The organism is Streptomyces sp. NPDC051286, from assembly GCF_044455345.1.
Classification (GTDB): Bacteria; Actinomycetota; Actinomycetes; order Streptomycetales; family Streptomycetaceae; genus Streptomyces.
Genome location: NZ_JBITER010000005.1, coordinates 56197 through 112491, shown reverse-complemented (window position 1 = coordinate 112491; position 56295 = coordinate 56197). Strand labels below are relative to the sequence as shown.

The 56295-nt window shown below is 70.6% G+C and carries 48 protein-coding genes and 4 pseudogenes (2 of these 52 cut by a window edge); 23 read left to right on the top strand and 29 right to left on the bottom strand.

Features of this window, described 5'->3' with window-relative positions; translation table 11 throughout:
- The 4 genes from ACIBB8_RS07705 to ACIBB8_RS07690 form a co-directional block, all read left to right on the top strand.
- Nucleotides 1–592, top strand: the 3' portion of a protein-coding gene (locus ACIBB8_RS07705) for an aliphatic sulfonate ABC transporter substrate-binding protein (protein WP_398949517.1). Its footprint begins 524 nt before the window's first position; the window shows 592 of its 1116 coding nt (coding positions 525–1116); the start codon falls outside the window, past its left edge; the stop codon is at nt 590–592.
- A gap of 201 nt (nt 593–793) precedes the next feature.
- Complete coding sequence (locus tag ACIBB8_RS07700; protein ID WP_398949516.1) at nt 794–1585, top strand: ABC transporter ATP-binding protein; 792 nt, start codon at nt 794–796, stop codon at nt 1583–1585.
- Entirely contained in the window at nt 1572–2492 is a 921-nt protein-coding gene (locus tag ACIBB8_RS07695) for an ABC transporter permease (protein ID WP_366694323.1), read from the top strand. Before ACIBB8_RS07700 ends, ACIBB8_RS07695 begins: the two co-directional genes overlap by 14 nt.
- 45 nt (nt 2493–2537) lie before the next feature.
- Nucleotides 2538–3302: a sirohydrochlorin chelatase gene (locus tag ACIBB8_RS07690; RefSeq protein ID WP_398949515.1), complete on the top strand. Its 765-nt coding sequence runs from the start codon at nt 2538–2540 to the stop codon at nt 3300–3302.
- Between the two features lie 319 nt (nt 3303–3621).
- Here ACIBB8_RS07690 and ACIBB8_RS07685 read toward each other — a convergent pair whose 3' ends face one another.
- A complete protein-coding gene (locus tag ACIBB8_RS07685; RefSeq protein ID WP_398949514.1) occupies nt 3622–4254 on the bottom strand; it encodes a DsbA family protein in 633 nt (210 codons plus the stop codon).
- A 68-nt stretch (nt 4255–4322) separates the two neighbouring features.
- Complete coding sequence (locus ACIBB8_RS07680; protein WP_398949513.1) at nt 4323–4907, bottom strand: TIGR03086 family metal-binding protein; 585 nt, start codon at nt 4905–4907, stop codon at nt 4323–4325.
- A gap of 545 nt (nt 4908–5452) precedes the next feature.
- Between ACIBB8_RS07680 and ACIBB8_RS07675 the strand changes: the two genes are divergently transcribed.
- A complete protein-coding gene (locus ACIBB8_RS07675; RefSeq protein WP_398949703.1) occupies nt 5453–7669 on the top strand; it encodes a M4 family metallopeptidase in 2217 nt (738 codons plus the stop codon).
- A gap of 338 nt (nt 7670–8007) precedes the next feature.
- The gene (locus ACIBB8_RS07670; protein WP_398949512.1) at nt 8008–10365 is read left to right on the top strand and encodes an MMPL family transporter; all 2358 of its coding nucleotides are present in this window, start codon (nt 8008–8010) and stop codon (nt 10363–10365) included.
- A 7-nt stretch (nt 10366–10372) separates the two neighbouring features.
- Here the strand turns inward: ACIBB8_RS07670 and mgt are convergent, their stop codons facing one another.
- Genes mgt through ACIBB8_RS07650 form a run of 4 tightly spaced genes read right to left on the bottom strand, consistent with a single transcriptional unit; the run spans nt 10373 to nt 14717 of the window.
- A complete protein-coding gene (mgt, locus tag ACIBB8_RS07665; protein WP_398949511.1) occupies nt 10373–11563 on the bottom strand; it encodes a macrolide-inactivating glycosyltransferase in 1191 nt (396 codons plus the stop codon).
- Nucleotides 11564–11617: 54 nt separating this feature from the next.
- Nucleotides 11618–12922, bottom strand: coding sequence for an ABC transporter substrate-binding protein (locus ACIBB8_RS07660; RefSeq protein ID WP_398949510.1), 1305 nt, complete (start codon nt 12920–12922; stop codon nt 11618–11620).
- On the bottom strand, nt 12922–13761 hold the full coding sequence (locus ACIBB8_RS07655) for a carbohydrate ABC transporter permease (RefSeq protein ID WP_398949509.1): 840 nt from the start codon (nt 13759–13761) through the stop codon (nt 12922–12924). The genes ACIBB8_RS07660 and ACIBB8_RS07655 overlap by 1 nt, the downstream gene beginning before the upstream one ends.
- Nucleotides 13758–14717 carry a carbohydrate ABC transporter permease gene (locus ACIBB8_RS07650; protein WP_398949508.1) on the bottom strand — a complete coding sequence of 320 codons (960 nt, stop codon included), beginning with the start codon at nt 14715–14717 and terminating at the stop codon, nt 13758–13760. The genes ACIBB8_RS07655 and ACIBB8_RS07650 overlap by 4 nt, the downstream gene beginning before the upstream one ends.
- 126 nt (nt 14718–14843) lie before the next feature.
- Between ACIBB8_RS07650 and ACIBB8_RS07645 the strand changes: the two genes are divergently transcribed.
- From ACIBB8_RS07645 to ACIBB8_RS07635, 3 genes are read left to right on the top strand one after another with little or no spacing between them, the layout of a single operon-like run.
- The gene (locus ACIBB8_RS07645) at nt 14844–15710 is read left to right on the top strand and encodes a phosphotransferase enzyme family protein (protein WP_398949507.1); all 867 of its coding nucleotides are present in this window, start codon (nt 14844–14846) and stop codon (nt 15708–15710) included.
- A gap of 60 nt (nt 15711–15770) precedes the next feature.
- Nucleotides 15771–15905, top strand: coding sequence for a hypothetical protein (locus ACIBB8_RS07640; RefSeq protein WP_398949506.1), 135 nt, complete (start codon nt 15771–15773; stop codon nt 15903–15905).
- Between the two features lie 49 nt (nt 15906–15954).
- Nucleotides 15955–16863, top strand: coding sequence for a sulfurtransferase (locus ACIBB8_RS07635; protein ID WP_398949504.1), 909 nt, complete (start codon nt 15955–15957; stop codon nt 16861–16863).
- Between the two features lie 68 nt (nt 16864–16931).
- Here the strand turns inward: ACIBB8_RS07635 and ACIBB8_RS07630 are convergent, their stop codons facing one another.
- Together ACIBB8_RS07630 and ACIBB8_RS07625 are read right to left on the bottom strand one after the other, a co-directional pair.
- Nucleotides 16932–17672: a 3'-5' exonuclease gene (locus ACIBB8_RS07630; protein WP_398949503.1), complete on the bottom strand. Its 741-nt coding sequence runs from the start codon at nt 17670–17672 to the stop codon at nt 16932–16934.
- Between the two features lie 105 nt (nt 17673–17777).
- Nucleotides 17778–19010 (bottom strand): SAV2148 family HEPN domain-containing protein, encoded by a 1233-nt coding sequence (locus ACIBB8_RS07625; protein ID WP_398949502.1) that lies wholly within the window; start codon nt 19008–19010, stop codon nt 17778–17780.
- 526 nt (nt 19011–19536) lie between these two features.
- On the opposite strand from ACIBB8_RS07625, the gene glgX reads away from it, so the two are divergent.
- The gene (glgX, locus tag ACIBB8_RS07620; protein ID WP_398949501.1) at nt 19537–21690 is read left to right on the top strand and encodes a glycogen debranching protein GlgX; all 2154 of its coding nucleotides are present in this window, start codon (nt 19537–19539) and stop codon (nt 21688–21690) included.
- Nucleotides 21691–21787: 97 nt separating this feature from the next.
- Nucleotides 21788–24163, top strand: coding sequence for a malto-oligosyltrehalose synthase (gene treY, locus ACIBB8_RS07615; RefSeq protein WP_398949500.1), 2376 nt, complete (start codon nt 21788–21790; stop codon nt 24161–24163).
- A 38-nt stretch (nt 24164–24201) separates the two neighbouring features.
- On the opposite strand, the gene ACIBB8_RS07610 is transcribed toward treY, so the two are convergent.
- Nucleotides 24202–25218, bottom strand: coding sequence for a cytochrome P450 (locus tag ACIBB8_RS07610; protein WP_398949499.1), 1017 nt, complete (start codon nt 25216–25218; stop codon nt 24202–24204).
- Nucleotides 25219–25361: 143 nt separating this feature from the next.
- On the opposite strand from ACIBB8_RS07610, the pseudogene ACIBB8_RS07605 reads away from it, so the two are divergent.
- Nucleotides 25362–25517 (top strand): annotated as a pseudogene (locus ACIBB8_RS07605) (dihydrolipoyl dehydrogenase); the annotation flags it as partial.
- 13 nt (nt 25518–25530) lie between these two features.
- On the opposite strand, the gene ACIBB8_RS07600 reads toward ACIBB8_RS07605, so the two are convergent.
- On the bottom strand, nt 25531–26124 hold the full coding sequence (locus ACIBB8_RS07600) for a DUF1707 and FHA domain-containing protein (RefSeq protein ID WP_398949498.1): 594 nt from the start codon (nt 26122–26124) through the stop codon (nt 25531–25533).
- Nucleotides 26125–26420: 296 nt separating this feature from the next.
- Between ACIBB8_RS07600 and ACIBB8_RS07595 the strand changes: the two genes are divergently transcribed.
- Nucleotides 26421–27332, top strand: coding sequence for a GNAT family N-acetyltransferase (locus tag ACIBB8_RS07595; RefSeq protein ID WP_398949701.1), 912 nt, complete (start codon nt 26421–26423; stop codon nt 27330–27332).
- On the opposite strand, the gene ACIBB8_RS07590 is transcribed toward ACIBB8_RS07595, so the two are convergent.
- Nucleotides 27304–28434, bottom strand: a complete 1131-nt coding sequence (locus ACIBB8_RS07590; protein WP_398949497.1) for an alpha-L-fucosidase — start codon at nt 28432–28434, stop codon at nt 27304–27306. The two genes, ACIBB8_RS07595 and ACIBB8_RS07590, sit on opposite strands and share 29 nt — an antisense overlap.
- Before the next feature lie 108 nt (nt 28435–28542).
- Here ACIBB8_RS07590 and ACIBB8_RS07585 point away from each other — a divergent pair, with 108 nt between their 5' ends.
- Nucleotides 28543–28731, top strand: coding sequence for a hypothetical protein (locus ACIBB8_RS07585; RefSeq protein ID WP_398949496.1), 189 nt, complete (start codon nt 28543–28545; stop codon nt 28729–28731).
- Nucleotides 28732–28861: 130 nt separating this feature from the next.
- Nucleotides 28862–30622 carry a malto-oligosyltrehalose trehalohydrolase gene (gene treZ / locus ACIBB8_RS07580; protein WP_398949495.1) on the top strand — a complete coding sequence of 587 codons (1761 nt, stop codon included), beginning with the start codon at nt 28862–28864 and terminating at the stop codon, nt 30620–30622.
- A gap of 89 nt (nt 30623–30711) precedes the next feature.
- Here the strand turns inward: treZ and ACIBB8_RS07575 are convergent, their stop codons facing one another.
- Both ACIBB8_RS07575 and ACIBB8_RS07570 read right to left on the bottom strand, forming a co-directional pair.
- Nucleotides 30712–31839: a M24 family metallopeptidase gene (locus ACIBB8_RS07575; protein ID WP_398949494.1), complete on the bottom strand. Its 1128-nt coding sequence runs from the start codon at nt 31837–31839 to the stop codon at nt 30712–30714.
- A 72-nt stretch (nt 31840–31911) separates the two neighbouring features.
- The gene (locus tag ACIBB8_RS07570) at nt 31912–32547 is read right to left on the bottom strand and encodes a nucleoside/nucleotide kinase family protein (RefSeq protein ID WP_398949493.1); all 636 of its coding nucleotides are present in this window, start codon (nt 32545–32547) and stop codon (nt 31912–31914) included.
- 90 nt (nt 32548–32637) lie between these two features.
- Between ACIBB8_RS07570 and ACIBB8_RS07565 the strand changes: the two genes are divergently transcribed.
- Nucleotides 32638–33027, top strand: coding sequence for a VOC family protein (locus ACIBB8_RS07565; RefSeq protein WP_398949492.1), 390 nt, complete (start codon nt 32638–32640; stop codon nt 33025–33027).
- A 70-nt stretch (nt 33028–33097) separates the two neighbouring features.
- Here ACIBB8_RS07565 and ACIBB8_RS07560 read toward each other — a convergent pair whose 3' ends face one another.
- The 5 genes from ACIBB8_RS07560 to ACIBB8_RS07540 form a co-directional block, all read right to left on the bottom strand.
- A complete protein-coding gene (locus tag ACIBB8_RS07560) occupies nt 33098–33673 on the bottom strand; it encodes a hypothetical protein (protein ID WP_398949491.1) in 576 nt (191 codons plus the stop codon).
- Nucleotides 33670–34923: a hypothetical protein gene (locus ACIBB8_RS07555; RefSeq protein WP_398949490.1), complete on the bottom strand. Its 1254-nt coding sequence runs from the start codon at nt 34921–34923 to the stop codon at nt 33670–33672. The genes ACIBB8_RS07560 and ACIBB8_RS07555 overlap by 4 nt, the downstream gene beginning before the upstream one ends.
- On the bottom strand, nt 34920–35666 hold the full coding sequence (locus tag ACIBB8_RS07550; RefSeq protein WP_398949489.1) for an ABC transporter ATP-binding protein: 747 nt from the start codon (nt 35664–35666) through the stop codon (nt 34920–34922). Before ACIBB8_RS07550 ends, ACIBB8_RS07555 begins: the two co-directional genes overlap by 4 nt.
- 164 nt (nt 35667–35830) lie before the next feature.
- Nucleotides 35831–36490 carry a LuxR C-terminal-related transcriptional regulator gene (locus ACIBB8_RS07545; protein WP_398949488.1) on the bottom strand — a complete coding sequence of 220 codons (660 nt, stop codon included), beginning with the start codon at nt 36488–36490 and terminating at the stop codon, nt 35831–35833.
- On the bottom strand, nt 36478–37707 hold the full coding sequence (locus ACIBB8_RS07540; protein ID WP_398949487.1) for a sensor histidine kinase: 1230 nt from the start codon (nt 37705–37707) through the stop codon (nt 36478–36480). Before ACIBB8_RS07540 ends, ACIBB8_RS07545 begins: the two co-directional genes overlap by 13 nt.
- A gap of 174 nt (nt 37708–37881) precedes the next feature.
- Between ACIBB8_RS07540 and ACIBB8_RS07535 the strand changes: the two genes are divergently transcribed.
- Nucleotides 37882–38592, top strand: coding sequence for an ABC transporter ATP-binding protein (locus tag ACIBB8_RS07535; RefSeq protein WP_398949486.1), 711 nt, complete (start codon nt 37882–37884; stop codon nt 38590–38592).
- Nucleotides 38589–41177, top strand: a complete 2589-nt coding sequence (locus tag ACIBB8_RS07530; protein ID WP_398949485.1) for an FtsX-like permease family protein — start codon at nt 38589–38591, stop codon at nt 41175–41177. Before ACIBB8_RS07535 ends, ACIBB8_RS07530 begins: the two co-directional genes overlap by 4 nt.
- 33 nt (nt 41178–41210) lie before the next feature.
- Here ACIBB8_RS07530 and ACIBB8_RS07525 read toward each other — a convergent pair whose 3' ends face one another.
- The 5 genes and pseudogenes from ACIBB8_RS07525 to ACIBB8_RS07505 all read right to left on the bottom strand — a co-directional run.
- On the bottom strand, nt 41211–42146 hold the full coding sequence (locus tag ACIBB8_RS07525; RefSeq protein ID WP_398949484.1) for a LysR family transcriptional regulator: 936 nt from the start codon (nt 42144–42146) through the stop codon (nt 41211–41213).
- A 61-nt stretch (nt 42147–42207) separates the two neighbouring features.
- Entirely contained in the window at nt 42208–43401 is a 1194-nt protein-coding gene (locus ACIBB8_RS07520; protein WP_398949483.1) for a glycine C-acetyltransferase, read from the bottom strand.
- Between the two features lie 41 nt (nt 43402–43442).
- Nucleotides 43443–44471, bottom strand: coding sequence for an L-threonine 3-dehydrogenase (gene tdh, locus ACIBB8_RS07515; RefSeq protein ID WP_398949482.1), 1029 nt, complete (start codon nt 44469–44471; stop codon nt 43443–43445).
- A gap of 399 nt (nt 44472–44870) precedes the next feature.
- A pseudogene (locus tag ACIBB8_RS07510) lies at nt 44871–45029 on the bottom strand (IS5/IS1182 family transposase); the annotation flags it as partial.
- Between the two features lie 35 nt (nt 45030–45064).
- Nucleotides 45065–45664 (bottom strand): annotated as a pseudogene (locus ACIBB8_RS07505) (hypothetical protein); the annotation flags it as partial.
- A 212-nt stretch (nt 45665–45876) separates the two neighbouring features.
- On the opposite strand from ACIBB8_RS07505, the gene ACIBB8_RS07500 reads away from it, so the two are divergent.
- Nucleotides 45877–46119, top strand: coding sequence for a hypothetical protein (locus tag ACIBB8_RS07500; RefSeq protein ID WP_398949481.1), 243 nt, complete (start codon nt 45877–45879; stop codon nt 46117–46119).
- Here the strand turns inward: ACIBB8_RS07500 and ACIBB8_RS07495 are convergent.
- From ACIBB8_RS07495 to ACIBB8_RS07485, 3 genes are all read right to left on the bottom strand, one after another.
- Nucleotides 46094–46963, bottom strand: a complete 870-nt coding sequence (locus ACIBB8_RS07495) for an alpha/beta fold hydrolase (RefSeq protein WP_398949480.1) — start codon at nt 46961–46963, stop codon at nt 46094–46096. The two genes, ACIBB8_RS07500 and ACIBB8_RS07495, sit on opposite strands and share 26 nt — an antisense overlap.
- 67 nt (nt 46964–47030) lie before the next feature.
- Nucleotides 47031–47588, bottom strand: a complete 558-nt coding sequence (locus ACIBB8_RS07490) for a Uma2 family endonuclease (protein WP_398949479.1) — start codon at nt 47586–47588, stop codon at nt 47031–47033.
- 202 nt (nt 47589–47790) lie between these two features.
- Nucleotides 47791–48255, bottom strand: a complete 465-nt coding sequence (locus ACIBB8_RS07485) for an ATP-binding protein (RefSeq protein WP_398949478.1) — start codon at nt 48253–48255, stop codon at nt 47791–47793.
- A gap of 155 nt (nt 48256–48410) precedes the next feature.
- Between ACIBB8_RS07485 and ACIBB8_RS07480 the strand changes: the two genes are divergently transcribed.
- From ACIBB8_RS07480 to ACIBB8_RS07465, 4 genes and pseudogenes are all read left to right on the top strand, one after another.
- The gene (locus ACIBB8_RS07480) at nt 48411–49265 is read left to right on the top strand and encodes a Scr1 family TA system antitoxin-like transcriptional regulator (RefSeq protein ID WP_398949477.1); all 855 of its coding nucleotides are present in this window, start codon (nt 48411–48413) and stop codon (nt 49263–49265) included.
- A complete protein-coding gene (locus ACIBB8_RS07475) occupies nt 49262–49447 on the top strand; it encodes a DUF397 domain-containing protein (protein ID WP_398949476.1) in 186 nt (61 codons plus the stop codon). The genes ACIBB8_RS07480 and ACIBB8_RS07475 overlap by 4 nt, the downstream gene beginning before the upstream one ends.
- A 265-nt stretch (nt 49448–49712) precedes the next feature.
- On the top strand, nt 49713–52142 hold the full coding sequence (locus ACIBB8_RS07470; protein ID WP_398949700.1) for a GTPase-associated protein 1-related protein: 2430 nt from the start codon (nt 49713–49715) through the stop codon (nt 52140–52142).
- Between the two features lie 249 nt (nt 52143–52391).
- A pseudogene (locus ACIBB8_RS07465) lies at nt 52392–52612 on the top strand (MerR family transcriptional regulator); the annotation flags it as partial.
- Nucleotides 52613–52697: 85 nt separating this feature from the next.
- Here the strand turns inward: ACIBB8_RS07465 and ACIBB8_RS07460 are convergent.
- The 3 genes from ACIBB8_RS07460 to ACIBB8_RS07450 form a co-directional block, all read right to left on the bottom strand.
- Entirely contained in the window at nt 52698–53636 is a 939-nt protein-coding gene (locus ACIBB8_RS07460) for a hypothetical protein (protein ID WP_398949475.1), read from the bottom strand.
- 325 nt (nt 53637–53961) lie between these two features.
- Nucleotides 53962–55230 carry a cytochrome P450 gene (locus tag ACIBB8_RS07455; protein ID WP_398949474.1) on the bottom strand — a complete coding sequence of 423 codons (1269 nt, stop codon included), beginning with the start codon at nt 55228–55230 and terminating at the stop codon, nt 53962–53964.
- Nucleotides 55231–55259: 29 nt separating this feature from the next.
- A protein-coding gene (locus ACIBB8_RS07450; protein ID WP_398949473.1) for a glutamine synthetase family protein crosses the window boundary here: on the bottom strand, nt 55260–56295 show its 3' portion. 323 nt of this gene lie beyond the right edge of the window; only the last 1036 of its 1359 coding nucleotides appear in the window; its start codon lies off the right edge, out of view; it ends in the stop codon at nt 55260–55262.

Genomic DNA, 56295 nt, shown 5'->3' with positions numbered 1-56295 from the left:
CTGGATCTCCGAGAAGGGGTGGAAGGTCGACGCCCAGAGCGGCAAGGGCGACGTCTCCGTGGTCCGCACGGACAACAAGGTGACCCCGGACGCCTACAAGGCCGGTTCCGTCGACGGCGCCTGGGTCCCCGAGCCGACCGCCTCCAAGCTGGTCGCGCAGGGCGCGAAGGTGCTCCTCGACGAGTCGACGCTCTGGCCGGACAACAAGTTCGTGATCACGAACATCGTCGTGTCGCAGAAATTCCTCACGGAACACCCGGACGTCGTCGAGGCGGTGCTGCGCGGTTCGGTCAACACCAACGTGTGGATCAACGCCCACCCGGACAAGGCGAAGGCGTCCGCCAACACCGCGCTCAAGGAGCTGTCCGGCAAGGAGCTGCCGGCCGAGGTCCTCGACCCGGCGTGGAAGTCGATCCGGTTCACCGATGACCCGCTGGCCGCCACGCTCGACACGGAGGCCAAGCACGCGGTGAAGGCGGGTCTGCTGGAGCAGACGGATCTGACGGGCATCTACGACCTGAAGCCGCTGAACAAGATCCTCAAGGCCGCGGGCAAGCCCGAGGTCGCCGACGCCGGACTCGGCGTCAAGTAAGGCCGACCGGCACATGGGGGGCGGGAGAAGGAGCGGGGCTGGGTGCGTGCAGCTGCAAGGCGGAGGATTGAGACATGGCGGAGCCATGGTGATTGACGACAACGCGGCAGATGTGCGTGCCCAGCCCCGCGACGCCGCCCCCCATGTGCCGGTCGGCCTAAGCCACCCGACCGTTCCAGGATCTCCCAGGAGGTGACGACCATGGCGACGACCACGCTCACCAAGGCCGAGGACCGTACGGCGGTCGGGCACGCCGCCCGGATCGACCACGTCTCGAAGTCCTTCGGCGGGCCGGAGGGGCCGCAGCTCGTTCTGGACGACATCACGCTCGATGTCGCTCCCGGCGAGTTCGTCACCCTCCTGGGAGCTTCCGGGTGCGGCAAATCGACGCTGCTCAACCTGGTGGCCGGACTCGACCGCCCGACCGCGGGGTCCATCGAGACCCCCGGCGGGCGGCCGGCCCTGATGTTCCAGGAGCACGCCCTCTTCCCGTGGCTGACCGCGGGCAAGAACATCGAGCTCGCGCTGCGACTGCGCGGCGTACCCAAGTCCGACCGCCGCACGGAGGCGGAGCGGCTGCTCGAACTCGTACGGCTCGGCGGGGCGTACGGGAAGCGGGTGCACGAACTCTCGGGCGGCATGCGCCAGCGGGTGGCGATGGCCCGCGCGCTCGCTCAGGACAGTCAACTGCTGCTGATGGATGAGCCGTTCGCCGCTCTCGACGCCATCACCCGGGATGTTCTGCACCACGAGCTGACCCGGATCTGGCGCGAGACGAACGTCTCGGTCCTCTTCGTCACGCACAACGTGCGGGAGGCGGTCCGGCTCGCCGAGCGGGTCGTCCTGCTGTCGTCGCGGCCGGGCCGGATCGCCCGCGAGTGGACCGTCGACATCGACCAGCCGCGCCGCATCGAGGACACCGCGGTGGCGGAGCTGTCCGTCGAGATCACCGAACAACTGCGTGGGGAGATCCGCCGACATGGCCAGCACTGACACCACCACCGAGGACAGCACCGCCGCGTCCGGCACCGTCAAGGACGCCGCCCAGGACCTGGCCGGGCTGGAGGCGGGGCTCGACGCGCTCGACGCGGTGCGGGTGAGCCGGACTCCGGTACGCCAGGTGCTGGTGCAGAAGGTCCTGCCGCCGGTCGTGGCCGTCGCACTGGTGCTCATCGTCTGGCAGATCCTCATCTGGGCAAAGGTCACCGACGACTACAAGCTGCCGTCGCCGTCCCAGGTCTGGGACGAGGTGACCAACGCCTGGGCGCAGGGCACCCTGCTCGGCTACATCTGGACGAGTGTCTCGCGGGGCCTGCTCGGCTTCCTGCTGGCGCTCGTCATCGGTACCCCGCTCGGGCTGCTGGTGGCGCGCGTGAAGGTGGTGCGCGCGGCAATCGGCCCGGTGCTCTCCGGTCTCCAGTCGCTGCCGTCGGTGGCGTGGGTGCCGCCCGCGGTGATCTGGCTGGGGCTCGACGACACGATGATGTACGCGGTGATCCTGCTGGGCGCCGTCCCGTCGATCGCCAACGGTCTCGTCGCCGGTGTCGACCGGATCCCGCCGCTGCACCTGCGGGCCGGGCAGACGCTGGGCGCCACCGGGCTGCGCGGCACCTGGCACATCGTGCTGCCCGCCTCGCTGCCCGGCTATCTGGCGGGGCTGAAGCAGGGCTGGGCGTTCTCCTGGCGCTCGCTGATGGCCGCCGAGATCATCGCCTCGTCGCCCGATCTGGGCGTGGGCCTCGGGCAGTTGCTGGAGCAGGGCCGCGAGACCAGCAGCATGTCGATGGTGTTCCTCGCCATCTTCCTGATCCTGATCGTCGGCATCGCCATCGACCTGCTGATCTTCAGCCCGCTCGAGCGGTGGGTGCTGCGCAGCCGCGGCCTCCTCGTCAGTCGCTGACCCACGAAACCGACCCAGGAACCGATCCAGGAACCGAGTACCGTCATGGCTTCCCCCGTTCTTCTCGTCATCGCCCACGGCAGCCGCGATCCGCGGCACGCGGCGACCGTGCACGCGCTCACCGCGCGGGTCCGGGCGCTGCGCCCCGGACTGCGCGTGGAGACCGGCTTCCTGGAGTTCAACGCCCCGTCCGTGCCGCGGGTGCTGGAGCGGCTGGCCGCGCAAGGCGCCGGCGAGGTGGTGGCCCTGCCGCTGCTGTTGACCCGGGCCTTCCACGCCAAGACCGACATCCCCGCCGTGCTGCACGAGGCACAGACCCGGCTGCCACGGCTGCGGATCCGGCAGGCGAAAGTGCTCGGCCCTTCGCCGCTGCTGAACTCCGCCCTGGAACGGCGGCTGCACGAAGCCGGGGTCTCCCCCGGCGACCGAGGCTCGACCGGGCTCGTCCTGGCCTCGGCGGGCTCCACAGACCCGGAGGCGATCGCAGTGATCGCTGAAATCGCGCGGGAGCTGCGGCACACCGGTTGGTGCGCCGTGCGGCCTGCGTTCGCCTCCGCTGCATCTCCTGGGGGCCATCCCCCTGCCGAGGACGCGGTACGGTCCCTGCGGGCATCCGGTATCCGTCGTGTCGCCGTGGCCCCGTACGTCATCGCGCCCGGCCGCCTCCCCGACCGTATCGCCGCGGGCGCCCGGGAGGCGGGGGCGGATGTACTGGCCGAGGTGCTCGGTCCTTCGCGGGAGTTGGCGCGGCTGCTGCTGCGCCGCTACGACGAGGCGTGTGTGCCGCGCGTGGCGGCGCTCACCGCCTGACACCGGCGCGGGCCACACATCCGGCCGGCTCCGGCCGGGCGTGGCGCGGAATGCGCGGCGCCCGGCCCTTTCGGTCCACCCGGCCTTGGCCGTCGCCCTGACCGTGCCCCCGGTCCGGCGCCCGCCGCGGTGACAGCGGAGACCGTGACCGTGTACGCGGCCGAGGGGCGGGACGGGGCACCGGAACCCTGCGCGTCGGCCGCGGTGACGGTGACGCGGTGAAAGGGCCGCCGTCCTCGGGGAGCCCGCCGATGCAGATGCGGGCTCCGCGTCCGGAGCGCCATGAGGAGCACCCGCGGCCCCAGGAGGGGCGCGGCGCTCAGCCGACGTCGAGGCTGCCGGTGCGGGTGCGCTTGAGTTCGAAGAAGTCCGGGTAACCGGCCAGCACCCGGAAGCTGTCGAAGAGCCTGCCCGACTCCTCGCCGTGCGGGGCGGCGCGCAGCACCGGGCCGAACCACACCGTGCCGTCGACATGGATCGTCGGCGTGCCGACATACCCGTCTGCCTCCGGGTCCTTGCCCGCGTCATGGCTGCGCCGCAGCGCTTCGTCGTAGGTGTCCGCGTGCGCGGCACCGGCAAGCGCGGCGGGCAGGCCGAGCTCGGCGAGGGATTCGGCGATCACCTCGTCGAAGTCCTCGTTCTTCTGCTGGTGGATGCGGGTGCCGAAGGCGGTGTAGAGGTCCCGGAGCACGCCGTCGCCGCACTCGGCCGCCGCGGCGACCGCGACCCGTACCGGGCCGATCGACTTGTCGACCAGTTCCCGGTACCAGTCGGGCAGTTCATTGCCGGTGTTGTGCAGATGGAGGCTCATGACGTGGAAGCGGAGCTCGATGTCACGCTGCTGCTCCACCTCCAGCATCCAGCGGGAGGTGATCCATGCGAACGGGCAGGCGGGGTCGAAGTAGAAGTCGACGACGGCCCGGTCAGTACCGTGATTCCGATGAGTGGTCATGGCCCGAGCGTAGCCAGCCATTGGCATACAGCTACGGGCCAATCAGCACCCCTCCCAGTGGGCCACTTTCAGGCGGCGGTCCACTGCGGATCGCGTCCGCTGCGGGCCAGTGCGCGCGCGAGGACGGGCGCCGATCCGGGCACGTCGACCTCGTCGGCGAAGCCGCCGTACTGCCGGTAGAGCTCGGCGGACCCCTCGATGGCGCCGAGGACGTACGCGGCCGCCCCGTCGGAGAGCCTGAGCTCCTGACCGGTCGCGCGGGCCACGTCCCAACTGTGCAGAGCCGTCTCCTCGATGAGCATCGCGGCGACCTCGGCCGCGGGGGACGACGCATGGCCCAGGTCGATCTCGCCTTCCCAGACGGCCGGGTCCGACCAGGCGGCGACGGCCCGGTCGAGCTGCGCCGCGTACTGCTCGGCCCAGTCGGCGTCGGCCGTGAAGTCACGGGCGGTGAGCTCGTCGGGGAGGGGCGTGCGCCGGGCGCGGTGCTCCAGGCCGTGCGAGGTGTAGAGAACCCAGTGGTTGATCAGTTCCCGCAGATCCCAGTCACCGCAGGGAGTGGTGGGCGCGGTCAGCTGTTCGGCGCTGATGCCACGGGCGATACGGGCCGCCTCGGCGGCGCATTCGGTCATATGAGCGTGCTCGGTCTTCATGCACCGGACGGTACGGCCGGCCGCCGGCACCGGTATTGAAGAAACGCGACACCGGCCCGTGCCGGACGTCCGGCTCGCCCAGGACACGGCGTCGACCAATGCGGGGAGTTCGGCCACAAACATCGATCCTGGCTCCCGCCACTCACACGCGAACGTGTTCACGGTGCGCTGGGGCTGGGACTGACGCGCGACCACCAAAAGGCTCAAGTGACGCCTACTGACGGGCAGTTCAACGAACTCCACAGATTGATCAATGACGGATTTCGGTCAAGTTGGCGACGCGTACATGACGGGCCCCGTCAACGCTGGCATGCTTCATTCCCGTCGCCGCAGTGCACTCCTGCAAAAGCACGCGCACCACACGATGCGGCGATCACGTCGGACATCGTCCGACCCACTCGCACCTCCAGCTCTACCGGGCGGCAACACCCCTGCCTGCCCGGCTGACTCCGGCCGTGCACACCCGGCCGCTGCAGAAGGAGTTCCGTGTGACTCGATCCCCCCGTAAGTCCGTCGCCGCGAGCGCGTTGATAGCCGGCGCCGCGATGATCGCGGCCGCGCTGCCGTCCGGTGTCGCCAACGCCGACACCAAGAGCGAGGCCCCGGCCAAGGCCCAGGCCCGCGCCGGCGCACTGCCGGTGCAGTTGTCGCCGTCGCAGCGTGGCGAGTTGCTGGCCGCGGCGAACACGTCCCGGGCGGTGACCGCCAGGTCGCTGCACCTGAAGTCGCAAGAGGCTCTGATCGTCAAGTCCGTCCTGAAGGACGCGGACGGCACCCTGCACACCCGCTACGAGCGGACCTTCGCCGGACTGCCGGTCCTGGGCGGCGACCTGGTCGTCCACACCGCCGCGAACGGCTCCGCCAAGGGCGTCACCAAGGCCACCAACGCGACCATCACCGTCGCCTCCACCACCGCCGCCAAGAGCGCCGACTCCGCGAAGACCTTCGCGCTGGGCCGTGCCAAGGCCAAGGGCGTCGCGAAGGCGAAGGCCGGCACCGCCCGCAAGGTCGTCTGGGCTGCGTCCGGCACCCCGACCCTGGCCTGGGAGACGGTGGTCGGCGGCACCCAGGCCGACGGCACCCCCTCCGAGCTGCACGTCATCACCGACGCCAAGACCGGCAAGAAGCTGTTCGAGTTCCAGGGCATCGAGACCGGCGTCGGCAACAGCAAGTACTCCGGCCAGGTCACCATCGGCACCACACCGGCCGACGGCAGCTACTCGATGACCGACGCCATCCGCGGCGGCCACAAGACCTATGACCTCAACGGTGGCAGCTCCGGCACCGGCACGCTGTTCACCGACCCGGACGACACCTGGGGCGACGGCACCACCAACGACCGGCAGACCGCCGCCGTGGACGCCGCCTACGGCGCCCAGCTCACCTGGGACTACTACAAGGACGTCCACGGCCGCAACGGCATCAGGAACGACGGCGTCGGCGCCTACTCACGCGTCCACTACGGCAACGCCTACGTCAACGCGTTCTGGTCCGACGCCTGCTTCTGCATGACCTACGGCGACGGCTCGGCCAACGCCAAGCCCCTGACCGAGATCGACGTGGCCGCGCACGAGATGACCCATGGCGTCACCTCCAACAGCGCGGGCCTGATCTACCGCGGCGAGTCCGGCGGCCTCAACGAGGCCACCTCCGACATCATGGCCGCCGCCGTGGAGTTCTGGGCCGACAACGCTTCCGACACCGGCGACTACCTCGTCGGCGAGAAGATCGACATCCGCGGCAACGGCACCCCGCTGCGCTACATGGACAAGCCCTCCAAGGACGGAAGGTCCGCCGACGCCTGGTACTCCGGTATCGACGGCATCGACGTCCACTACTCCTCGGGCCCGGCCAACCACTGGTTCTACCTGGCCTCCGAGGGCAGCGGCGCCAAGACCGTCAACGGCGTGGACTACGACTCGCCGACCTCCGACGGCCTGCCGGTGACCGCGATCGGCCGGGACGCCGCCGCCAAGATCTGGTACAAGGCCCTCACCACCTACATGACCTCCTCCACCGACTACGCCGGTGCCCGCACCGCCACCCTCCAGGCCGCCGCCGACCTGTACGGGCTGGGCAGCGACACCTACATCAACACCGCCAACGCCTGGGCCGCCATCAACGTCGGCCCGCGCATCGTCGACGGCATCATGCTGACCAACCCCGGCCCCCAGACCAGCGCGGTCGACACCGCCGCCGGCCTCCAGATCCAGGCCACCGGCTTCAACCCCGGTGTCCTCACCTACTTCGCCACCGGCCTGCCCGCCGGCCTGACCATCAACCACGTCACCGGCGTCATCACCGGCACCCCCACCACGGTGGGCACCAGCGACGTCACCGTCACCGTCAGAGGCTCCAAGCACGGCATCACCACGGCGACCTTCACCTGGTACGTCGCCAGGGGCATCTTCGAGAACACCACCGATGTGTCGATCCCGGACGGGGGCGCGGGCGTCCCGGGCGCCTGGGTCTTCTCGGACGTCGACGTCACCGGGCTCTCGGGCCAGGCGCCGAGCGACCTCAGGGTGGATGTGGACATCAAGCACACCTACCGCGGTGACCTGGTCATCGACCTGGTCGCCCCCGACGGCACGCTGTACCCGCTGAGGAAGTGGAACTGGCGCGACTCGGGCGCCAACCTGCGCGCCACCTACACGGTGGACGCCTCCAGCCAGGTCGCGAACGGCACCTGGAGGCTCCAGGTCCGGGACATGGAACGCCGCGACACGGGCTACATCGACAACTGGAAGATCATCTTCTAGGCTTGCCCGTCAACCCCACCAAGATTGTTTCTTGGTGGGGTTCGTCGTTTGCCCGACAGCTGGGCGGCCTTTGGGTGATCGTGTCTCGCCCCGCACCCCGCCACCCGGCCGGCAGATCAAGCTCAGAGCGCGACGCTGAAGCGCCGGGTGACGCCCGACAGCCCTTTACTTGTAAGGGTCATGGACCGCCCCTCTCAGGGATCCATTGCCCCGCAAGGTGGAGAACGGGCCCCGCAGGTTCACCAGGGAGCATGAGGAGACAACTCGATTCCGCCCGTAACTTCGGACCAGCGACGATGGCAGGGAGCCGGCGTCGGCCACGAGGGGGCAGGTCCGTCATGAGAACAGTGGATTCGGCGCGCACGGGGGCGCCACGCGTGCGCGGCATCGCCGCCCGGGCCGGCGGCTGGAGCGCACGGCACCGATGGGCGGCGGTGACCGTCTGGGTGCTGTTCGTCGTTCTCGCGATGGGACTCGGCTCGGCGGCCGGCCGGGTCGACGTGAAGGAGAGCGACCAACTGTCCGGCGAAGTGAGCCGGGCCGTGCAGATCACCGAGGACGCCGGGCTGAAGGCTCCGGCGGGCGAGACCGTGCTCGTCCAGGCCGACAGCTCCTCGGTGAAGGCCACTTCACCGGAGTTCCGCTCGGCCGTCGATGCCGTGATGCAGGCGGTCCAGTCCACCGGTGAAGTGACCGCCGTGACCTCTCCGTACTCGACGAAGAGCATCTCGGCGGACGGTCGCAGCGCGCTCGTGCAGTTCGAGATGCGGGGGGATCCCGAAACGGCGAGCGCGCGCGTCGAACCGGTGCTGAAGGCCGTCGACAAGGTCCAGGGCGAGCACGACGGTCTCGTGATCGAGGAGATCGGCAGCGCCAGCATGGGCAAGACCTTCGAAGACGCCTTCGGCGACGACTTCCAGCGGGCCGAACTCTCCGCCGTACCGGTCGCCCTGGGCATTCTGCTGATCGCGTTCGGGGCCCTCGTCGCCGCACTGCTACCGGTGGCTCTGGCCATCACGGCGATCATCGCGACCATGGGGCTGATGGGCGTGGTCAGCCATCTCCAGCCGATGAGCCAGACGGCGAACTCGGTGATGCTGCTGGTCGGTCTGGCCGTCGGTGTCGACTACTGCCTCTTCTATCTGCGGCGCGAGCGCGAGGAAAGGGCCAAGGGGCGCGACGCCCAGACCGCCCTGATGATCGCCGCGGCAACCAGCGGACGCGCGATCATCGTCTCCGGTGTGACGGTCTGTGTCGCGATGGCAGGCATGCTCTTCACCGGTCTCGCCGAGTTCGAGGCGATGGGGCTCGCCTCACTCATGGTCGTCGCGGTCGCGATGGTCGGCTCGGTGACGGTCCTTCCCGCCCTGCTCTCGCTGCTCGGCGAGCGGGTCGAGAAGGGGCGGGTGCCGTTCCTCAACCGCCTCAAGCGGTCCGCCGACAGCCAGCGGAAGTCGGCCGTGCAACCGGGCGCTGCGAGCGGCGAGAGCCGGGTGTGGCGGGCGGTACTCAACTCGGTGCTGCGCCGCCCCTGGACGGCGCTGGTGATCGCGGCGGGCGCACTCACCGCGATTGCGCTGCCCGCCGTCGGCATGCACACCCAGAACCTCACCCTGGACCAGGAGTTCGGCAGCTCGCTCCCGATCGTGCAGACCTACGAGCGGCTCAACGCGGCATTCCCCGGCGGCGCCGACCCGGCCCGGGTCGTGGTGAAGGCCGACGACATCAACGCCGCTCCGGTACGTCAGGCGCTCGCCGACTTCCGTGAGCAGGCCGTCGCGTCGGGCGCCTCCAAGGGCCCGGTCGACATGGTGACGCACGACGCGGAGAACATCGCGGTCATCGACGTACCGCTGGTCGGTGGATCCGATCAGAGCAGGGCCGTCAAGAGCCTGGATCTGCTCCGTGACCAGGTGCGCCCGGACACGCTCGGCAAGATCGACGGCGTCGAGGCGCCGATCACCGGTCAGGTCGCGGGGTCGAAGGACTTCAACGACCAGATCGTCGGCGCGGTGGTGCCGGTGTTCGCCTTCGTCGTGGTCTTCGCCTTCCTGTTGATGCTGCTCTGCTTCCGTTCACTGACGATCGCGGTGACGTCCATCGTGCTCAACCTGCTGTCGGTGGGCGCCGCGTACGGCATCCTGACCGCCGTCTTCCAGCACGGCTGGGGCGCCTCTCTGGTCGGTGCGGAAGGGGTGGGGGCAATCGTCTCCTGGCTGCCGCTCTTCCTGTTCGTGATCCTCTTCGGGCTCTCGATGGACTACCACGTGTTCGTGGTGTCCCGGATCCGGGAAGCCCGACTGCAGGGCCGTTCGACCAGGGACGCGATCGCCCACGGCGTGGTGACAACGGCAGGCGTGGTGACCAGCGCGGCGGTCATCATGGTCGCGGTGTTCGCGATCTTCGGCACGCTGTCGATGCAGTCCATGAAGCAGATGGGCGTAGGCCTGGCCGCTGCGGTGCTGATCGACGCGACGATCATTCGCGGGGTGTTGCTGCCGGCCGTCATGGCGCTGCTCGACGAACGCAACTGGTACCTGCCGAAGTGGCTGAGGTGGCTGCCGGACCTGACACACGACGAGTCGGGCGTCGCGGACGGGGTGGGCGACGACCGGGCCCCCGGTGCGATTCCCTCCCCTGCCGTTGGGGCCACGGGGGAGACCCCGGACAGCACGCTCACCGGACAGTCCCGATAAACCCTGCTCAGGCGGGCAGTTCGGCTTCGATGAGGCCGACTGCCCGCTTTGTGCCTCCCTCCCCCGCCATCTGCTCCCGCACCGCCGCCGCCTTCGCCGCCACCACCGGGTCGCCGGCCAGAGCAAGCACTGCGGTGCGCAGCGCCTCCGGGGTCACCTCGTCCATCGGCAGATGCCGGGCGACGCCCAGCGCCTGCAGCATGTCGGCGTTGCCGAACTGGTCGACCGCCTGCGGGACGGCGACCATCGGGGTGCCGGTGGCGAGCCCCTCCTGGCTGCCGCCCGCACCCGCGTGGGTGATGAACGCGTCCGCCTGCTCGAGCACGGAGAGCTGCGGCACCCAGGAGCGCACCTCCACATTCGCGGGTACGTGCCCGAGTTCGGCGACGTCGACGAACGCACCGATCTGGAGCACGACATGCCAGCCGGGCAGGTCACCGAACGCCTCGATGCAGTCGCGGTAGAAGCCGGGCTGCTGGGTGAAGGCCGAGCCGAGCGACACCAGCAGCACCTTTTCGGCATCCGCGGGCCGCTGCCACTCCCCCTGGTCGGCACGGTCGCCCAGGCAGGCACCGACGAAGGTGTGGACCTCGCGGTCCACCCGGTCCGCGTTCGGCTGGAGCACCTCGGGGATCAGGACGATCGAGCGGCGCGGTCGGCCGACGAACGGGTCGGGATGCTGGTCGATGCCGTTCTCCGCGAGCCAGTCCGCGAACCGCTTGCGGTATGCCCGCCCGCGTTCACTGCGCATCAGCTCGGCGGTCATCGGCTCGCCGACCTCCTCCTCGTACCCGTCCCAGGCGACCAGGTTGGGCGAGAGGGAGACCGTGGGCACGCCCCAGCGGTGGGCGAGGACGCGGGCCGGGTAGGAGGTGATGTCGTGCAGGACGAGGTCCGGCTCGTCCCCGTCGAAGGCCTTGATGAGCTGGGGCAGCGCCTGGACGGCGTCGTCGAGGAACGGCTCCAGGTGGTCGATCGGCTCGGTGCCCCAGTCCTCCGGCGCGGTGGGCAGGACCGAGGTGTAGAGCACCGGTTCGGCTCCGGTGGCGGCGACCTTCTCGGCGAAGGACGGCGGGATGGCATAACTGACGCGGTGCCCACGGCCGACGAGTTCCCGGATGACTTCGAGGCTCGGGTTCACGTGTCCGTGGGCGGCGATGGAGAACATGGCGATGTGGGCACGCGGGATATCCGTCATGCCCACACCATAGACGAGACGATACGTCTCGTCTATCCAGAATTCCTGGTCTGGTCAGCGCTGATAGCGCGCCAGGACCCGATTCCCGTCGTCGACCAGGCGTTTCTTCAGCTCGTCCGGTCCGATCGCCCCGCTGTAGTACTCCTGGAGTGCGGGCGTGGCGACCTTGTCCTTCCACTCGGGGTAGCCGCGCACCAACTGGGCGGGCGCCGGGCGCAGCCCCTTCGCGAGGGCGACGCCGGTCGCCCAGCCGTTCTCGGCCGTGTGCAGAGCTGGGTCCGCGAGCGCCGCCGTGCCGGTCGGGAGCATCCAGTCCCCCCGCGCCAGGCGCACCATGTTCTCCGGGCGCAGCAGGAAGTCGATGAACTCCACGGCCGCCTTCTTGTGCGGGCTGGCCTCGGCGACGGAAAGGGTCTGCGGGCTCACACCCTGGGCGAGCCCGTCACTGCCCGCAGGAGCGGGCAGTACGGTCCACTCGAAACCCTTCGGGGCCTGCTCGACGACCTGCTGACGGTACGAGAAGCCCAGCGGAACCATCGCGTACCTGCCGCCGAACAGCCCCGGAAGGGTGTCGGAGCCGCCCATGCCGAGCGTGGCGCGGGCGGCGCTGTGATCGGTGTTGACCTGGTCGCGGATGATGCCGGGCATGACCTCGTCGCCCTCGTCGAGCCGGATGGTCACCTTGCCGTCGGCGCCGCGGTGGAAGAGCCGGCCGCCGCTGGAGACTCCGAGGTTGAGGGTGACGGAGACCGGTTCCCGGAGCGGCCAGGCGACTCCGTACGCCGCCTTCCCCTCCCCCTTGCCGGTCAGTTCCTTGGTGACCTGCCGGAATTCGTCCCAGCTCCAGGGCTTCGCGGGGCTCGGGATCCGGACCCCGGAGGCCTTGAGGATCTTGGTGTTGGCGATCAGGACCCGGGGTTCCTGAAGGAACGGCACCCCGTAGACACCGTCGCCGAACGTCGCGGTCCGCCAGCTCTGCTGCGGGATGTCGGCGGCCAGCCGCCCGGGGAGCAGTGTGCGCAGGTCGGCGAGATAGCCGCCGTACGCGAAGTCGGCGAGGTCGTCGGAGGCGTCATGGATGACGTCCGGTGCCTCGTCGCCCTCGAAGGAGGTGAGCAGCTGGTCGTGCACGCTGTCCCAGCTGCCCTGGACGTACTCGACCTGAATGTCGGGATGGCCCCTGTTCCACTCCTCGACCAGTTGCTTGTTGGCGTCGACGGACTCCTTCTGCCAGGCCAGCGACTGGAAGCGAAGCTCGATCTTCCCGCTGTTGTCCGTTCCGCCGCCACCGCTGCAGCCGGTGAGGAGCAGAGCCAGTGCGGCGGCCGCGGCGGCTGCGGTACGCACGAGTGCCCGCATCAGCTCTTCACCGCCCCGGCGAGCATGCCCCCGGTGATCCGGCGCTGGATGATCGCGAAGAGGACCAGGGAGGGCAGGGTGGCGAGGAACGCGGCGGCGGCGAGCGGCCCGAGCTCGGCCGCGCCCTCCGCGCCGAGGAAGTGGGTGAGTACGACCGGCAAGGTCTGCTTCTCCGGTGTCTTGAGCAGGACGAGCGCGAAGAAGAACTCGTTCCATGCGGTGATGAACGCGAAGAGTGCGGTGGCGACGATGCCGGGGGCCAGCAGCGGGACGGTGACCGAGACGAGTGTCCGCAGTCTTCCGGCGCCGTCGACCGAGGCGGCTTCCTCGAGTTCGGGCGGTACGGCGCGGACGTACCCGACCAGCATCCACAGCGCGAACGGCAGCGCCCAGACGGCGTACACCGTGATCAGCCCCCAGAGGCTGTTGATCAGATGCAGATTCTTGAGGAGCAGGAAGAGCGGAATGATCAGCAGGACGAAGGGGAACGCCTGGCTGACGACGACCCAGCCGGTGGCGGCCGCCGTGAGCCCGGTGCGCTGCCGGGCCATCACATAGGCCATGGGCGTGGCGATGACGACGGCGATCAGAGCGGCGGAGGCCGCGGCGACCAGCGAGTTGGCGGCGGCCTGCAGCAGGGGCTGCTCGTCGAAGGCCTGCCGGAAGTTGTCCAGGGTCGGATGCTCCGGGATCCAGGTGGGGTGCAGGGAACCCAGTTCGCGCGCCGGCTTGAAGGCGGTGGAGATCAGCCAGAGAAACGGGAACGCCAGGAAGACGAGATAGCCCAGGAGCGCGACGTACTGTCCCGCGCGGGCGGATCTGCTGGTCCGGAGACTCACTGGTCCTCGCCTCCCCTGAGCCAGCCGACGAGGTGGACGGCGAGGACCACGGAGATCACCGCGACCATCACACAGCCCATCGCCGCGGCGTAGCCGAACTGGCCGTAGCGGAAGGCTTCCTCGTACGCGAAGAGCATCGGCAGCCGGGTCCGGCCACCGGGACCGCCGTTGGTCAGGACGTAGACCAGGGCGAAGGAATTGAAGTTCCAGATGAAACTGAGCGCGGTGATGGAGAGGGCGACCGGTCTGAGGGCCGGCCAGGTGACGGTACGGAACCGGCGCCAGGCACCCGCGCCGTCCAGGGCGGCCGCCTCGTGGAGTTCGTGCGGGGTGTTCTGGAGCCCGGCCAGAAGCGCGACGGTGGTCTGCGGCATCCCCGCCCAGACGCCGACGACGATCACGGCGGGCAGCGCGGTGGCGAGTCCGGTCAGCCAGTCCCGGCCGTCGCCGAGTCCGAGATCGCGGATGGTCTCGTTGAGGACGCCCGCGTCCGGGTTGTAGACCAGCCGCCACATGATGCCGACGACCACTTCGGGCATGGCCCACGGGATGATCGCGAGGGCCCGCGCCAGCCAGCGCATCCGCAGGTTCTGGTTGAGCAGGAGGGCGAGGCCGAGGGCCAGGACGAACTGCGGGACGGTGACGCCGGCCGCCCAGACGAGGCCGATCCGGAACGAGTCCCAGAAGAGTGCGTCGTGGAGCAGGTCCTGGAAGTTGAGCCCGCCGACCCACTGGGTGGAACGGGTGCGGCCGGACTGGGCGTCGGTGAACGCCAGCGCGACGCCGTAGAGCAGCGGGCCGACGCTGAGGATCAGGATCGGGATCAGGGCAGGCAGTACAAGGAACCACGCACCGGCGCTCCGGTTGACCCGCGGGGCTGCTCCACCGTGCGTGGACTTCGGGCTCCCGGGCGGGCCATGCCGCCCGGTCTGCACCGTTGCATTCGCTAACGTCATGAATTCGACCCCCTTGCGTCATTGGATCGGTTTCACCCGGATCTGGCCGCTCAGGTTGCCTCCGCCATGGTGCTGACGGGTCGTCGGTTCGTCAAGGTCGCCTGCACAGATGCGAAAATCGGATCCATGAACGAGATGCGTGCGCGCGAGGTACTCACCGCTGCCGGACTGTCCGACGGCGCGGAGCTGCTCGCGCTGGGTGAGAACGCGGTGTTCGCCGTCGGCGGCCTGGTGGTCAAGGTCGGCCGGAACGCCGCGCAGAACCCGGAACTGCTGGCCCGGGCCGAGCGCGAGGTGGCCGTCGCGGAGTGGCTCGCCGGATCGTCGGTCCCCGCGGTGCGGGCGGCTGAGCCGAAGGCCCGGCTGGTCGAGGGGCATCCGGTGACGGTCTGGCACCGGCTCCCCGACGCGGTACGTGCTGCCCAGCCGCGGGATCTGGCGCAGCTGCTCACCCTGGTCCACGCACTGCCCGCGCCGGAGGGCTTCACGCTGCCCCGGCGTGAGCTGCTCGGCGGGGTGGAGCGGTGGCTGCGGCTCGCGGGCGACGCGATCGATCCGGCCGACGCACAGTATCTGCGGGAACGGCGGGACGGATTCGCAGCGGCGGCCGCGGCGCTGGTACCGCATCTGGCGCCGGGGCCGATCCACGGAGACGCGCTGCCGCGCAATGTCCATGTCGGTCCGGACGGGCCGGTGCTGGTGGACCTGGAGACGTTCTCGACGGATCTGCGCGAGCACGATCTGGTGGTGCTGGCGCTGTCCCGGGACCGGTACGGGTTGGCGGCGGAGGCCTACGACGCGTTCACCGCCGCGTACGGCTGGGACGTAAGGGAGTGGGACGGCTGCGCGGTGCTGCGGGGCGCCCGGGAGACGGCCAGCTGCGCCTGGGTCGCACAGCACGCGCCGGGCAATCCAAAGGCGCTCGCGGAGTTCCGGCGCAGGGTGGCGTCCTTGCGCGAGGGTGACGCGGCGGTGCGGTGGTATCCGTTCTGAGAGGTGTCGCCGGGCTCGTCCGGCGGCCGATGTGTCCTCGATCGCCGGACGGGCTCGAGGATGCGGACCGACTCCGACCGGCCCCGGCACCGGGGCGGCCGCTTCGTCCTCACCCGCCTGACGACCGCGTGGCGTTCTGCGCGATTGCGGGCCGAAACGGTGACGGCCACCGACATGGAGACGGTGGCCGCCTGATTCGATGAGCAGGGTGTACGGCGTTCGATCGAGATCCAGGAGGGCACCTGTGAGCAGTACGGATCCGAAAAAGCCGCTCGTCGGCCCCACCCTGCCCGGCCCGCTGGTCGACAACGACTGGCTCGCACAGCGGCTCGGCGCGCCCGGACTTGTGGTCCTTGACGCCTCCGTGGGCGCGCACCGGGGCGCCGGACAGCGGATACCGGGGGCGCGGCCCTTCGACATCGACGGGGCGCTGTCCGACCACTCGGCCGCCGTGCCCCACACGATGCCCGACGCCGGCCGGTTCGCCGAGGAGCTGAGTTCTCTCGGCGTCGACGACGCCGGCACGGTCGTCGTCTACGACGGCGCGGGCATCTACTCCAGCGCCCGCGCCTGGTGGATGCTGCGGGCGATGGGGTTCGACCGGGCCGCGGTGCTCGACGGCGGCCTGCCCGCCTGGGCCACGGCCGGACTGCCGGTCGAGAACGAGAAGTCCGCGTACGGCGGCCCGCACGGCAGCTTCACCGCCCGGCCCCGCCCCGGGCTGATCGTCGACAGCGGCCAGGTGACGGCAGCGCTGGCCGATCCTGCCTCGGCCGTCTTCGACGCCCGCACCCGGGAGCGCTTCACGGGCGAGATTGCGGAGCCCCGCCCCGGGCTACGCGGTGGCCATATGCCCGGGGCGGTGAATCTGCCCTTCGGTGAACTCCAGCACGAGGGCCGGATGCGCCCGGCACAGGAGCTGCGCAAGGTGTTCTCGGCCCTCGCCGGAGACCGGGAGAAGCTGGTATTCAGCTGCGGTTCGGGAGTCACGGCCTGCGTTCTGGCCCTGGGGGCCGAACTGGCCGGCTACTCCGAGCCGGCCGTGTACGACGGTTCCTGGAGCGAGTGGGGTCTTCCCTCGCACCTGCCGGTCGTGAGGGGCCCGGGCACCGAGGACCGCCGGGCCGGCGGTCCGGACGACGTCGTCCCGTGAATGACGGACATTCACGGGCTGGACGGCCATGCCAGGGCCGACCGGGTGAGGCCTGCAGCGTCCCGGTATCAGTCCATGGTCGGAGTCGCGGCAGCGGCCGGTTCCCGGAGCGGCCAGTGGGGGTCGATCACCGCGTCCGCGGTGCCCTTGCGGCGCAGGAAGGACTGGAAGTCGGCTGCCCAGTCCGCGTACCACGTGATCTGACGCTCGTGGAGTTCGCTCGCCGTCAGCGCGGCGACCGAGCTGTGGCGTGCGGCTATCGCGTACGCCACCCGTACCGCCGCCAGCGCGTCCGCGCACGCGTCATGCGCGCCCCCGTGCACCACTCCGTACTCGACGCAGACCGCCTCCAGCGTCCGCTTGCCCTTGCGGTAGCGGTCGACCGCCCGGTCGATCGTGTACGGGTCGACGACCGGACCGATCCCGCGACCGCCGAGCCGGTCGCTCAGGGAGGGCAGCCTGTGCCGGCGCAACTCCGCCGTCAGCAGCGTCAGATCGAAGGCGGCGTTGTACGCGACGACCGGCACCCCCTGGCGCCAGTAGCCCGTGAGCGTCTCGGCGATCTCGTCCGCCACCTCGCGCACCGGCCGGCCCTCCGCCGCTGCCCGCTCGCTGCTGATGCCATGGATCGCCGAGGCCTGTGCGGGAATCCGGATCCCCGGATCCGCCAGCCAGGTGCGCTGCCGCACCGGCTCCCCGTCCCTGCCTGCGACGCAGACGACCGCGGCCGTCACGATCCGGGCCTCCAGCGGCTCCGTGCCCGTCGTCTCCAGGTCGAAGCCGACCAGCGCCTCCCGGTGCCAGCTCATCCCGTACCTCCTTTGTGGTGCTCTCCCCCAGGTGATGACCACCCTGCCATGCACCACTGACAACGCGTGCGACAGGTGACGCGTACGCCGGGCGGGGCGAAGGGCTCAGGAGACCGGCCGGGAGTCCGTCCACACGGACTCGAACTCCTCGCGGTACGTCTCGAAGAGCCCGTTCTCGTTGTCCTGCCCCGCCCGGACCACCGCCCGGCCGCCGCCTCGCAGCACCAGCACCGGCGCCTCCATGCCGCGTGCGCGCCGCAGATAGGGCTGGACGACACCCACCGCGTCCGCTCCGTCGCCGTCCACCAGATAGGCCGTAAAGCGCGGCGTCTCGTCGAAGACGTGGATCTCGAACGCGCCCGGATCACGGAGTTTGGAGCGGACCCGGCGCATGTGGAGGATGTTCATCTCCACCGACCGGCTCAGCTCGCCCTTCTTGAGCCCGAGTTCCCGCTCACGGCGCTTGACCGCGCTGCTTGCCGGGTTGATGAACAGCAGCCGGATCCGGCAGCCCGATTCGGCGAGCCGGACCAGCCGGCGGCCGGAGAAGTTCTGCACCAGCAGATTGAGGCCTATGCCGATCGCGTCGAGTCGGCGCGAACCGCCGAAAAGGTCCTCGGCGGGCAGCTGACGCTGCAGCCGGACCCGGTCGGAGTGGACGGAGACCACATCCGCGTACCGGTCGCCGACCAGCTCCTCGACGGCGTCGACCGGCAGCCGGTCCGCGGACGGCACCGCGGCGCCACTGCCCAGGATCTCCAGGAGGCGCGCCGAGGCGCGCTCGGCCTGGGCGAGGACCGCCTCGTTCAGCGCACGGTTGCGGGAGACGACATTGCGGGCGACCTCCAGTTCGTCGAGTGCCAGCTCGACATCGCGCCGGTCGTCGAAGTACGGCTCGAAGCAGGGCCAGTGCTGGACCATCAGCTCCCGCAGCTGCGGGAGTGTGAGGAAGCTGAGCACGTTGTCGTCGGCTGGGTCGAGCAGATAGCCCTTGCGGCGGGAGACCTCGCGCACGGCGACGGCGCGTTGCACCCATTCCTGCCCGGCGGGCCCCGCGGCGGCCACCACCCAGTCCTCGCCGTGCACCGGCTCGTAGATCGGCCGCAGCACCGCGGCGACCACGGAGCGCAGCCGCTGTTCCACGAGATTCAGCCAAATGTAGGCACGCCCGGCCCGCTGGGCCCGGGTCCGGACCTCGCTCCAGGCTTCCGCGCCCCAGCCCAGTTCGGCACCGATCTCCATGGGCTGCGCAAGCGATACCGCCCCGGGCGGGGCGTCGACGGATTCCCCCTCGTGACCTGGGTCACCTGGGGGCAGCTCGAACCCTCCCGAGCTCAACCGCGCACCGCCTTCCGCTCCCCCACCAACGATCAAGGAAGGGTACTCCGGGAGCGGGAGCCGGTGCAGCCGGATGGACAGGCTCCTTTCTCAACTCTCCCAGTCGCCAGGCGCGTTCCCTGGGGCAAGTTCTGCCGTAGTGAGGTGATTCATAGTGATTGAGCACCCCATCAAGGGCCGCATTCCGGACGTGCGCCCCGGTCAGGTTCTCGGACTCCGGTTCCGGGCGACACGGAGAGGCCCGATGTTGACCGGTCCGGCGGACGTGGCCGACCGGACCGCGCCACGTCCCAGTGCGCCTCCCGGCACGCCCTGCCCCGTCGCACCGCCCGGCACGCCCGCTCGCCGCGTCGACCACAAGCCCTGGTGGCTCGTTCCCCAAGCTCTCAGCTCCGTTCGAGCAGGGGAGACCCCACCCCCATCGCCGGTGACGGCACTCGGTCCGGGGCACTCTTTCGGGGAAGATCTGGCCGGGTCGGTCCCCAGTGCCCCCAGCTCCCGGAGCAGAAGTGGAAGAGTCATATCTATGCAGGTCTGGCCGGGACAGGCGTATCCCCTCGGTGCCACGTACGACGGCGTCGGCACCAACTTCGCGGTCTTCTCCGAGGCCGCCGACCGAATCGAGTTGTGCCTGCTGCACGACGACGGTTCCGAGACAGCGGTGGAGCTGAGGGAGACCGATGCCTTCGTCCGCCATGCCTATCTTCCCGGGGTGATGCCCGGTCAGCGGTACGGATTCCGGGTGCACGGGCCGTACGAGCCGCAGCGCGGAGCCCGCTGCAACTCGGCGAAACTGCTCCTCGACCCGTACGCGCGGGCGGTTTCCGGGCAGATCCGGTGGGGCGAGGCGGTGTATGGCTATCCGTTCGGACAGCCCGACGCGCGCAACGATCTGGACTCGGCGCCGCACACCATGAGCTCGGTGGTGGTCAACCCGTACTTCGACTGGGGCGACGACCGGCGACCCCGTACGGACTACCACCGCACGGTGATCTACGAGGCCCATGTGAAGGGTCTGACGATGCTCCATCCGGGGCTGCCGAAGGAACTGCGCGGTACGTACGCGGCGCTGGCGCATCCGGAGGTCATCGCGCATCTGACGGAGCTCGGGGTCACGGCGATCGAGCTGATGCCGGTGCACCAGTTCGTCCAGGACCACCGGCTGGTGGACGCGGGGCTCGCCAACTACTGGGGCTACAACACCATCGGTTTCTTCGCCCCGCACAACGCATATGCCTCCCGCGGCGACCGCGGAGAGCAGGTGAGCGAGTTCAAACAGGCCGTACGGGCACTGCACCAGGCGGGCGTCGAGGTCATCCTCGACGTGGTCTACAACCACACCGCGGAAGGCAACCACCTGGGACCGACGCTGTCCTTCCGGGGGCTCGACAACGCCTCGTACTACCGCCTCGCGGACGATCAGCAGTACTACATGGACACCACGGGGACCGGGAACTCGCTGCTGATGAGGTCCCCGCACGTGCTGCAGCTGATCATGGACTCGCTGCGGTACTGGGTGACCGAGATGCATGTGGACGGCTTCCGCTTCGATCTCGCGGCCACGCTGGCCCGGCAGTTCCACGAGGTGGACCGGCTGTCGTCGTTCTTCGACCTGGTGCAGCAGGACCCGGTGGTCAGCCAGGTGAAACTGATCGCCGAGCCATGGGACGTGGGCGAGGGCGGCTACCAGGTGGGCAACTTCCCGCCGCTGTGGACCGAGTGGAACGGCAAGTACCGGGACACGGTCCGGGACCTGTGGCGGGGTGAGCCGCGGACCCTCGCCGAGTTCGCGGGGCGCCTGACGGGGTCCTCGGACCTGTACCAGGACGACGGCCGGCGCCCGCTCGCCTCGATCAACTTCGCCACCTGCCACGACGGCTTCACGCTGCATGACCTGGTCTCGTACAACGACAAGCACAACGACGCGAACGGCGAGAACAACCAGGACGGCGAGAGCCACAACCGGTCGTGGAACTGCGGCGTGGAGGGCCAGACGGACCAGCCGGAAGTGCTGGAGCTGCGCGAGCGGCAGATGCGGAACTTCGTCGCCACGCTGATGCTGTCCCAGGGGGTGCCGATGCTGAGTCACGGCGACGAGTTCGCACGGACGCAGCACGGCAACAACAACGCGTACTGCCAGGACAGCGAGCTGTCGTGGGTGCACTGGCCGGAGCCCCGCAAAGCCGGTACGGAGGACGAGGAGGGGGACGGTCAGGAGTCCCGCAGCAGCCTGCTGGAGTTCACCCGGGCGATGGTCTGGCTGCGCCGCGACCACCCGGTCTTCCGGCGCCGCCGGTTCTTCCACGGGCGGCCGGTGGAGGGCACGCACGACGAGCTGACGGACATCGCCTGGTTCACGCCCGAGGGCAGTGAGATGACACAGCGGGACTGGCAGGCGGCGCATGCCAAGGCGCTGACGGTCTTTCTGAACGGGCACGCCATCTCTGAGCCGGGCCCGCGGGGCGAGCGGATCTCCGACGATTCGTTCCTGCTGATGTTCAATGCGAGCGCCGATACGCTGGAATTCGCCGTTCCGGTGAACCACGGCCGGCAGTGGTCGGTGGTGGTCGACACGGCCCGCCCTGAGGGGGTTCAGCCGGGAGGGGGCCCGAAGGTGTCTGCGGGCGACCGGGTGTCGCTGGTGGGGCAGAGCATGGCGGTGCTGCAGCGGCCGGCGTAGCGGTCGGAGCGGCACGCCCACCGAACCGACCCCTCGTCCGGATGGATCGGCCGGATGCCGTGTCACAGTCGGCCCCAGGCTGGGTACGTACGTTCGCATGACACCCACCGCCACGTACCGGCTCCAGCTCCAGCCGGACTTCCCGTTCTCGGCCGCCGGGCGCGCGGTGCCGTATCTCGCCGCCCTCGGTGTCTCCCATCTGCACCTGTCGCCGGTCCTCGAAGCCGTGCCCGGCTCCCGGCACGGCTACGACGTGGTCGACCACAGCCGGGTCCGGGCCGAGCTCGGAGGTGAGGCGGGGCTGCGGCAACTGGCGGCTACGGCGCGGGAGCACGGACTCGGGCTGGTGCTGGACATCGTGCCGAACCACATGGCCGCCGCTCCGCGCCACAACCGGGCCCTGTGGGAGGTCCTCCGCGAGGGCCCGGACTCGCCGTACGCCCGCTGGTTCGACATCGACTGGGCGGCGGGCGACGGGCGGGTGCTGCTGCCGGTGCTCGCCCGGCGGATCGGCGACGAGATGGAACGGTTCCAGGTGGACGGGGAGGTGCTGCGCCACGGCGAGCACGAGTTCCCGCTCCGGTCCGGTACCGCCGGTCTTCCGCTGCCGAAGCTGCTGGACGCCCAGCACTACCGGCTCGGCTGGTGGCGGCTGGCCCGTACCGAGCAGAACTACCGGCGGTTCTTCACCATCTCGGACCTCATCGGGGTCCGGGTGGAGGACCCCGAGGTGTTCGCGGCCACCCACGGCAAGATCCTCGAACTGGTCCGGGACGGTGTCGTCGACGGACTGCGCATCGACCATCCCGACGGGCTCGCCGACCCCGCCGGCTATCTGGAGCGGCTCGACGAGGCGACCGGCGGGCGGTGGACGGTCGTGGAGAAGATCCTCACCGGTACCGAGCCGCTGCCCGCGGGCTGGGCCGTCGCGGGGACGACGGGGTACGACGCGCTGCACCGGATCGACGGGCTGTTCACCGATCCGATGGGCGCCACCGAGCTGCTCGGCCGGTACCGGGAGTTCGCCGGCCCGGCCGGGGACCGAGGCGGCTACTGGTCGGCGACGGTCCGCCGGGCGGCGTACCAGGTGGTGACGCATGAACTGGCCGCGGAAACCGCCCTGCTGACCCGCCTCGCCGTACGCATCTGCGCCAAGGACCCCGCGCTGCGCGACCACGCCCCGTGGGCGCTGCGCACCGCCATCGACGAACTGCTCGTCCGCGTCCCGGTCTACCGCCCGTACGTCACGGCGGGCGGGCCCTGCACCGAGGCGGCGGAGGCGGCGCTGCCCGACACGGCCGTACGGGACGCCAGGGCGTTGTTCTCCGTGGCCGAGGAGGCGACGGCCGTCGATGTGGTGCGGGACCTGGCGCTGGGGCGGCTCGGTGACGGGCCGGACCGCGCGGCGTTCTGCGCCCGGTTCGCGCAGACCGCGTCGGCGCTGCGGGCCAAGTCCGTCGAGGACACGGCCTTCTACCGGTACGTGCCGCTGATCTCGGCGACCGAGGTGGGCGGTGATCCCGGGTGCCCCGCGGTGGCTCCGGAGGAGTTCCATGCCTTCTGCACCCGGCTGGCGCGCGACTGGCCCGCCACCGGCACCGCGCTGACCACGCACGACACCAAGCGCAGCGCGGATGTGCGGGCCCGGATCGCGATCCTGTCGGAGTGTCCGCAGCAGTGGTCGGAGCTGCTGACGGAGCTGGCGCGGGCAGCCCCGAACACGGTCGCGCCCGATCCGCAGCTGGCCTGGCAGGCCTGGCAGACGGCGTTCGGCTGCGCGAGGCTGCCCGCCGATGAGCTGGCGGGCCGTCTCGAACCCGCGCTGTTGAAAGCCGTACGGGAAGCGGGCCTGTTCACCAGCTGGACGGAGCCCGATCAGGTCTACGAGCGGGCGGTGTCGGACTTCGTCATGGCCGGTCCCGCCGCCGGCACCGGGCCGGCCCGGGATGCGTTGCAGCGGTTTGCGGCCTCCCTCGAACCCTTCACCCGGGCCAACGCGCTCGGCGCGGCCCTGGTGCAGCTGACGATGCCAGGGGTGCCGGACCTGTACCAGGGGACGGAGCAGGAGTACGTGGCACTGGTCGACCCGGACAACCGGCAGCCGTTCCGCCACCCGCCCGAGGACGGTCCCGTCAGCGAGAAGGCAGCGCTCACGATGGCGGCACTGCGACTGCGGCGGAATCAGCCGGAGCTCTTCGGCGAGTCGGGGACGTACACCCCGCTGACCGCGCAGGGCCCGGCGGCCGCGCACTGTCTGGCCTTCTGCCGCTCCGGGAAGGTCGTCACGGCGGTGACCAGGCTGTCGCTGCGGCTGGCCGGGGCGGGCGGCTGGCGCGGGACGACGCTGGCGCTGCCGGGCGGCGGGCCGTGGACCGATCTGCTCACGCCGGGACGGGAGTTCCCGGGCGGTCCGGTCGCGGTGGACGCGTTGTTCGCCGAACGACCGGTGGCGCTGCTCCGTGCCTGTTGTTGAACCGCGGGCGGACCGGTCCCGGGGTTGAGGACCGGAACTCAGCCGGGTCGTATGAGGAGGGTCCGGGGGCCGCGGGTGAGCAGTCCGGTACTGGACGGACGGAATCCGTCCGCCCAGCGGAGCCGGGGCATGGCGTCGAGCAGGGCGCGTACACCCTGTTCGGCCTCCAGCCGCCCGAGCGGGACGGCCGGACAGGACTCCGGTCCTGCGGTGGACCGGTTCTGGTCGGTCCGGAAGGGGTCGAAGAGATCGGGGGCGGCGTACCGCTCGGGGTCGCGGCCCGCCGCGCCGATCAGACAGGCGACGGGCACCCCGGCGGGGAGCGTGCCACCGCTGACCCGTACCTCGGCGACGGTGCGGCGCAGCACGACCTGCACGGGCGGGTCGCGGCGCAGCGACTCGGTCCAGGCGCGGTGGGCGAGGGCGGGTTCGATACGCAGGGCGGCCAGGAGGTCGGGGGCGTCCAGCAGATTGGCGAGGAGGGAGGCGAGCGCCGTCTCGCGGAGGCCGGTCCGGCTGATGCAGGGGGTGATGAGGTGACCGGGCGGCTGCGCCGGGTCCTGGGAGGTGCCGGGGGCGGCTGCCCCCACGGGCAGCCAGCGGCAGAACTCCGTGACAAGATCGGCCTGTTGACGCCCTGCGATGCGGTGTGCGAGGACGTAGGCGGTCCGTTCGACGCGTTCGGAGAGGTGGCGGGGCACGGTCGCGGCCGGCCGCGCGATGTCCTGCGGCCGGGGCAGGCAGAGCCTGCTGCCGTGACAGACCCCGCGCGGCGCGGGGCCGCCGCGGGGCTCGCCGTCGTGCGGGAAGCCGGTGAACCGCGGGTCGGTGAGGGCGGTCGACACATCGGCGTGCCGGCTGAGCAGCCAGGCGCCGAGCGGGGCGTCGTAGCTGAGCGGGTACTCCTCGCGCAGCACGCGGTAGAGCCGGTACGGATCGTGCGCGGCGCCGGGCGCGAGCAGGCTGGGGCCGGTGCCGGGCCGGGCGGTCCGGTCGGCACGGCGACCGAGGTCCTGGGCGGGCGGGGGTATGCCGTCGGGCGCGTCGGCCTGCATCCTGGCCCCCCGGGGTCGGTGCGCCGCTGTGCGGCGCGGATGAACCAAGGGGACCACGGCGGAGCGCTCGGCGCAGTGGAGGTACGGCCGTTCGGGTGAGGGTGGCCGTCGCGCGCAGCAGCTCCGCGACCGCCGCAGCGGCCCATGTCAGCTGCACCCGCGAAAGTCAGCTGATCGTCGGGTGGAGCGCGCAACCGTCCGATGTGGCCCACCGTGTCCACGCCCACCCGACGCTCTTCGAAGCGGTCGGCGAGGACTCTCTCGCCCTCGCCGGACGCGGCCTCCACCCACAGGCGTGATCCACGCCCCGGCTCAGGCCGGACGCCCGGGAAGCCCCGGCGCCCCGGGCGGCTTGAGTGCGGGCGCGGACAGCCGGAAGGTGATCCGGCCGAAGCTCACCTGGTCCCCGTCGCGCACCGACACCGCACCGGTCACCCGCTGCCCGTTCACACACGTGCCGTTGGTCGAGCCGAGGTCGCGCAGGATCCAGCGGCCGCCCTGCACGGTGAGTTCGGCGTGCTTGCGCGAGACGGTCTCATGGGTGAGCCGCAGTCCGTTCGCCGGATCGCGGCCGATGAACACGGGGTACGGGCTCGGGGCGGGCAGCAGCAGTTTCGGCAGCCGCTCGGCCTGCCAGGCCCTGCGTACCCGGGCCGGGAACCCGGACACCTTGCCGACCACCCGGAACAGCCTCTGCGTCCAGCGGCCTTCGCTCCGCAGGTCTGCGGTGAGTGCCGCCAGCTCCTCCGGGCGGCGGGCGGCCAGGGCCAGTTCCATGCGCCGTACGAACGTGTCGTGGGAGAGCCTGCCCTGCGCGGCGCCTTCTCTGAGCACACCGAGAACACGGTCGCGCTGAGCATCGGACACCCGCGCGGGATACGTGTGGAACTCGAAGGACGACGTCACAGGATCAATTGTCGGGGCGACCGCCTCGCAGTGTCCAGAACAACTCCGCTTGCCGCCCGCCTGACCGCCGCGGGGCGGAGGGGCGTCCTCGTGCCGAATTATCGTGCACCAGACCGTAATCCGGTGGACGCTCCACCACAGGACCGGATACGGTGGCCATCCGCCCGAAGACCGAGGAAGGAGGCGAGAACAGTGCGTACGAGTACCACTTCATTCCCGCGCTCCTGTCCCGTTCGCCGGGCGGTTTCGGTTTCGGTCTGACCGGGAGCGCATCGCTTCTTCCGGAGGACTCTTCCATGACCGATCTGGTCATCCGCGCGCTCACCGAGAGCGACGCACAGCTTTTCCACACCCTTCCCGACCGCGGTCTCGTCGGCCGCGCCGCCTTCGGGCACAGCTATGCCACCGTGCGCGAGGGTGGTGAGTACCGCCCCGAGTGGACCTGGATCGCCGAGCGCGACGGTGTCGTGGTGGCCAGGGCCGCCTGGTGGTCGGGGCCCGAGGACACCGCACCCGTGACGCTCAACTGGTTCGACTTCGCCGACGGCGAGGACGAGGCGGGCACCGAACTGCTGCGGCGGTCACCGCTGTACGCCGAGTACGAGCTGATCCTGCCCGCCGGCTGGCGGGATCGGCCCGATGTCGTGGCCGCCGCCGAGGCCAGGATCGCCGCCGCCCGTGCGGCCGGGATGAAGCCGCTGGTCGAGCGGTACCGGTACGAGTGGACGCCGGAGTGCGGGCTGCCCGAGCGGCCCGGCCGGCTCACCTTCCGGCCGGAGCCGGACGACGCGGTGATCCTCGACGTGCTGCGCCGGGTCCACTCCGTCACGCTGGACGCGCACGCCCGCCGGGCCATCGAGGGACCCGGCGGACTGGAGCAGGCGGCGCAGGAGGAGCTCGACTTCTTCCACTGGTGCCCCTCGCCGCGCTCCTGGTGGCAGCTGGCGTACACGCCCGAGGGCGAGGTGGCCGGACTCCATGTGCCCGCCCGTAACCCGGGCGGGCCGTGCATCGGCTTCATCGGGGTCGTACCCGAGCAGCGGGGCCACGGCTACGGGTACGACCTGCTCGTCGAGTGCACGCACTTCCTGGCCGCCGAGGGCGCCGAGTTCATCGCGGGCGCCACCGATCAGGGCAATGCGCCGATGGCGGCCGCGTTCGCCCGGGCGGGCCATCCCATCAGTCAGGAACGCATCCATCTGGTGTGAGGTCCGGGGTGAGCTCCGCCAGCCAGTCCAGGCGGAGCTGCTGCTCGGCGGGGATGGTCGCATCCTCGCCGCGCGGCCCGACATTGAGCAGCAGATTGCCGCCCGCGGCCGCGGTCTCCGTGACCAGTGAGGTCAGCGCGGGGCGGCTGAGGAAGGCGTCGGGCGACGAGTTCCGGTTGTAGCCGAAGCTGTGGTCGATGCCCCGGGTGATCTCGTACGGGTCCGGGCCGGTGTAGCGGGCGAACTCGGGGGTGCGGAAGTCGTAGTACGGGGGCTTGCGCGGCACGAACCCCTCGCCCTGCGCGATCGTGCGGCGCTCCCATCGGTCGTACAGGGCCTTGGCGCCCGGCAGGTGCAGGGCGCGCCACATCGGTGCGTAGGGGAACAGCCGGTCGTTGACAACGCCGTGCGGGACGGTGAAGCGGAAGTACTCGATGAGCCGCTGGACGTCGGTGCGCGAGCCGGGCCAGGCGATGTCGTTCCACAGGATGTCGGGCCGGTAACGGCGTATCAGTTCGCGCATCTGGGCGTCGGCGTACGCGGGGTAGTCGCCGCGCGGCACGGCGCAGACGGTGTCCGCGCCGGTGCCGATGGGCCGGTCGTCGAAGGTCCAGTCGAGCCCGCCGGAGTAGTAGACCCCGAACCGCAGCCCTTCGGCGCGGACCGCTTCGGCGACCTCGCCGACCACGTCGCGGGTGGTGTGCCAGCCCGTGCGGTGCGGGTTGCGGACCTCGGAGGGCCAGAGGCAGAACCCGTCGTGGTGCTTGGTGACGAGAACGGCGTAACGGGCGCCGGCAGCGCGGAAGCTGCGGGCCCAGGCCGCCGGGTCCCAGCCGTCCAGACCGTCGTTGAAGTCGTTGCCGAAGTCGGTGTACGGCCGGGTGCCGTAGGTCGCCCGGTGGTGGGCGGAGACGGGGCTGCCGGGGAAGCGGAGCGCGTTCTCGTACCACTCGGCGTACGAGGTCCAGCCGAGCGGCGTCCGGCGGCCGGCGAGGGGCAGCTCGTCGGCGGGAACGTACGGCGGGGCCCAGCCCGGTACGGACGCGGGTGTCCAGTGCACAAAGATCCCCAGCTGGGCCTGGGACCACCATGAAGCAACCATGGCGCGAAGTATTGATCATTGAGGGGGCCGTTCGTAAGATCCGGGCGCCCCCGGCCTGATCCGAAAGAAAGGCCCTGCGGGTACCACCGAGCTGACGGCGAGCGGCCGATGACCGTGGAAGACACCCGCACGGAACCGCAGTCCCGGCTGGGCGGCGAAGGAGTCCCAGCCGGAGAGGCCCAGGCCGCCGGTGTCGGCTGCTCCTTCGGTCTGGACGGCGGAGGCGGAGGCTCCTCAGAGGAATCCCGGCAGGAACGTCGGCACGGTCACCTCGGCCTCCAGCAGCCGTACGAATGAGCAGAACCTGGCAGGGCAATGATCAGAACCAGACCTTAATCGCCAGTAACGGGCTCGATCCAGTGTCGTGGGCCGGTGATCCCGACTTCTGCCGACCATGGGGCCGGAACGAGGAGACGAGGAGCGACGCATGCTGTTCGAGGTATGGGCACCGGAGGCGGATTCGGTCGGTCTGCGGCTGGCGGGTGAGCTGCGGCCGATGGAGCGCGACCCGGCACGGACGGGCTGGTGGACGGCCGAGGCGGACGCCGCGGACGGGGACCGGTACGGCTTCGTCCTCGACGACGGCCCCGTGCTGCCCGATCCGCGCTCGCGCCGCCAGCCGGACGGCCCGGACGGCGAGAGCGCCGTCGTCGACCAGGAGGCGTACGCCTGGCGCGCCGAGTGGGCGGGCAGGGGACTGCCGGGCGCCGTCCTGTACGAGCTGCACATCGGCACGTATACCAAGGAGGGCACCTTCGACGCCGCCGCGGCGCGGCTGCCGCACCTCGCCGAGCTGGGCGTCACCCATGTGTCGCTGATGCCCGTCTGCCCGTTCCCCGGCCGGCACGGGTGGGGTTACGAAGGGGTGTCGCTGTGGGCCGTGCACGAACCGTACGGCGGCCCCGACGGGCTGAAGCGCTTTGTCGACACGGCGCACGGGCTCGGTCTTGCGGTGGTCCTCGACGTGGTCCACAACCACCTGGGACCGTCCGGCAACCACCTGCCCGCCTTCGGCCCGTACTTCACCGAGACCCACCACACGCCGTGGGGCGCCGCGGTCAACCTCGACGCCGCGGGATCCGACGAGGTCCGCGCATATCTGCTGGGCAGCGCACTCGACTGGCTGCGCGACTACCGGCTCGACGGACTGCGCCTCGACGCGGTCCACGCCCTCGCCGACACCCGGGCGCTGACCTTCCTGGAGGAGTTGTCCGCGGCGGTCGACGCGCTCGCCGCGGAGCTCGGCCGTCCGCTGCCGCTGATCGCCGAGTCGGACCTCTGCGACCCGCGTACGACAACACCGCGCGCGGCGGGCGGCATCGGGCTGCACGCCCAGTGGAACGACGACTTCCACCACGCCCTGCACACGGCGCTGACCGGCGAGTCCCAGGGCTACTACGCCGATTTCGCCGCCGCCCCGCTGACCGCCCTCGCCAAGACCGTGACGAGTGCCTTCTTCCACAACGGCACGTACTCCGCCTTCCGCGGCCGCACCCACGGCCGCCCCGTCGACATCGCCAGCACCCCGGCCACCCGATTCGTCGGCTATGCGCAGACCCATGACCAGATCGGCAACCGGGCATTCGGCGACCGGCTCTCCGCCTCCCTCTCCCCCGGGCTGCTGGCCTGCGCGGCGACGCTCGTGCTGACCGGCCCGTTCACCCCGATGCTGTTCATGGGCGAGGAGTGGGGCGCCCGTACCCCCTGGCAGTTCTTCACCGACCACACCGACCCGGCGCTCGCGGAAGCGGTACGCAGCGGCAGGCGCCGGGAGTTCGCGGCGCACGGCTGGGCGGCGGACGACATCCCGGACCCCCAGGACCCGGCCACTCGCGACCGCTCCTGTCTGGACTGGACCGAACCGGAACGCGAACCGCACGCCCGCATCCAGGCCTGGTACCGCGAACTGATCGCACTGCGCCGCACTCTGCCCGATCTGTCGGATCCGGATCTGGCCGCGGTGAAGACCGCCCATGACGAGCAGGCGCGCTGGCTCGCCTATCGCAGGGGCGATCTGCGGATCGCGGTCAACCTCGACGAGAAGCCGGCCACGATCCCGCTCGGCGGCGGACGGAACCGGAACAGCGGGGGCAGGGTGCTGGCCGCCTGGGAGCCGGTGGAGACGCCGGGCGCGGACGGGCTGCTGCATCTGCCGCCGGAGTCGTGCGTGGTGCTCGCCGACGACTGAGGGTCCGCGGAAGTGGTGCCGTACGACGTGCCGCACCACTTCCGCGACGGGAGGCGGGAGCCGGGGGCTGAACGCTCCTCCCGGCCCGGCTATTCGACGATCGCCAGCTCGCGCGCGGTGGTGTTGAGCCGGCGCCCGCCGTCCTCCGTGACGGTCACGATGTCCTCGATACGGACGCCGAACCGGCCCGGCAGATAGATGCCGGGCTCCACGGAGAAGCACATCCCGGGCACCAGCGGCTGCTCCTCGCCCTCGATCATGTACGGGGGCTCATGGGTGGTGACGCCGATGCCGTGGCCGGTGCGGTGGATGAAGCGCTCGCCGTAGCCGAACTCGGTGATGACGGCGCGGGCCGCCCGGTCGATCTCCTGGCAGGCGACCCCGGGCCGGACCGCGCGGCAGCCGGCCTCCTGCGCCTCCCGCACGATGTCGTGCACCCGCTGCTCCTCGGTGCTGGGTTCGCCGACGTGGACCGTGCGGGAGGTGTCGGAGCCGTAGCCGTGCTTGAGGCCGCCGAAGTCGAGCACCACCATGTCGCCGCGCTCGATGGTGCGCTCGCCCGCCTCGTGGTGCGGGTTGGCGCCGTTGGGCCCGGAGCCGACGACGGTGAAGTCGACCTGCGAGTGCCCGAACTGCTTGAGCAGCGCGGCGAGATCGGCGGCGACGTCGGTCTCCTTGCGGCCGGAGAAGCGGACCTTCAGGATCTCCTCGTACGTGGCGTCGGCTGCGGCCCCCGCTGCCGCGAGACGCTCCAGTTCGGCCGCGTCCTTGACCGCCCGCAGCATCGGCAGGGCCTCGGTGAGGGAGACGTACGAGGTGCCGGGGAGGAAATTCTGCAGACCGAGCAGGTGCATCGCCCAGGCGTTGTCGCTGACTCCGAACCGGCCGGCCGCGTCGAGCAGCGGGGCGGTCACGGCGTACGGGTCCTTGCCGTCGGTCCAGTCGCGCAGGGTCAGAGCCGGGGAGCCGACGGCCCGCTCGGCGTCCGGTGCCTCCAGAGTGGGGACGACGAGGACCGGGTCCTGGCCCGCCCTGAGTACGAGGAGGGTGAGGCGTTCGGTGTTCACGGGGTGGTAGCCGGTCAGGTGGACGAGGTCCGGGCCCGGCGCGACGAGTACACCCGCGAGCCCCGCCTCGGCGGCGGACTCGGCGGCCCGCTCCATCCTCGCCCGGTAGTCATCGGCGGTGAACGGCACGGGCTGGTCGGGGCTGGACATGCGGGACCTCCTGGCGATGCGACACGGCACACGACATCCTGCCCGGCGGCGACAGGCGGCGCGAGTGGGGGGTCAGGATGTCGGGCGCAGCCGTATGACGAGGTCGGCGCGGTCCCGGCCACGGTCGACGAGCCGGGCATTGGTTTCGTCGGACCCGGCCACCCAGCGCTCAGCGTACGGCCGGGGCTTGCCGAACCGCACATGACGGTCGACGAGCCTGCGGACCCGTACCTCCGGGTCGAGGTCCAGGAACCAGACCTCGTCGAGCAGCCCGCGCACCGGCGCCCAGGGGCCGTCGTCGTGGAGCAGGTAATTGCCCTCGGTGATGACGAGCGGGATGTGCGGGGGTACGGGAACGGCCCCGGCGATCGGCTCCTCCAGGGTGCGGTCGAAGGCCGGAGCGTAGACGGGCCCCTCCTCCCCGGGCGTGCGCAGGCGTCGCAGCAGGGCGGCGTACCCGGCGGCGTCGAACGTGTCGGGGGCGCCCTTGCGGCCGGCCCGGCCCAGCCGGTCCAGCTCGGCCCGGGCCAGGTGGAAGCCGTCCATCGGGACGAGGACGGCGAGCCCGGCCAGCGCGTCGACGAGCTGGGCGGCGAGGGTGGACTTCCCGGCTCCGGGCGGCCCCGCGATGCCGAGTATGCGGCGGTGGCCGGGGGCGGCGAGCCGGCGGGCGCGGGCCGACAGTTCGCCGAGGTCACTCAGGTGCATGCGGGCATTGTCCCGGCAGGGGAGGCGCACTCGATAGTGTTACGTATAACGCTCCCGTATGACCCAGCTCCGCACCCGCGAGGAACCGCCATGTCCCACATCGCCCTGGTCACTCTGGTCGTCCGCGACTACGACGAGGCCCTCTCCTTCTACACGAACGCGCTCGGCTTCGAACTCGTCGAGGACACCGACCGCGGGGACGGATCCCGCTGGGTCGTCGTCCGCCCGCGCGGCGCCGCAGCGGGTACGGGGCTGCTGCTGGCCCGCGCCAAGGACGAGGGCCAGAGGGCCTCCGTCGGCGCGCAGACCGGCGGCCGGGTCGGCTTCTTCCTGCACACCGAGGACTTCGCGGCCGACCACGCACGGATGCTGGCGGCCGGAGTGCGCTTCCTGGAGGAGCCGCGCCACGAACCGTACGGCTCGGTCGCGGTCTTCGAGGACCTGTACGGCAACCGCTGGGACCTGCTCCAGCCCGCGTGAACCGCGGGCTTCCCGCCTCGCGGGAGCGTTGCCAGTGGCCACCTTCCGCGCATTCCACATGGTTGAGACATCAGCGAGAAACCGAAGTCCGTGAGAATGCCAGCAGGAGTGCGAGTGCGAACAGGGCAACCGCAACCAGCCACGCAGTCATGCTGCCGGAAGGGTAGAGGGCAACGGCCCACCAGGTGTGGGTTGTGTAGCCATCAGGGTTGTAGGCGCGGCCGAGGATGAGGTTGATGAGAAGGAACATCAGCCCGGCTGCCGCTGCCGTGGCTTCGTTGGCGAGGCGGCGGGTGAAAAGCGCGAGGGCGAGAACGAGAGTGACATTGCGGGCTATGCCCATCCCCACCACCAGTCCGGCCGCGTGCGCGAGGGCCGCAGTGAGAATGATGGCGCCCTGATCGAACCGGCGGACGGGTAGCACCGCTGTGGTCTCAGCTTCATGTAGTTGCCGTTCCAGGCAGTACATGACGGCGATGACGATCAGGACAGGGGTGAAGTAGGCGAGTTGGACACTTCCCATGCCGCTGGCCAGGCTCGGGACAGGGACCTCGCTCGCCCCCACCGTCCAGCACACCACGACGAGCAGAGCGAGCGCCGCAGGAGCAGCCCACCACTGGCGCACAGTGATCGCATAGCGGTTCATGAGAGGGCCTTATTGCAGTGGTTTTGGCTGGCGACTGTCTTGGTGAACCAGTCGGCCTGCTCTTCGGCGGGAAGCCGGCGGATCTTTTGGAGTGCCGCCCATTCCGTAGCGGGCAGCGCTGCCTGTACACCCTTTTCATCCAATCCGACCACCAGGGCAGCCCAGGCAGCGGCGGGAGATCCCGGCTGCCGGCAGTCGTCCACACCGGCGAACGCGGCTGTCCCGGTTACTGCCGATTCCGCCAGGTCTGCGGCGAACTGGGCGGCATCTTGGCCACCGCCGCGCGGAGGCAGCGACCAGTTCAACGGCCACGTGCCAGGCTTGAGCGGAACCTTCGCGGAGGTGACGCGCAACTCTTCCGGCACAGCTATTTCAGCATCCTTCAGCCGTTTGACCGGAGCCAGGGCGTCTCGCCGCAGTTGTTGGGCGTAAGGCTCGTACTCCGGCGGTACACACACCCTCGGCGCTTGACCGGTACAGGCCATGGCGACGCTCCGGGGGCTTGTGGGGTTCTGATATCCCCAGTCGATCACCAAAGCGCGGCCGGCAGTGAAGGTGACTGCCACCACGGCGAAGGCGACAGCCACCGCCCAGGCGCGTCGGCGCATCCGGGCCAGAACCCAGAACGCGAGGGCCAGGCCAGTAACAACACCCCACGGCACCAAATAAACAGCCGGGGTGAGCACATCGGTGACGGTCGACTGTCCGTCGATGAAGCCGCCCAGGTGACGCACCCAGGCGTTGGACATCGCATGCGGCATGGACAGCCACGCCCAGCAGCCGATTCCGGAAGCGGGTGCCGCGATACTCCTGGGCATGATGAGTCCGAGGGACCAGCCGATGACCAGCCAACCGAGGGAAAGCACGATCAGGTGCGCTGCAGCGAGCCACCCGGCCCCCTCGGGCAACACGCCCACCGCCTGGTAGGCCATGACGAGCGCCCCGGTGACGAGGACGAACAGCAGAATCAGGACCGGGGTAACAGCCCGCAAGAGCTGCCGTAGTGCGCTGCGTTGGCCGGTAGCGCTCAAAGCACCCAGCAGGCGGTGGCGGCCCGCCTCCCACGCGGCAGCTGCGGCCACTGCCGGAGCGATGACCGCGATGGCGTGGGCGGCCAGTTCACCAGACTCAACCCCGTACCTCGATGGTGCGGTGAAAGTGGCGTCGTCGATGTACAGACCTGCGTACAGCAAGATGGGAAGCAACAGCCACGGTGCGGCCGAGGCACGGAGATTTGCCCAGGTAATCATTCGGCCGCCTCCAGGAGCGACGCGTAGGCGCTCTCCAGGCGTCGGCCCGACGCGCAGTCCGGGGTGGCGTGACCGGCGAATTCCTTGACCGTACCCCTGAACCTCGGCTTCCCCGATTCAAGGACCACAACCTCGTCGAACGCCTCGTCGAGGTCGCCGATGTCGTGAGTGGAGACGATCACATGAACCTTGCCACGCAGCGAAATCAGCAAGTCGAGAAACCGACGCCGCTGATGCGGGTCGAGCCCGACGGTTGGCTCGTCAAGAAGCAGCAGTTCGGCATCATGGACCAGCGCCTGTGCAATAGCGATCCGCTGCTGCTGGCCACCGGACAGTGTCTTGATTTTGCTGTTGATCTTTTCGGTGAGGCCGACGCGTTCGATCGCCTCCGTCGCGGCGTGCCAGGCGTCACGCTCCCGCATGCCCTTGAGCCAGCCCACATAGGCCACATGCTCTCTGCACGTCAGCCCAGGGAGGAACCCGGGATGTTGCGGCAGCCAGGAAACCTTGCTTCGGTAGGCCCGCGTGTGTTTGCGATTGGCCGGATCAAGTTCCCCGTACTGGATGCGTCCCGAATGCGAAATCGAGGCGCTGGCACCGAGGGAGAGCAGAGTGCTCTTGCCCGCGCCATTGGGGCCGAGAAGGACGGTGTGGCCGGGTGAGAACGCCAGGTCCAGCCGGTCAAGGACCGGACGTGACCTGCGGCCGTAACGGAAGGTGCAGGACTGGTAGTGCAGAGGCATGAGGGTCTCTCGGAGCAGAAAAAGGACCCTCCCCCGAGTGCGCACGCGCTACGCGGGCGCACCCCTGGGGGAGAGGGAAGGCGCTTAGTACGTCACGGTCAGCTACTTGACCCAGACGTGCACGCCCACAAGGGCATCGTTAACAACGCGGCCGGGCCGGGTGTTCAGCGGTTCGCCCGGCCCTCCAGGTACGCGAGTACGGCGAGGACCCGCCGGTGCACCGTGCCGTCGTCCGGTTCCAGACCGAGCTTGGCGAAGATCGAGCCGATGTGCTTGCTCACCGCCCTCTCCGTGACGACGAGTTCGGCGGCGATGGTGCCGTTCGCCTTGCCCTGGGCCATCAGTTCCAGCACCTCGCGTTCGCGCGGGGTGAGACTCTGCAGCGGTTCGGCGGACGACCTGCGGGTCAGCAACTGGGTCACGACCTCCGGGTCGAGGGCCGTGCCGCCCGCCGCCACCCGGTCGAGGGCCTCCAGGAACTGGTCGACCCGGCCCACCCGGTCCTTGAGGAGGTAGCCGATGCCCTGGGCGCCCTGGGCGAGCAGCTCGGCGGCGTAGGTCTCCTCGACGTACTGGGACAGGACGAGGATCGGCAGCTCGGGCAGTTGCGCGCGGGCCGCGACGGCGGCGCGCAGGCCCTCGTCCCGGAACGTCGGCGGCAGCCGTACGTCGAGGACGGCGGCGTCCGGCCGGTGCTTCAGCAGGGCGGGAAGGATCTCGGGCCCGGTGGCCGCGTCGGCCACCACCTCATGGCCCGAACTGGTGAGCAGCAGGATCAGGCCCTCCCGCAGCAGGGCGTTGTCCTCGGCGATCACGATCCGCACGGCAGCTCCACTTCGATGTCCGTCGGCCCTCCGGTGGGGCTGCTGATGCGGGTGGTGCCGTCCAGTGCGGCGACCCGCCGCCTGATCCCCACCAGGCCGCTGCCGGCGCGTTCGTCCGCGCCGCCGTGTCCATCGTCCCCGATGACCACACGCAAGGTGTCGGGGCCCCGGCCGATCCGGACCGTGGCGGCTGTCGCGCCACTGTGCTTGCTGATGTTGGTGAGCGCCTCGGCGACCACGAAGTACGCGGCCGCCTCGATGGCGGCCGGGAGCCGCCGCCCGTCCTCGACACCGTCGAGGTCCGCCGTGACGGGTACGGCGACATCGGCGGCCAGCGCCCGTACCGCGCCCGCCAGTCCACGGTCCGTCAGCACGGGCGGATGGATGCCGCGGACCACGTGCCGCAGCTCCGCGAGGGCCGCCTCAGCGCCGTCCTGGGCCTCGTCGAGGCGGAGCCGGGCGGCGGCGGGGTCGCGGTCGAGGAGCTGCTTGGCGAGCCCGATGCGCATCGACAGGGCGACGATCCTGGCCTGGGCTCCGTCGTGCAGATCCCTTTCGATGCGGCGCAGTTCGGCGCCGTGCGCCTCGATGGCCCCGGCCCGGCTCTCCGTCAGCTGCGCGATCCGGTCGCCGAGTTCGGCGGAGTGCGACGAGGTCAGCAGCGAACGGGACCAGCTCGCCGCGAGGTCCGCGAGCACGGGGTGCCAGCGCAGTACCCAGCCCTGCCGCTCGGGAAGCGGTGTGCCGTACTCGTCGGCAGTGCGCCGGTCCAGGGCGTGGACGACGGTCAGTGCGGCCCCGTCCACGAAAAGACCGACCGGCCACAGGATCATGGCGAGATAGGCAAGTACGTTGCCGATGAGCGCCTGGGCCGGCAGCCAGAGCGCGTCGCGCCAGGTCGCGGGGTCGGTGAGGACTCGGCGGACCCGCTCGGACAGTTCCCCGCCGTCCAGCGGAAGATACTGCGCCGGGCTGAACGGCACCCCTAGTTGCGCGGCGGACCGGCGGCGCTCGAAATCCGCGAAGCGCCGCAGCAGTTTGGCGGCCTCCGGCAGGGCGGGCAGTCCGATGATCACGGCGGCGAACAACAGGACGGCGGCCACCAGGAACACGCACAGATAGGCGAGCAGTGCCACCGGGACGCCGATGAACAGATAGCGCGAGGCATCCCACGAACGCCGGATGGCGACCGTCAGCGGGGCGGGATCGGTGCTCATGTCAGATCACGTTACGGGGGGCCCGCCCGGCTGCGGAGTGGGGCCCGTCCCCGGCTCGTGGTGGAGCTGGCTGTACCCCCGTTCCGGGAGCGCGCACTCTCCTCCGCATCCCCGCTCGCTCCTAACGTTTATGCAGGTCAGGCGGTACGTCAGCAACAGCGGAGGTAACCAACGGTGGACACGGTCACGGCAGTGCGGGCGACTGCGCTGAGCCTGGAGTCGGTGAGCCGGCGCTACGGGCGGCGCGGCCTCGCCCGGGAGGTGGTGGCGCTCGACGCGGTGAGCTGCGCGGTCCCGGCCGGGAGCTTCACCGCGGTGGTCGGCCCTTCCGGGTCCGGCAAGAGCACGTTCCTGCAGTGCGCGGCGGGGCTGGACCGTCCCACCTCGGGAACGGTACGGATCGGTGGCACCGACCTGGGGTCGCTGAGCGAGGCGGCACTGACCCGGCTCCGCCGGGACCGGGTGGGCTTCGTCTTCCAGTCGCACGCACTGAACCTGGTGCCGTCGCTGTCCATCGAGGAGAACGTCGTTCTGCCGCTGGTGCTCGCCGGAGCGGATCCGGGCGATGCCGGGGTGCTGGCCCGGGGGCGGGATCTGCTGGCCCGCGTGGGTCTTACCGGGCGCGGGGCGGAAAGTCCGACCACGCTCTCGGGCGGCCAGCAGCAGCGGGTCGCGGTGGCCCGCGCGCTGGTGACCGAACCCGCGGTGATCTTCGCGGACGAGCCGACGGCGTCCCTGGACCCGGAGTCGGCGGCGCTGGTCCTCGGGCTGCTGCGGGACGCGGTCCGGATCGACGGCCGTACGGTCGTCATGGTCACCCATGATCCGGTGGCGGCGAGCTGGGCGGACACCGTACTGACGATGGACGGCGGGCGGCTGCGATGAGCACGAGGATCCGGAGGGCGGAGGCCGTGCGGGCGCGGTCCGGGGGGCGGCGCGCGTCGGCGTTTCTGGCCAGGCGCTCGCTGACGGCGCACCGGCGGGCCTGGGCCGCGGTGTTCGCGACGACGGCGGCCACGGCGGCGCTGATCGGTGCGTTCGCGCTGGTGCTCGGCTCGCTGCTGCTGGCGCGGCCGCCGGTTGCGCGGTACGCGGGCGCGGACGCGGTGGTGGCGGCCGACCAGAAGGTGTCGTACACGGCGAAGCCGTGGGGCAGTGAGCCGATGACGGTGACGGCGTATCTGTCGGAACGGGCCCGGCTGGACCGGGCCGTGGTGGCGAAGGCCGCGGCGGCCGACGGGGTGGCGAAAGCGGTCGCGGACGACTCGGTGCCGCTGACGCTGGGTGGTGGCGCCGGTGCGGTCGGCCGTTCCTGGCCGTCGGCGGTGCTCACCGGGTACGAGCTGACTTCCGGCCGGGCGCCGCGGAGTGCGGACGAGGTGGTCGTCGACCGGGCGCTGGCAGCCGCCGGGGCCGAGGTCGGCTCGACCGTGAAACTCCAGGTGGAAGGCGCCGCGCGCCCGTACACCGTCAGCGGTGTCGCGGACGCGGGCAGCCGGGGCGGCGGCACCCCCGCCGTCTTCTTCACCGAAGCGCGGCTGACCGCGCTGGCCGGGCACCCCGGCACGGTCGACGCGGTCGGGATCGTCGCGCGGGACGGCGTCTCCTCGGACGCGCTGCGGGACTCGTTGGGCGACGCGTTGCCCGACCGTACGGACACCGGGCGCGGCATCCGGGTCCTCACCGGCTCCGCACGCGGAGAGACCGAGCACCTGGACGCGCTGGGCGGCCGCGGTGATCTGCTGGCGCTGCTCGCCTCGATCGCGGGCACGGTCCTCATGGTGGCGTTGCTCGTTCTTGCCACGACCGTCTCCCAGGCGGTCCACCAGCGCTCCGGTGAGCTGGCGCTGCTGCGGGCGGTCGGCGCGACGCCGCGGCAGCTCAGGTCGGCGGTCGGCCGGGAGGTGAGCCGGGTGGCCGGTGCGGCGGTGGTGCTCGGCGGGGCCGGGGCCGTACCGCTGGGGCTGCTGATGCGGTCGCTGCTGACGACGGATCCGCTGCCGCTGCCCGCGCCGCTGTGGCTGCCGCTCGCGGCAGACGTGGCCGCCGCGGTGGTGGTCGCCGGGGCCGCGCGTCCGGTCTCGCTGCTCGCCGCCCGGTCGATCACCGGGATGCGGCCCGCCGCCGCGCTGAGTGCGGCGCGCGCCCCCGAGCCGGGTGAGCCGGGCCGGCTGCGGACCGGTGCGGGCGGGCTGCTGGCCGTGTCCGGGGTCGGCTCGGCGGTCGCGGCCATGGCGCAGGGCGGTCAGGCGGCCGCGGTGGCCGCGTCGGGTGCGGCGACGTCGCTGGTCATCGCGGTGGCGCTGCTCGGGCCGTGGATCGCACGGGCGGCGACGCGGGTGCTGGGTGCGCCGCTGCGACGTGCGGGCGGTGTCTCCGGGTTCCTGGCGGCGAAGTCGGCCGCCGCGCACAACCGGCGGCTGGGCGCGGCGATCACGCCGATCGTGCTGGTGGTCGCGTTCGTCTGCGTCCAGCTGACGGCGGGGGCGACGCTGGAACGGGCCGCCGACCGGCAGTCGGCGGCCGCGCTGCGGGCGGACCTGGTGGTGACGGCTCCGGCGGGGCTGCCCGGGGACGCGGCTGCCGTGGTGCGCGGGGCGCCGGGTGTGGCGGCTGCGACAGGTGTGCTGCGGTCGTCGGTCATGCTCGCGCACCACGAGATGGGCGATCCGAAGCTGGACCGCTACCCGGTGCTGGGTGTGACGGCGGACGAGCTGTCCGGCACGGTCGATCCGGGCGTCGCATCGGGTGACCTGGGCGCCCTGACGGGGCGCTCCACGGTCGCGGTCGGCAGGGACCGGGCGGACGAGCTCGGCGTCGGCGTCGGCGACCGCGTGCGGCTGCGGCTCGGTGACGGTACGCAGACGCGGCTGCGGGTGGTGGCGGTGTACGAACGGGCCCTGGGGCTCGGTGAGTTCATGCTGCCACGCGAGGCGCTGACCGGCCATGTGTCGGCGGCGCGCGATGCCCGGATCCTGGTCCGCTCAGAGGCCGGGTCGGCTGCGGTGTCGGTGCGCCGCGCGGTCGCCCCGTACGCCGGTGCGCAGGTCCGGGCCGCGACGGCGGACGACGTACGGATCGCGCCGTCGTCGTCTGAGGAGGACGACGCGCTGATCGTCATCGGGGTCGGGGTGATCGGCGGGTTCGCGCTGCTGGCGGTGGTGAGCACGCTGGCCCTGATCACGGTGGGCCGCCGCCGGGAGTTCCGCCTGCTGCGGCTGGTGGGTGCGGGGCGCAGGCAGGTGACGCGGATGCTGTTCCTGGAGACGGGGCTGGTGGCCGTGGCGGGCCTGACGATCGGCACGGCGGTGGCGGCGATCCCTCTGACGGCGTTCGCGGTGTCGGCGGCGGGGACGGTGCCGTACCTGGAGCCGGTGCGGTACGGGGTGCTGGCGGTGGCGGTGCTGGTGGCCGCGATGGCGGGCGTGGTGATCCCCGGGGCGTCCGGCGGCCGCGTCAGGAGGCGGTGAGGGTGCGGTGGGCGGCCCGGGGCCACTGTCTCCTCAAACGCCGGACGGGCTGAAGGATGTGTACAGCACCCGCCCCGCCGCCCCCCGCAACGCGTCGAGCACCGGACGGATCAGGGGATGGCCCTCCGCCCCCTGCCGTACCGCGGCGAACACCCGCCGGGTCGGTGCGCTGCCCTCCACCGGGCGTACCACCACCCCCGCGAGTTCCATCCCCCGCAGCGCCGACCTCGGCACCAGTGCCACCCCGGCCCCCGCTCCGGCGAGTGCCACCACCGCGCGGAAGTCGTCCGAGGAGTGCTCCAGTCTCGGCTGGAAACCGGCGAATTCGCAGGAGAGCACGACCACGTCGTGGCACGGGTTGCCCGGGTACGGGCCGATCCACGGGTCCTTCTCCAGGTCCGCGATGGCCACCTGGTCCTGGCCGGCCAGCCGGTGCCCCACCGGCAGCACGGCGTCGAACGGCTCCGAGTACAGCGGCACCCGGGTCAGCCGCCGGTCGTCCTCGCCGGGCGCGCCCCGGTATTCGACGGCGACCGCCACATCGACCTGCCGGTCGAGCACCATCGGCACGCTCGCGTCGCCCTCCGCGTCCTGGACCCGGACCCGGATGCCGGGCGCGGTCAGCGTCAGTTCGGCGATGGCGGGGGCGAGCACGAGCCCGATGCCGGTGGCGAACGCGGCGACCGTGACCGTACCGGCGTCTCCCGCCCCGTACGCGGCGAGCTCCGCCTCGGCCCGCTCCAGCTGGGCCAGCACCGCATTGGTGTGGGTCAGCAGGATCTCGCCGGCCGGTGTGAGCCGTGCGCCCCGGGCGCTGCGGTCGACCAGCCGGTGGCCGGTCTCCTGTTCCAGGGCGGCGAGCTGCTGGGAGACGGCGGACGGCGTCAGATAGAGCGCGGCGGCTGCCGCAGTCACGGTGCGGTGGTCGGCCACCGCACGGAGAATACGCAGCCGCCGTGCATCGATCATGTGATCCATTGTCCCAGGCCCCGAGGGGTGTAAGGGACCTGGGACCGCCCCGATCGTAGGACTACTCGCCGAGCGCGGCCCGCGCCTCGACGAACGCGTCCACCGCACGGTTCACGTCGTCCGTGGAGTGCGCGGCCGAGAGCTGGACGCGGATGCGCGCCGCGCCCTGCGGGACGACCGGGTAGGAGAACCCGATCACATACACGCCACGCTCCAGGAGCAGCTCCGCCATCCGGCCTGCCTTCGCCGCGTCCCCGATCATCACGGGGGCGATGGCGTGGTCGCCGGGCAGGATGTCGAAGCCTTCCTCGGTCATCCGGTTGCGGAAGAGCGCGGTGTTGGCTCCCAGCCGCTCGCGCAGGTCACCGGCGGACTCCAGCAGGTCGATGACCTTGAGCGAGGCCGCCGCGATGACCGGGGCGAGGGAGTTGGAGAAGAGGTACGGACGGGACCGCTGGCGCAGCAGTGCGACGATCTCGGCGCGGGCCGCGACGTAGCCGCCGGAGGCACCGCCGAGCGCCTTGCCGAGCGTGCCGGTGATGATGTCGACGCGGTCCATGACGTCGTGCAGTTCGGGCGTGCCGCGGCCGCCGGGGCCCACGAAGCCGACGGCGTGCGAGTCGTCGACCATGACCATGGCGTCGTACCGGTCGGCCAGGTCGCAGATCTCGCGGAGCGGGGCGACGTACCCGTCCATGGAGAACACGCCGTCGGTGACGATGAGCCGGCGCCGCGCCCCGGACGCCTCCTTGAGCTGCTGCTCCAGGTCGTCCATGTCGCGGTTGGCGTAGCGGAACCGCTTGGCCTTGGAGAGGCGGATGCCGTCGATGATGGAGGCGTGGTTGAGGGCGTCGGAGATGACCGCGTCCTCCGGGCCGAGGACGGTCTCGAAGACGCCGCCGTTGGCGTCGAAGCAGGAGGAGTAGAGGATCGTGTCCTCCTGGCCGAGGAACGACGAGAGCCGCTGCTCCAGCTCCTTGTGGACCTCCTGCGTGCCGCAGATGAAGCGGACCGAGGCCATCCCGTAGCCCCAGCGGTCCAGCGCCTCGTGGGCGGCGCTGATCACCTCGGGGTGGTCGGCGAGGCCCAGGTAGTTGTTGGCGCAGAAGTTGAGCACCTCACCGGGGCGGCCACCGGCGGTGACGGCGACGGACGCGGACTGCGGGGTGCCGATCACACGCTCGGGCTTGTGGAGCCCGGCGGCCTTGATCTCGTCGAGGGTCGTGCGCATGTCGTCGCGTACGGAGTCGAACATGAAGGGTGTCTCCTGGTGTGTACGGGCCGGTACGAGGTCGGTCAGACGGTCCAGTCGAGGATGACCTTGCCGCCGCGTCCGCTCGCCGCGTCGTCGAAGGCCGCCTCGAAGTCGCGGTAGCCGTACCGTCCGGTGATCACGGGCGCGAGGTCGAGGCCGCCCTCCAGCAGGACGGACATGGCGTACCAGGTCTCGTACATCTCGCGGCCGTAGATGCCCTTGATCGTGATCATCGAGGTGACGACGCGGGACCAGTCGACGGCGAACTCCTCGGACGGCAGTCCGAGCATGGCGATCCGTCCGCCGTGCGTCATGTTCGCGATCATGTCGCGCATGGCCTCGGGGCGGCCGGACATCTCCAGGCCGATGTCGAAGCCCTCGCGCAGGCCGAGGTGGCGCTGGCCGTCGGCGATGGTCTCCTCGGCGACGTTGAGGGCGAGGCTGACGCCGACCTTCCGGGCGAGGTCGAGCCGGGCCTCGCTGACGTCGGTGATGACGACGTTGCGGGCGCCCGCGTGCTTGGCGACGGCCGCGGCCATGATGCCGATCGGGCCGGCGCCGGTGATCAGGACGTCCTCGCCGACCAGCGGGAAGGACAGCGCGGTGTGCACGGCGTTGCCGAACGGGTCGAAGATCGCGGCGATGTCGAGGTCGACGGGGACCCGGTGCACCCACACGTTGGAGGCGGGCAGCGCGACGTACTCGGCGAACGCCCCGTCCCGGCCGACGCCGAGCCCGACGGTGGAGCGGCAGAGGTGGCGGCGTCCGGCCAGACAGTTGCGGCACTTCCCGCAGACCAGGTGGCCCTCGCCGCTGACCAGGTCGCCGACGGTGATGTCGACCACGTCGGCGCCGATCGCGGCGACCTCGCCGACGAACTCGTGGCCGAGGACGAGCGGCGTCTTCACGGCCTGCTGCGCCCAGCCGTCGTAGTTGCGGATGTGCAGGTCGGTTCCGCAGATGCCGGTGCGGAGGACCTTGATCAGAACGTCGGAGGGGCCGATCTCCGGCTCGGGAACGTCCATCAGCCAGAGTCCGGGCTCGGCCTTCTGCTTCACGAGTGCCTTCACGGCTGGAGCTCCCTGTACATGGTGCGAGGTGAACGCCCCGGGCCGGGGCAGCCTCGAAGGCAGCCTGCGGCCCGGGGAAGATGAGAGGGACGACATGGGGGGGCAGCACGCACGGTGACCGGCTGCCGCGCACCATCCTCCGCCGTCACGGAGAAATCTGCCGTACCCCGCGCCCCAGGTCCATCGAGGTTTTCTTAAGCGCAGCCGCAGCTCCGCTTCATGCCCGCCCCTGCGGAAGGGGCCGGCCGCCCTTCGGCACGGGCTACCGGCCCCCTGGGACCGCGCGTGCGATCAGTCACCGATCCCTGCGTCGGGGTGTCCCGGCCCGGCACCTCATGGGGCGCGAGGATCCGGTCGTCCCCCGGGTACGGCTTCGTCCATCCGGTGGCCGCGTACCACATACGCCTTGTCGGCCCAGCACTTGAGGCCAGCCCCGGTGAGCGCGTCGACGATGCCGTGGGTGCGGGCGGCGGTCAGGGCGTGGGTGGAGCCGGGCAGCGCGGGTGAGGCCCACAGCAGCCGCCCGAAGAGATCGGTGAGGACCTGGACGGCGGCCCCGGACGGGTGGGTGGAGGCGCCTATACCCCTCCGGCGAATGGATTACCGTGCCCGGGAAGCTGCCCGCCCGGCGGCACATACCGCAGCCGCCCGCTCTGGTCGGGCACCGGCGTGAACCCGGCGGCCTGCAACAGGGCGGCGTACTTTGCTCTGTAGCGCCGGTTGACGACGAGCCCAACGGGCACGAGGGCCATCAGCGCGGCCCAGATGATGCCGGCGATGACAACGGCGGTGGTGTCCGCGCCGAGCTCGAAGCCGAGGCCCACGGCCAACGGGGTGAAGCCGACACCTGCGAGTGCCATCAGCTGCTTCTCGGTGTACCTGGCAGCGAGGTCGAACTTGATGCGCGCCTTGAGAAGCTCGACCGCGTCGGACTCGAGGGGCGGCAGCGCGACCCCGTCACCGGCATTCGGGTACTGCGCCCGGTTTCGCGCGGCCCGCGCGCGGGCCTGCGGGCTGGGGTCGGGCACGATCAGCATCACGAACCCGTTGCCCTGCGGCCCACCGCCCTGCCGTACATCCGCGTACTCGTACCCGAACTGCTGGGCAAAGAAGGCGAGTTGGGCGAGCTTCTTCATGGACGCCATGGCGCTGGTGACCTGAACGGGCTCCCCGCTCGCCATCTGCCGCAGCATTTTCCCCACATGCCGCTTACTCACCGGTGCCCCCCATCACTGACAACCCAGGCAGTTTTCCACAACGGCATGCCCATGCAGAACACGGACCGACCCGAATTGGCACGGCCTTGACAGTCACCACCGGACGTCGGCCGCGACACCGGCGTCCTCCGTCGTCGCAGTCCTCTTGCAACCACTCGCCGCCACGCTGCTCGCAGCACTACTCAGCCATGACCGCCTGGGCGGAGCCCGGATCCTCGGCCGCCGAATGGCTCGCGCGTGGCGTGAGCACGGGCCATCTCATCCACGCCCTCACCTCCGGGCTTCCCGACGCGGTCAAGGTGCCCAGCGGCTTCGTCCGCCGCCGACTCCACGACAAGAAGCCGCCCAGGCTTCCCGCCCACACGACCACAGTGGCGATCGGGGTCGTGTCGCCAGGACCCGCGCTCAAGACCTCTGCAGGAACGTCCTGATGTGTTTGCTGAGTCGCTGCGGCTGATCCTCAGGAATCAGCGTGTAACTGTCGGCAATCTCCACCAGCTCCCCCTTGGGCAGGAGTTCGGCGAGCCTGCGACCGTGCGCCAGCGGCATGACCTTGTCCTCGGCCGACCAGGCAACCAGCGCCGGCCGGTCGAACTCGCGCAACTTCTCGGCCCATCGGAGGAGTTCGGCCTTCGGCGGCACCCCGAGAACGTACTTCCGCAGGTCGCGACGGATCTCCGGATTGGTCCACAGCGGCCGGAACCACGCGTCCATCACCTCGTGCGGCACCGGCCGCTTGCTCATCCGGCCCCAGGTCATCGGCAGCCGCCGCATCGGCTTCAGCTTCAGCAGGTTGAAGGCTACGTTCAGCCCGCCGGGCATCTTGGCAGAGGCGTAGAGATTGGAGCCGGGCAGACCGGGCGGGAAGTTGTCGAACGCCTCGCAGGAGGTGATGACGAGCTTCCCGATCCGCTGATCACGGCCGTCGGCGACGAGAGCCTGAGCCCCGCCCCAGTCGTTCATGACGAGGGTGACATCGGTGAGGTCGAGCGCATCGAGGAACTCCGCGACCAGCCGGGCAACCCCGAGGACCGACAGATCGGCGTCCGGCTTCATGGGTCTGCGGTGACCGCCGAGCGGCAGGGTCGGAACCACACACCGGTAGTCGGGGCGCAGATCGGCGACCACGTGCCGCCACAGTGAACCGTCCATGGCGACACCATGCAGCAGGACGACGACGGGGCCGTCCCCGCCGGTGTCCTGGTACGCCACCGGTCCCGCGGAGAGCTGGACTTCCGAGGTGGGCGGCGGGGCTGCGTGGGAGTGTTCGGTCACCGGGTGTGCACTCTCCTCGGTTGCCTGCGGGCACGGGCGGCGCGCAGTCGACCCTACGCCGACGCGCTCACAACTCGCCAGTGTCCAGGTCCAGGTCGAACGGTCCGGGCAGATGCAGCACGGCCCCGAACGGGTGCGGGCCGTCCACCCGCGTGTACCCCAGACGTCCGGGCTCGGCGAACAGAGTCACGCTTCGTTCCACCCGGTCGACCAGCAGATACAGCGGCGCCCCGTACTCGGCGTACCGCCGCCGCTTCACGACGCGATCCGTTTCGGCGTTGGAGTCGCTGGTGACTTCGACCACGAGCAGCGTCTGATCGGGCAGCAGAGCTCCCGCGCCCTTGGCCTCCACAGCCGGCACTACGGTGATGTCAGGGACGTACCAGTTCGACGACCCGGGCAGGTCCAGGTTCCCCGACCCGGTGACACACCCCAGCTCACGGGCGCGCGGCTTGATCTGATCGCGGATCACCTCGGTAGTGGCCTCGTGATCCCAGGTGGGCCGCACGGGCTCGATGACCCCTTCGACGATCTGGGCACGGTCACCCCGGATGTTCTGGACTGCGTACTTCAGAGCGCGTTCGGGGTCGACGCCTTGGCTGTAGTCGGCAGGCCCAGCGGTCATGCGCCCAGAGTGCCCCATTTTCGTTCCCCACGACAAGCAGAACCCGCTGTTCACGTCAGCCACGGCACGGGCGGCGAGCATCATGGCGCACAGAAGCAAGGCCTCCTGCTCGGAGTGAGCGTGGCCGAACTCCGCCGCCAGGAACGCCCTCCCGCGCTCGGCGCGCTCGCACAGCTCTGCAGGGGGACAGCAGGCCCGCCGGTCAGCAGAGCAGGTCCAGCTCGGCACGGACCGTTTTCCCCGGCGGCACGCGGTCCACCACCGCCCACCGGTCGGCCAGCGCCTCCACCAGGATCAGCCCGTGTCCGCTGCCGGAACCGGGCGGCGGCGCCACCAGCTCCCCCGGCCCCGGCGGGCGCCGCTCACCCCGGGCGTCCGTGACCTCGATCCGCAGAACACCGAGCGTGCGACAGTCGCCCGGAACATGCACGAGCCTCAACTCGAAGTCCCGGCCCGGCACCCGGCCATGCGTCACCGCGTTCGCCGCCAACTCGGCGACGATCAGCGCGGCCGTCTCGGACGCGTCACCGCCGTACGGGATGCCCCACTCGTTCAGTTGATGCAGAGCAAGCTGCCGGGCGAGCCGGGCACCTCGGGGCGTGGAACTGAATCGCTGCACGAACACACGCACGGTGAACGGCGCTTGCGGGAACGCGAGTGCTTCCATGCGCCCACCCTGACGGCCGGGAGGACGGTCCCACCAGGCCAGAAACCCGTACGCTGAGTCAGCGTACGGGTACGGAGTGTGGACAGTACGCGTAACAGTCCGTGACCATGGGCGCGTTGCGGACCGGTACGGGCGGGCACGGGAGGTGGCCGGACATGACGGACGGCGCGGGTGGCACAGGCGGCACCACGGGCGCGGACGGGGAGCCGGAGCCCTCGGACACCCTGAAGGCGTTCGGCGAGGTGGTCAAGGTCTTCCGCAAGCGGGCGCAGCTCACGCAGGAGGAGTTCGCCCCGAGGGTGCAGTACTCGGTGCCGACAGTCGCCTCGATCGAACAGGGACGCCGGTTCCCACCGCCCGCGTTCGTGGACCGGGCGGAGGACGTGCTGGACGCGTTCGGCGTGATCAGGGCTGCGGCGAAGCACTTGTCGCGGCGGCGGGGGCTGGCAAAGTGGTTCCGCCATTGGGCGCAGCTTGAGGCGGACGCAGCCATTCTGTACACGTACGAATGCCGGTTGATTCCCGGTCTGCTGCAGACCGAGGCATACGCAAGAGCGCTGTTCAGGGACCAGCTTCCGCCGTTGGGTGACGAACAGATCGAGGCTCGGATGACGGCCCGCGCCGAACGGCAGGCTCTGCTGACGGAACGCCCCAACACCGCTTACAGCTTCATCCTCGAAGAACACCTGTTCCGACGGCACACAGGCGGAGTCGAGGTCACCCGGGAACTCATCGACCACATTGTCGGACTGGCCCGGCGGCGCAATATCGAGTTGCAGATCATGCCTCAGATGCAGGAGCACCACGCCGGCCTGCACGGCCCCATCCGACTGTTGGAGACCCCGGATCACAAGTGGTTCGCCTACTCCGAAGGGCAGGAGAGTGGTCACCTCCACTCCGATCCTGCCGTCGTCAGCACGCTCCAGATGCGATATGCCAGGATGCGTTCACAGGCTCTCTCCCTGAAAGAGTCCACGAGTCTGTTGGAGCGGACGCGAGGAGCGGTATGAGTACCACAGACCTGGCCTGGTTCAAGAGCAGTTACAGCAGCGGATCCGGAGACGACTGCGTAGAGGTCGCCACCTGCCCCGACACCGTCCACGTCCGGGACTCCAAGATCGAAGACGGCCCCCAGCTCGCCCTCTCCCCCGCCGCCTGGACCGGCTTCGTCGCGTACGCCGTCCAGCGCTGATCACGTACCGGAGTTGAGGGTGCCCGTCCGAACGACACGGAGGACACCGCCGGACTGAACGCTCCCGTGACCGTTGCCCGGATCACGTTTCGGCAGCGTGCCTGCGGGAGCGGCCCACCTTGATAGCGTCGCTCCCGCGATTGCGGACCGCTCCCCGCCGGGGTCGTCGCCGCGCCCGTACGGCCGGTCCACGACGGACGGCCGACGAGGGCGAGGCGTGCTGAGGCAGGGGGACGTACGCGGCAAGGACGAAGAGGGCCGACGCATGAGCCTCGCGCAGTTGCACTACACCTCTGCCTCTGCGGGGGACGACGGGGTCGGCGCACGGTTCACCGCGGTCGGTGGCGGCATCCCCACTCCAGTGCTGACCGAGGCGGAGAAGCTGCTCGGCTACGAGCCTCCGGCCGGGGCGCCCTATCACCCCACGAACATCGAACTCCGTTCGTTTCCCGAGACGTTCAGCTTCAGCGAGCTCTCCGACGGCAGCCATCTGCTGAGTCGCACCGTGGCGCTCGGGGGTTCCGGCGCCGGTCACTTCCACACGCACGCGGTGCATCTTCCGGCCGGCACGCGCCTGCCCGGCGACGCGCTGCCGATCACAGCGTGGCGGTCGCCGAGCTGGGCTTCGACCACGCCGGACAGCGGCACACCGGACCGCATATCCGCCCTGCCCGCCTCCGCCGCCTTCGGGCAGGAGGCGCTCAATGACTTCGCGGTCTCCCGCAGCCCCTGGCTCGCGACGGTCTTCGCCGATCTGCGCCGGGTGAGCGAGAAACCGTCGTCGGCGCAGCTCGTCCTCGTGGAGCGGCAGAGCGCGGACGTGGCCCGGTGGATCGCGCTGGCCGGAGCCGTACTCCCGCCGGAGCACGCCCAGCGGCTGACGTTCACCACGTACACCCGCCGCCCGGCGCACTCCCCGCACCAGGTCATCGGCGTACTGCCGGACGACGCACACGAGCTGACCGACCTGGGCTTTCGTGTGCATCTGTGTGCCGGCCGCGTTCCGGAGGGTCCGGTGGCCGACACCTGGGCGGAGACCGTCGCCCGGGTCTGGCGCAGCCGCGCACCGGAACTTTTCCAGGCAGCGGCCGCGCTGCCGGGCGAACCCTTCGCCGCCGGACCACTCGCCTTCACCGCACTGCACGCAGGCATCGCACTCGGCCGGAACGGACGTGCCGCAGCAGCCGATTGGGCCGGCGAGCGTCCGTACGCGCTGAACGAACAGCAGATGCACCGACTGACCACCGCGCTCACGGCACCGGCCGACGACCGCAGCGCCTCCGAATCGGCGTCCGTGGCCCGGCTGCTGGCAGCACTCGAAGGACGTGCCCCTGCCACCACCACGGCGCCGCTCGCCGCACTGCTGGTGACGGAGGCGGTACGGCGCAACGACGCCGCGCTGGCACTCCCGCCGCGCTCGGCGTTCGCCGAACCCGCCGCCGTGAAGCAGCTGGCTGACGGACTCGGCCCGGAGCTGCTCGCCGAACTCACCCCGGAGGCAACGGAGTCCACCAGCGGGGAGTCCATCGGGCGCCTGGTGCAGCTGCTCCGGATCGCCCGGCTGCTCGACATGGACCTCACCGACCGCCTCCCCTCTGTCGCCCGGCACATGGCCCGGACGCTGCTCGCATCTCCGGAGCCGGACAGTGTCCCCGTACTGCTCGACCTCCTGGACGAACAGTTCGACGTCCGCACGGCTCTCCTCGGCGAACTCGATCAACTCGCCCTGGGCGCCCCTTCCGCCGTCGAGGAACTCCTCACTCGCGTCGCCCTCCCCTTCACCGGCGCGCAGGCACTGCCGCATCTGCGGATGTGCGCCGAGGCGCCCCGCGCGAAGGAGCAGGGCTCCGACCGCATCATGGCGCTGCACACGGTGCTGCGCGCCGCCGGGTTCTCGCCGTTCGCTGAGCCGCTGGTCCTGCGCACCGCCGTCGCGCTGATCTGGGGCGACGCCACCCCGACGGCGGGCGAGGCCAGGCTTCTGCTCGGCGAGTCCGGCTCGGACTCGCACCGGACGGCCGGTACGTGGTCCCACCTCGTCGACGCGGCACTCCACGCCCCCTCCGACGACGAGGAGGCGGCGGAACTCGCCCACGATCTGCTGCGCTGCTTCCCTCAGGAGATCGGCACCCGGGTCCGCGGTGCGCTGCAACTCCTGGACTTCGCCCGCGACGTCAGGTCCGGTGAGTCGGCGCCCGGCTGGCCCGACCGTGCAAAGGCTCTGCGTTCCCGCGCCGAACCGGTCGAGCCCACTGTGCTGGAGCACGCCTACGGAGCTCTTGCCCACCGTCTGCTCGCGCGGGACCGGCCCGACGCGGAGCTGTACGCGTTTGTGCACAGCGACGACGCGGACCTGATCGCCGCCTACGGCCGGGCAGCCCGCCACGGCGACATCCTGGCCCGGCTGCGCTCCGACCCGGCGTACGTGGCCGACTGCTTCACCGTCTGGAGCGCCCACCCGCACGCGGGCCGGGCATGGAGCGATACCCGGGCCGCGCTGCTGGAGGAGGTGCTGCGTCCGGTGGTGCGAGGGCTCTCCAGCAGCGAGGTGACGGCGGTGGAGAAGGCCGTCGAGTACACGGGAAGCAGCCGTACGGCAGAGGCGTTCCGGGAGTGGAACCGGCCGACCACATTCGGCAGACGACTGGGAAGCCGGCTGACCGCGCGGGTGCGGCGCAAGGATGAGAGTGTCTAGATCGAATCCGGCGCAGGAGTCAGGGCACCCAACAGCGCCTCACGGCTCAAACGGAATGTGTGTGCCAGAACCTGAGTTCCGACAGCAGTCGGCCTCCATTTGGGTCCGCCGTGGGCGTCGTCCTTACGGTCGCGATGCCAAGAATCGGGTGAGCCTGGGTTCCGGGGGTTGAAGTTGTCGTTGCGGCAGCTTCTACCGTCACAGGACCGGAGAGACCGGCCCTGTGACGTGTTTGTGAGGGAGGCGGCGATGGACTGGCCAATCGCGCAGGTTGCTCGGATGTCGGGCGTGACGCCCGGACCCTGCGGCACTACGACGAGATCGGCCTGCTGCCGCCTGCCCGGATCGGGGCCAATGGCCACCGCTACTACGAGGAGCGCCAACTGCTGCGGCTGCAGCAGATTCTCGTACTTCGGGCGCTGGGTGTAGGACTTCCCGAGATCGGCCGGATCCTGGCCGAGCAGGTCGACATGTCTTAACCTCCGGTGTTCTGTGACGTCGGACCTGGACCACCTGCCATCGAAGTGGAGACCGGCTGAGATGTTGTCGGGGTGTTCATGCTTCTATGCGCAGCCAGGTGTTGCCTGCGCGGAGCCAGAGGAAACCGTCGCGGCCTTGGCCGCAGCGCAGGACGACTCGACCGGGCATCCGCAGCCGACGGCGGCTGGTTACTGCCCAGGTGGTGCCGTTGAGCTCGGCACGTACGAGTTCGACGGACCGCTTGTTGTGGTCTCGGCGGGTGAGTACTGCCCGGTTGCCGCGGACCGCGAATCCGTCCGGGTCGGGGACGGGGCTGCGGTAGCTGGCGACGTCGCCGGTGGACGGAGTGATCCGTGTCAGGAAGGTGCCGCCTCTGCTGCTGCCGGAGTACCAGACGAGCCACACCTGTTCGTTCTCGGTCGCGGCGGTGCAGCCTTCCAGTGGGTGGTCGGGCAGCCGGCCCTCGGGAGCCCAGGAGGTCTGGCCCTGGGTGTCCCAGCCCGCCAGGCCCGCTCCTGACTCGGGGTGGCCGCCGTAGATGCCCTCGTCGCCGTAAGCCGTCCAGATGCCTCCGTGAACGTCGGTGGTCAGGGCGGGAATGTCATCACCGACGCAGAACTCGGCCTCAGGTGTACCTGACGGGGAGAACACCACAGCGTTGGGTTCCCAGGGGCCCTCGGTCTCGTTCCGGAACGTACGGCCGCTGACCAGAAGGAATCGGGAATCCGGGAGAAGGGCCAGGTGGCTGGGCCGAATCCGAATGTCCTTCACAGGGGTGCGCCGTTCCTCGTGCGCTGTGAGGGTGATCAATTCACCGGTGAACGGGATGTCCGGCCTCTGCCCGATCCACCCCTTGGGGTAACGGTTGCGATCAAGGTAGCGCCGGTGGACCAACAGGACCGCAAGCTGCCCGGCGGGCCCGACGCTCCACCAGAGGGCTCGGTGCCCCCGCACGGCATCGGCAACGGGGAGCCTCCACACGTGGTGTATCGCGGTATCGGAACGAGCAGTCATGGGGCGGAGGTTCATTGACAGTCGCCTCTGGGACTCCGGGAGCTGAGCCGCCCGAAGACCGCTACCTTACGGCCTGATCCACTCTCTATCGTGCACCAGGCCGTTACCGGCCCTCGGGCATTCTCCGGACGCCGAGGCGGCCTTTGCCTGATCATGTGCTCCGGCCAAGGTGCACTGATCAAGACGAGGCCGTGATGGTGAGTCTGCTGCCTGAAGTTGTCCCGGGGGAAGCGTTCGCGGAGGCCGGCTCCGGGAGGCCGTCGTCCCGGAGTTTCGGCGGTGTGGCGGGCGGGCCGTGCGGCCCGCCCGTCACTCCGGTGAACCGTCAGGCGAGGGTGACCTCGACCGGGAGCTTCTTGATGCCGTTGACGAAGTTGGAGCGGACACGTGGCACGTCACCCGCCAGGCGGATGTCGGCGAGGCGCGGGATGAGCTCCTCGAACATGATGCGGATCTCGGTGCGGGCGAGGAGGTTGCCCAGGCACAGGTGGGGGCTGCCCTTGCCAAAGGTGACGTGGTCGTTGTCGGTGCGGGTGACGTCGAAGTCGTAGGGGTTGCCGAAGACCTTCTCGTCGCGGTTGCCGGAGGCGTACCACATGACGACCTTGTCGCCCTCCTTGACCTGCTTGCCGCCGAGTTCGACGTCGCGGGTCGCGGTGCGACGGAAGTGGTAGACGGGCGATGCCCAGCGCAGGAACTCCTCGACCGCGTTCGGGATCAGAGAGGGATCGGCCTGGAGCCTGGCCAGTTGCTCGGGGTGCTGGATCAGCGCGAGCATGGAGTGCGAGATGGTGTGCCGGGTGGTCTCGTTGCCGGCTACCACCAGGAGCAGGAAGTAGTTGTCGAAGTCCTGCTCGGACAGCGGGACGCCGTCGCGCGGGGTCTCGTTGACGAGTTTGGAGACCAGATCGGTGCCGGTGCCGCCGCGGCGCTGGCGGGCAAGTTCGCGGCCGTACTCGAAGACCTCGATGGATGCGGGCGAGCGGAAGGGAAGGTCGCGGTACTTCTCGCTCTCCGCGCTGTGCAGGAGGACGTCGGCGTAGTCGGGGTCGGTGTTGCCGATGATCCGGTTGCCCCAGTCGATGAGCTGCTGGTTGTCCTCCGGCGGTACGTCCAGGAGGCGGGCCAGGACGTTGATGGGGAAGTCCGCGGAGACGTCGGCGACGAAGTCGAAGGTGCCCTTGGCCAGGGCTGTGTCAAGGGTCTTGGCCGTCAGGCCGCGCAGGAAATCGGTGTACTGGTTGATGACCCCCTGGCCGAACTGGCGCTGCAGGAGGCTGCGCATCGCGCGGTGGCGGACGCCGTCCAGTTCCAGGATCGAGGCGCGCTTCCTGATCTGGTCCTCGTCGACTTCCTCGAGGTTGACGAACTTCGTCGAGGTGAAGGTCTCGGCGTCGCGGTCGACCCTGGCGATGTCCTCGTGCCGGGTGACGGCCCAGAAGCCGGAGTTGGGGGCCTCCTCGGGCTGCCAGTGCACGGGGTCCTCGTGGCGCAGGGTGTGGAACATGCGCCATGGGGTGACGCCGTCCAGGAAATTGTCGTTGTCGGCGAGGTCGACCTCGTCGAGGGGCATGGGGTCGAAGGGGTTCGGCATGCGGTGCTCCTGTGGGCGGTGCGGATCGATCAGAGGTGGTAGGAGTACTCGGTGAACTCCCAGTCAGTGACATGGCGGTTGAAGCGGTCGAGTTCGTCACGCTTGTAGGCGAGGAAGGAGTCGGTGAAGTCCTTGCCGAGGATCTCGATGAGGGCCTCGTCGGCCTCCAGCGCGTCGAGCGCGGCGGGCAGGCTCATCGGCAGCATCTGGGACTTCTTCGGGTCGTAGCCGTAGCCCTCCAGCGGGGCCGGCGGCTCCTGGCCTTCCCGTACGCCGAGCAGTACGGCGGCGGAGAGGGCGGCGATCGCCAGATACGGGTTGGCGCTGGCGTCGCCGAGCCGCACCTCCAGACGGGCGCCGGAACCGCGCTCGGGCGGGATGCGGACCATGGCGCTGCGGTTGTCCAGACCCCAGTCGATCAGCCAGGGAGCGAGGGTGCCCGGTCCGAACCGTTTGTACGAGTTCACGGTCGGGTTCAGCAGCGCAGCCAGGGCCGGGGCGTGAGCCAGGATGCCGGCGATGGCGTGGCGCCCGGTGTCCGACAGCCCGAAGGCTCCGGACGGGTCGTCGAAGACATTGCGGCCCTGGGCGTCCTCGCCCGAGAAGTGCAGATGGAAGCCCGAGCCGCCCGCGTCGTTGAAGGGCTTGGCCATGAAGGTCGCGAGCTTCCCCTCCTTACGGGCCAGTTCCTTGACGGCCGACTTGAAGAGGAAGGAGCGGTCGGCGGCGTCCATGGCCTCGGAGTGCGTCAGGTTGATCTCGAACTGCCCGGCGTCGAACTCGTGGTTCCCCGTGACGACACCGATTCCGAGGTCACGCAACTGCCGCAGTGTGCGCAGCAGATGGTTGTCGGCATCGGCACGCAGCCCGGCGGTGTAGATGACACCCGTGGTGGCCTGCGCGTAGCGGCGCCAGCCACTCGGCGTTCCCGGGTCCCCGTCGAGCAGGAAGTACTCCAGCTCGGGGCCGACGACGGGGCGCAGTCCGGCCTCCGCGCACCGGGCCAGGACAGCGCGCAGCAGGTCGCGCGGTGACTCGGGGCTGGGTGCGCCGGTGGCGGGGTCG

Excerpts from the sequence above, each read along its gene's own strand:
- ACIBB8_RS07700 (WP_398949516.1), top strand. The coding sequence starts at position 794 with ATGGCGACGACCACGCTCACCAAGGCCGAGGACCGTACGGCGGTCGGG.
- ACIBB8_RS07695 (WP_366694323.1), top strand. The coding sequence starts at position 1,572 with ATGGCCAGCACTGACACCACCACCGAGGACAGCACCGCCGCGTCCGGC.
- ACIBB8_RS07690 (WP_398949515.1), top strand. The coding sequence starts at position 2,538 with ATGGCTTCCCCCGTTCTTCTCGTCATCGCCCACGGCAGCCGCGATCCG.
- ACIBB8_RS07685 (WP_398949514.1), bottom strand. The coding sequence starts at position 4,254 with ATGACCACTCATCGGAATCACGGTACTGACCGGGCCGTCGTCGACTTC.
- ACIBB8_RS07680 (WP_398949513.1), bottom strand. The coding sequence starts at position 4,907 with ATGAAGACCGAGCACGCTCATATGACCGAATGCGCCGCCGAGGCGGCC.
- ACIBB8_RS07675 (WP_398949703.1), top strand. The coding sequence starts at position 5,453 with ATGATCGCGGCCGCGCTGCCGTCCGGTGTCGCCAACGCCGACACCAAG.
- ACIBB8_RS07670 (WP_398949512.1), top strand. The coding sequence starts at position 8,008 with ATGAGAACAGTGGATTCGGCGCGCACGGGGGCGCCACGCGTGCGCGGC.
- mgt (WP_398949511.1), bottom strand. The coding sequence starts at position 11,563 with ATGACGGATATCCCGCGTGCCCACATCGCCATGTTCTCCATCGCCGCC.
- ACIBB8_RS07660 (WP_398949510.1), bottom strand. The coding sequence starts at position 12,922 with ATGCGGGCACTCGTGCGTACCGCAGCCGCCGCGGCCGCCGCACTGGCT.
- ACIBB8_RS07650 (WP_398949508.1), bottom strand. The coding sequence starts at position 14,717 with ATGACGTTAGCGAATGCAACGGTGCAGACCGGGCGGCATGGCCCGCCC.
- ACIBB8_RS07645 (WP_398949507.1), top strand. The coding sequence starts at position 14,844 with ATGAACGAGATGCGTGCGCGCGAGGTACTCACCGCTGCCGGACTGTCC.
- ACIBB8_RS07640 (WP_398949506.1), top strand. The coding sequence starts at position 15,771 with ATGCGGACCGACTCCGACCGGCCCCGGCACCGGGGCGGCCGCTTCGTC.
- ACIBB8_RS07630 (WP_398949503.1), bottom strand. The coding sequence starts at position 17,672 with ATGAGCTGGCACCGGGAGGCGCTGGTCGGCTTCGACCTGGAGACGACG.
- glgX (WP_398949501.1), top strand. The coding sequence starts at position 19,537 with ATGCAGGTCTGGCCGGGACAGGCGTATCCCCTCGGTGCCACGTACGAC.
- treY (WP_398949500.1), top strand. The coding sequence starts at position 21,788 with ATGACACCCACCGCCACGTACCGGCTCCAGCTCCAGCCGGACTTCCCG.
- ACIBB8_RS07610 (WP_398949499.1), bottom strand. The coding sequence starts at position 25,218 with ATGCAGGCCGACGCGCCCGACGGCATACCCCCGCCCGCCCAGGACCTC.
- ACIBB8_RS07595 (WP_398949701.1), top strand. The coding sequence starts at position 26,421 with ATGACCGATCTGGTCATCCGCGCGCTCACCGAGAGCGACGCACAGCTT.
- ACIBB8_RS07590 (WP_398949497.1), bottom strand. The coding sequence starts at position 28,434 with ATGGTTGCTTCATGGTGGTCCCAGGCCCAGCTGGGGATCTTTGTGCAC.
- ACIBB8_RS07585 (WP_398949496.1), top strand. The coding sequence starts at position 28,543 with ATGACCGTGGAAGACACCCGCACGGAACCGCAGTCCCGGCTGGGCGGC.
- treZ (WP_398949495.1), top strand. The coding sequence starts at position 28,862 with ATGCTGTTCGAGGTATGGGCACCGGAGGCGGATTCGGTCGGTCTGCGG.
- ACIBB8_RS07575 (WP_398949494.1), bottom strand. The coding sequence starts at position 31,839 with ATGTCCAGCCCCGACCAGCCCGTGCCGTTCACCGCCGATGACTACCGG.
- ACIBB8_RS07570 (WP_398949493.1), bottom strand. The coding sequence starts at position 32,547 with ATGCACCTGAGTGACCTCGGCGAACTGTCGGCCCGCGCCCGCCGGCTC.
- ACIBB8_RS07565 (WP_398949492.1), top strand. The coding sequence starts at position 32,638 with ATGTCCCACATCGCCCTGGTCACTCTGGTCGTCCGCGACTACGACGAG.
- ACIBB8_RS07560 (WP_398949491.1), bottom strand. The coding sequence starts at position 33,673 with ATGAACCGCTATGCGATCACTGTGCGCCAGTGGTGGGCTGCTCCTGCG.
- ACIBB8_RS07555 (WP_398949490.1), bottom strand. The coding sequence starts at position 34,923 with ATGATTACCTGGGCAAATCTCCGTGCCTCGGCCGCACCGTGGCTGTTG.
- ACIBB8_RS07550 (WP_398949489.1), bottom strand. The coding sequence starts at position 35,666 with ATGCCTCTGCACTACCAGTCCTGCACCTTCCGTTACGGCCGCAGGTCA.
- ACIBB8_RS07540 (WP_398949487.1), bottom strand. The coding sequence starts at position 37,707 with ATGAGCACCGATCCCGCCCCGCTGACGGTCGCCATCCGGCGTTCGTGG.
- ACIBB8_RS07530 (WP_398949485.1), top strand. The coding sequence starts at position 38,589 with ATGAGCACGAGGATCCGGAGGGCGGAGGCCGTGCGGGCGCGGTCCGGG.
- ACIBB8_RS07525 (WP_398949484.1), bottom strand. The coding sequence starts at position 42,146 with ATGATCGATGCACGGCGGCTGCGTATTCTCCGTGCGGTGGCCGACCAC.
- ACIBB8_RS07520 (WP_398949483.1), bottom strand. The coding sequence starts at position 43,401 with ATGTTCGACTCCGTACGCGACGACATGCGCACGACCCTCGACGAGATC.
- ACIBB8_RS07500 (WP_398949481.1), top strand. The coding sequence starts at position 45,877 with ATGACCGCCTGGGCGGAGCCCGGATCCTCGGCCGCCGAATGGCTCGCG.
- ACIBB8_RS07490 (WP_398949479.1), bottom strand. The coding sequence starts at position 47,588 with ATGACCGCTGGGCCTGCCGACTACAGCCAAGGCGTCGACCCCGAACGC.
- ACIBB8_RS07485 (WP_398949478.1), bottom strand. The coding sequence starts at position 48,255 with ATGGAAGCACTCGCGTTCCCGCAAGCGCCGTTCACCGTGCGTGTGTTC.
- ACIBB8_RS07480 (WP_398949477.1), top strand. The coding sequence starts at position 48,411 with ATGACGGACGGCGCGGGTGGCACAGGCGGCACCACGGGCGCGGACGGG.
- ACIBB8_RS07475 (WP_398949476.1), top strand. The coding sequence starts at position 49,262 with ATGAGTACCACAGACCTGGCCTGGTTCAAGAGCAGTTACAGCAGCGGA.
- ACIBB8_RS07470 (WP_398949700.1), top strand. The coding sequence starts at position 49,713 with ATGAGCCTCGCGCAGTTGCACTACACCTCTGCCTCTGCGGGGGACGAC.
- ACIBB8_RS07460 (WP_398949475.1), bottom strand. The coding sequence starts at position 53,636 with ATGACTGCTCGTTCCGATACCGCGATACACCACGTGTGGAGGCTCCCC.
- ACIBB8_RS07455 (WP_398949474.1), bottom strand. The coding sequence starts at position 55,230 with ATGCCGAACCCCTTCGACCCCATGCCCCTCGACGAGGTCGACCTCGCC.